Source organism: Gilliamella sp. B3127, from assembly GCF_026536935.1.
In the GTDB taxonomy this organism is placed as follows: domain Bacteria; phylum Pseudomonadota; class Gammaproteobacteria; order Enterobacterales; family Orbaceae; genus Gilliamella; species Gilliamella apicola_E.
In genome coordinates this window covers 516555-574225 of record NZ_JAFNNI010000002.1, presented here as the reverse complement: position 1 = coordinate 574225, position 57671 = coordinate 516555, and the positions used below count along the sequence as shown (strand labels likewise).

Below are 57671 nucleotides of genomic sequence, written 5' to 3'. Positions count from 1 at the left end.
CAAGCGCTTTGTCAGGCTTTATCAAAACGTATGGATCATTTTGCTGCTCATGGTTGTAAGATTTCTGACCATGCATTAGATACAGTTGTTTATGAAGAAGCTACTGAAAAAGAGTTAGATACCATTTTAACTAAACGTTTATCTGGCGAAGTTTTAACCGCTAAAGAAGTTGCTCAATTTAAAACTGCTGTACTTATTTTCTTAGGTGTTGAATACAACAAACGTGAATGGGTTCAACAATATCATATAGGTGCATTGCGTAATAATAATTCAAGAATGTTTAATTTAATGGGGCCTGATGTTGGGTTCGATTCTATTAATGATTCACCTATTGCTCAACCACTTTCTCGTCTATTAGATGCTCAAGCAAAACAAGATGCATTGCCAAAAACGATTTTGTATTGTTTAAACCCTTCTGATAATGAAATTCTTGGTACGATGATTGGTAACTTCCAAGGAGCAGGTATTCAAGGAAAAATGCAATTTGGTTCAGGCTGGTGGTTTAATGATCAAAAAGACGGCATGATTCGTCAAATGACACAGCTTGCTCAACTTGGATTATTAAGCCGTTTTGTTGGTATGTTAACCGATAGTCGTAGTTTCTTATCTTACACTCGCCATGAATATTTTAGACGTATTTTATGTCGAATGATTGGACGTTGGGTTGAAGATGGCGAAGCACCACGTGATATCCAATTATTAGGTCAAATGGTTAAAAATATTAGTTTTGATAATGCTAAAAACTATTTTGGTATTGAACTAAGCTAAAAAGCATTAAGTCGTTGTGATTAGATTAATTAAAGAAGAGTTAGAGTAATGAAAACATTAAACAGAAATGATTTTCCGGGTGCAAAATATACGACACGTGTTGTTCAGTTTGGCGAAGGTAATTTTTTACGTGCATTTTTAGATTGGCAGTTAGATATTCTTAATGAAAAAACTGATCTTGATGCTGGTATTGTTGTGGTTCGCCCGTTAAATACGGACTTCCCACCATCATTAAGTATTCAAGATGGGTTGTATACAACGCTTGTTCGTGGTTTGAATGAACAAAATGAAGCAGTGAAAGAGTTTAGATTGATTCGTTCAGTTAATAACGAAATCAATGTATATACTCAATATGATGAATATCTTGAGTTAGCTAAAGATCCGAATATTCAGTTTATTTTTTCAAATACTACCGAAGCTGGCATTAGTTATGTTGAAAGTGACAAATTAACAGATAAACCTGCAACTAGTTATCCAGCAAAATTGACTGCATTTTTATATGAAAGATTTGTTCACTTTGCCGGCAGTAAAGAAAGTGGTTTGATTATTATTCCATGTGAATTAATTGATTATAACGGCGATGCACTTAAAAAATTAGTACTTAAATATGCGAATCAGTGGAACTTGTCAGACCAATTTATCAATTGGCTTGAAAATGATAATTTATTCTGCTCAACTTTAGTAGATAGAATTGTTCCAGGATACCCAAAAGCGCAAATCGCTGAGCTTGAGACTGAATTAGGTTATAAAGATAACTTTATTGATTCAGCGGAATATTTTTATCTATTTGTTATTCAAGGACCGCAATGGTTAGCTGAAAAATTATGCCTTGATAAATGCAATATGAACATCAAAATTGTTGATGATATTAAACCGTATAAAGAGCGTAAAGTAGCTATTTTAAATGGTGCTCATACTGCATTAGTTCCTGTTGCTTATTTATCAGGTATTGATACTGTTGGCGAATCAATGAATGACACTCAGATTTTATCTTATATAAAAGAAACCATTTTTGATGAAATTATCCCTGTTTTAGATTTACCTCATCAAGAATTGGTTGATTTTGCTCAATCAGTTATTAGTCGTTTTAAAAATCCATTTATTGAACATCAATTGATGTCAATTGCTTTAAACAGTATGACTAAGTTTAAAACACGTATTCTTCCTCAATTAATTAATTATCAAAAAGAAAAAGGAACATTGCCTAAACATTTGGTGTTCTCTTTTGCTGCATTGATCGCATTTTATCGAGGTGTGCGTAATGGACAAAGTTATCCGTTACAAGATGATGCAATCTGGTTAGAACGCTTCAGTAATAGTTGGACAGCCATTGCAGAAGGAAAAAGTTCATTAGAGGATTTAATCAAAGTTGTTTTAGGTGACACGGCTCATTGGGAGCATGATCTATTAACTATTCCTCAATTAGCACAAACTTTAACACAATATTTAACCGTCATAACCGAAGAGGGAATGCGTCAAGCAATTGAAAAATGTGTTAATGGTAGCAAATAACATGAGTGATTCAATGGTTAAATATATAAAAATAAACAATAAAGATAATGTCGGTGTGGCATTATCTGATTTAGAAGCACATGAAGAAAATATCGTTGTTGATGGACAGGTAATTGATCTAAAAGAGCCTATTAAACAAGGGCATAAATTTGCACTTATCGATATCGACCAAGATGAAAATATTATTAAATATGGCTTACCAATTGGTCATGCTACTCGCTTAATTAAAGCTGGAGAGCATATTCATTCTCATAATTTAAAAACCAATTTAAGTGATATTAATGATTACAAATATCAACCTACTTTATCGAAAAATGATCTGTTGCATGAGATTACCGATAAGGAAGTACAAATTTATCGACGTAAAAATGGTGAAGTTGGTATCCGTAATGAACTCTGGATTATTCCAACTGTAACTTGTATAAACGGGATAGCAGAACAAATTGTTAAACAGTTTTGTGATGAGTTAAATAATCAATTAGAAATTGATGGTATAACTGTACTTGAACATCCTTATGGCTGTTCTCAGCTTGGACAAGATCATCAAAATACTAAAACTATTTTACAAAATTTAGTCAAACATCCTAATGCTGGTGCTGTATTGGTCATCGGACTTGGTTGTGAAAATAATCAGGTTTCAGAATTTAAGGCTAGTTTAGGTGAATATGATGAATCTCGAGTTAGATTTTTAATCGCTCAGCAAGAAACCGATGAAGTTGAATCAGCATTGGCTCATTTAAGAGAACTTTATGCCATTATGAAGCAGGATAAACGTGAAGTAGGGCATTTAAGTGAATTGAAATTTGGATTGGAGTGTGGTGGTTCTGATGGTTTTTCAGGTATTACAGCTAATCCAATGCTTGGTCTGTTTTCTGATTATGTTATTGCTCATGGTGGAACGAGTGTTCTTACTGAAGTACCAGAAATGTTTGGTGCTGAGAACATTTTGATGTCACATTGTATTGATGAGTCAACTTTCGACAAGACTGTACACATGATCAATGATTTTAAACAATATTTTATTTCAAATAATCAACCAATCTATGAAAACCCTTCTCCTGGGAATAAGGCTGGTGGCATTACAACTTTAGAGGAGAAATCTTTAGGTTGTACGCAAAAAGCGGGTGGTAGTGAAGTTATTGATGTTCTTAAATACGGTGAAATGTTAACTAGACATGGATTAAATTTACTAAGCGCACCTGGTAATGATGCAGTAGCTACTGGTGCTTTATCAGCAGCTGGATGTCATATGGTGCTTTTCACTACAGGAAGAGGCACTCCATACGGCGGCATTGTGCCAACAGTCAAAATTGCAACTAATACACAATTAGCTGAGAAAAAAGCCAATTGGATCGATTTTAATGCCGGTAAACTGATACAAGGAGTCTCCATGCAATCTTTGTTGATAGAGTTTATTGACTATATTGTTCTTATTGCTAACGGGAAACAAACACGAAACGAAATTAACAACTTTAGAAATTTAGCCATATTGAAAAGTGGTGTAACTCTATAGATAAAAATCCAAGAATAAATATCCACGTCATTAAGTCCTTCGGGACTTGATGCGAGGGACCGTTTTTTTTAAATATTATAGGTATCTTTTATGAGTAAGGAAAAAAAGAATAAAATTACATGGTTAGTAAGATTTTCATACGGCAGTGGTAATTTAATTGGTAGTGGGGCATTAGCAATTAGTGGCGCTTGGCTACTCTATTTTTATACCACTTTTTGTGGATTAAGTGTGGTGCAAGCTGCATTAATTTTTTCGATCGCTACTTATTTGGATGTCATACTGAATCCATTGATGGGCTTTATTACAGACAATTTCTATCAAACTAAAATAGGGCAACGTTTTGGACGCCGTCGATTCTTTATTTTGATTGGTATTCCGCTAATGGTCATTTATCCTATGCTTTGGATTGATGGTATGGGATTTTGGTATTACTTAGTAACATATATTTTATTTGAGATTATTTATACCAGCATCATGATTCCATTTAATACGTTACCTGTAGAAATGACATCTAACTTTTCAGAACGTACTTATTTAACTGGTTCAAAAGCAATGTTTGGTAAAGTAGCTAATTTCTTAGGTGCGGCGATACCAGGTGTATTCTTTTATTTCTATAGTAAGGAATCCGCAACACCATTTTTGTTAACTGGGATCACTTATGCCACTATCATGATGTTAGCTTTGATTTTGCTTTATTGTAATAGTTGGGAAAAACCTAAAGAAGAAGTAAAAGATGAATCTGTTCATAGCTTTTTTGAAGCAATTAAAAAGCTTTTTATCGATATCTTATCAACATTCCGTGTTAAAACGTTTAGAACGCATTTAGGAATGTATTTATTCGGATTTGGTGCTGAGTGGTTATTTACTGCGGTATTTACCTATTTCATCGTATTTAGTTTAGGTGAACCTCGTTCATTTGTTGCTTCAATGAATTCATTAAGTAGTATTTGTCAGCTGGTTTCAACCGCATTTTTTATGATGTATTGTGCTAAGAAAGGCTTCAAAAAACCATTTATTATCGCATTACTCATTGTTATTTCATCGATGATTGGTTATGTCGGTATTTATTACTTTAATCTGCCTCATATCACTTGGATTGTAGTGGGTATTACAATTTGGTTTGGTTTGGGTACTGGTGGTGTTTACTATATTCCTTGGAGTGTATATGTATTCTTAGCTGATGTAGATGAGGTTGTAACTAATCGACGTCGTGAAGGGGTATATGCAGGAGCAATGACCATGGCAGGTAAACTAGTTCGTGCTTCAATTGTCTTTGTGCTTGGTATGATATTAAGTGCTTATGGCTTTGAATCGAAATCACATGTACAGCCACAAAGTGCGATTGATGCTATTAATGGTATTATTTTATACGGCGTAGTAGGAATGGCATTAATTGGGGCATTCTTTGCTTGGAGAATGAAGCTCGATCACTCTACTCATTCCATCATTATCAATGAAGTTGCTCGTATTCGACAAGGTGGCAAAATGGAAGATGTTACGCCTGAAACACGAAAAGTGGTTGAAGAATTATCTGGCATCGCTTACGAAAAATGTTTCGGTAATAATAACATTGGATTTAAGCAAAAAGAGACCACAACTAATTAAAGCAAAATATTTATCAGGATCAGTATGCTGATCCTATAACCTAAAGCTGCAGACATTAGAGTAAATTAAAATGTTTGTAAAAATATAAAGGATAAACTCATGACGACTATATCTGTAAAAGATTTTGGCGCTATTGGTGACGGAAAATCAATAAATACTCAAGCTTTTGAAAAAGCAATTCAACATATTGATCAATTAGGTGGTGGAACGCTAATTGTTCCTGTTGGTACCTATTTTACTGGGGCAATTAAACTTTGTAGCAACATAACGTTTGTTATTGAGCAAGGAGCGACTTTATTATTTTCTGATGATGCTAAAGATTATCCTGTTGTTAATTCTCGTTGGGAAGGTGTTAAACAGGATGTGTATATGCCTTGTATATATGGCCAACATATTGAAAATGTGGTTATAACTGGAAATGGTAAAATTGATGGTAATGGTCAAAAATGGTGGCATACATTCCGTCATGATCGAAGCAATCTTAAATATCCAAGACCTTATTTAATTGGTTTTGATTTTTGTGAACGAGTTACAATTGAAAAAGTTTTTCTAACTCAATCACCTAGCTGGACTGTTCATCCAATGGAATCAAATAATGTCGTTGTTGATAATATTTCAATTCTTAATCCAGCTGATTCACCGAATACCGATGGTATTAACCCTGAATCTTGTCGTAATGTGAGAATTTCAAATTGTTATATTGATGTTGGCGATGATTGTATTGCAATAAAAGCAGGCACTGAAGAAACAGCTGAAAAAAGTCCATGTGAGAATATTTTAATTACTAATTGTAATATGATTCATGGTCATGGTGCGGTGGTTCTTGGTAGTGAGATGAGTGGTTGCATTCGTAATGTAACTATTACAAATTGTGTATTCCAAAAAACCGATCGAGGTGTAAGATTTAAAACTCGTCGAGGTCGAGGAGGAACTATTTCTGATATCACATTTAGTAATATTGTAATGGATGAAGTTTTATCGGCATTTGTTATGAATTACTATTATTATTGTGGTCCAAAAGGAAATGATCCAATTGTTTGGAATAAAGATGCTCTACCAGTTAATGAGTTTACACCAGCATGCCACAATATTAGCTTTTCAAACATTATTGCTAAAAATGTTCGTGCTTATGCCGGCTTTTTATATGGTATTCCAGAATCTCCTATTTCTAATATCTCTTTTGATAATATCCGTGTTTCAATGCAACAAAATGCTCAAGCAGGCGAGGTTGATATGTTTAAAGATGTCAAACCGGAGGCTGGTAAAGGGTTCTTTATTGAGAATGCACAAAGTGTTTTATTTAATAATGTCATTATTGATAATATTGTGACTGATCCACTATGTGTAAAAAATAGTGAAGACGTACATATTAATCAGTCTTTTGTTAAGCAAGACGGTAAGTTAATAAGCTTGAAAAGTTAAATATGATATTTAAAATAACCGTTGCCGTATTGGTAACGGTTATTTTTTAAATTTTTATTAGCTTTACCATTATATCTTGCTATCAATATTCTTGAATGTAAAAATTTTTTGTTTTAATTAAGTATGATTTCTTCATTCAATTTTTTATCTTCAATCTTTTAATACTGTTTATTCTTATTATTTGCATTTCTGACAATTTTCTTTTCTCTTTCTCGAAAACAAAATAATTTTGATGTAGATCACATTTATCTAATAAAGCCGTTAAAGCTAAATTTTTAGCTATTCATACTCAAAACAGTGCTTAACTCTTTATAGGATAAATTATGACAAGTGCATTTTATAAAAAACCAACTTATTGGTTTGCTTCGTTTTATAGCATTATGTATTACGCGGCGGGTAGTTTTGTTTTTTCTTTTTATGCAATATGGCTTAGTAAAGAGATTGGTTTAACAGCGAAACAGACTGGTATTATCTATTCTTTTAACTATTTTATTTCGTTAATTATCATGATTATTTATGGTGTTTATCAAGATAAATTAGTCTTAAAAAAACATCTAATTTGGTTTCAAAGTGTCATCATAACATGTGCTGCACCTGCATTAATCTATGTTTACGAGCCACTTTTAAGACATAATTTTTATGTTGGTGTTATCTTTGGCAGTTTCTTCTTAGGTTTTGGTTGGGTTGCCGGTATGGGATTGATCGATTCTTACTGTGAAAAAATCAGCCGTGCTTTCGATTTTGAATTTGGACAATGTCGGACTTGGGGTTGTATTGCTTATGCAGTGGGTACCTTTATCGCTGGTATTTTAATTAGTATCAATCCTCATCTTAACTTTTGGGCTGCTTCAGTGGTCGGTATTTGTTTTATGATACTCAATTTGAATTTCAAACCAGATTTAAGTAAATCATCGGCAGCAGTATTTCAGAAGAAAGATAAACTAAGTTTTAATGAAATTGTTTCAGTCTTTGGACTGAAAAAGTTTTGGATATTTGTTGTTTATGTACTTGGTACTTATAGCTTGTACAACATTTATGACCAACAATTATTCCCTGTCTTTTTTACTCAGCAGTTTACCGATGTAAATGATGGTTATCGCTTATATGGTATTTTGAATTCATTTCAAGTCTTTTTAGAAGCAGCTGTTATGTTTTGTGTGCCATTTGTGGTTAACAAAGTTGGTGCAAAAAATGCATTAATCTTTGCTGCATTCATATCTGCAACTCGAATATTTTTAACTGGCCATGTGGAAAGTATTGCAATTATTTCCGTAATAAAACTTATGCACTGTTTAGAGATCTCAACTATTTTAGTCTCAGTGTTTAAATATATTGATAACAATTTCAATGCACGCTTGTCGGCTACAGTGTTTTTGATCGGTTATCAAGTAGCCGGTTCAGTAGGCGTAATATTATTTTCTACCTTTGTCGGTAATTTTTATGACACCGAAGGTGCTGCTACTACGTTTAATTATTTAGGCTTAGTTGTTTTAGGCTTCATGATATTTGCTATGGCCTTCTTAAGTCGTGATAGAAAGTCAGACAAAATTGAAAATGAAAGTAATTAAGCAAACGAGATTTATATTTTAATTAATAATATTTGTTAAAACTTATTAAGGACGCAAAATGAATATATTTGATTCAGTAACACAGTTTCACTTCGAACAAACAAGAACTATTTCACCTGAAAATTTGACTGGTGAAAAGGGTAAATCGTGTATGAAAGCTAGTGCTTTAGGTCCATGTAGGAAAGGACAAGGTTTTATATCTATTCCTGCTGGTGAAAAAGTGACTATTGCTGAAATTACTGGCCCAGGGGAAATTCGTCATATGTGGTTTACTTTAACTGATAAAACACATCGTGGAAGCTTTGTATTACGTGATGTTGTGATTCGAATTTATTGGGATGATGAAACAGTTCCTTCAGTGGAAAGTCCTATTGGCGACTTTTTCTGTAATGGTTTTGGTGCAAGATGTGATATTAATTCTATGCCAATAGTGGTTAATCCAACAGGTGGTTTTAATAGTTATTTTAGAATGCCATTTAATAAAAAAGCTAGAGTTGAAATTCACAATGAACATGAAGCTGATTTGCAACATTTCTTCTTTGCTATTAATTATGCGTTGATGCCAAAACCATTTGAAAATCCACTTTACTTTCATGCTCAATGGCGTCGTCAACGTGTGACTAATCATGCACAAGATTATGTCATATTAGATAACGTTCAAGGTTATGGTTATTATGTAGGTACTTACTTAGCTCTTACAGCTTTGGAGCGTTATTGGTGGGGAGAAGGGGAGTTTAAATTCTATCTTGATGATGATAGCGATTATCCAACACAACATTCAACTGGTTCAGAAGATTACTTTGGTGGAGCTTGGGCATTCCATAACCGTGATAGCCAAGGTCGTCCAAAAGCGAAATGTTTCCAAACAATGTTTATGGGATATCCATATCAAACAAACCGTGATGCAACACGTGACTTTTTCCAAACTGGAGATTCTAATCCAGTACATGGTTTTGGTGATGATGGTTTGCCTTCACATGGTTTATATCGTTGGCATCTTCCAGATCCAATTGCATTTCACAAAAATATCAAATTAGCGTTTCAACAAATCGGTAATGATGATATAAGACTATATGAACGTTGTGATGATATTGCGAGTGTTGCTTATTGGTATCAAAGTCCATCGGTGAACCACAATCCAGTATTCCCGAATAAACAACAACGTACTCCACGTTAGTATTAAGGTGATCTATGGCGAGTAATAAACTAAAAATTAATGATATTGCTCGTTTGGCTGGCGTGTCGGCAACGACCGTCAGTCATATATTTAACAAACGAGATAAAAAATATCGTATTTCTCCACAAACTCGGCAAAGAGTCTTATCGATCGCGGAGAAATATAGCGATCAACCCCATATTCGTCAATATTTGGTGAAGGCTAACAGCACCAATACGATTGGTGTTATTGTCCCTGATATGTCAAATTCATTTTTTTCTATGTTTTTGCATCATCTTGAATCATCTTTTCGGCAAAAAAACATCCAATTATTAATTACTTGTAGTCACTATAATAAAGAGGTTGAAATCAAAGTAGCTCAAAACTTAGTAGAGCGAAAAGTTGATGCGATGATTGTTGTAACCTCATTAGACAGTGATAAATTGTATGTAGATATTAATCAAAATACACCAGTACTACTTTTTGACCGTTATCTCAAAGATACCGTGTTACCCTTTATTACAAGTGAATCATTACAGTCTGTAAGTGATTTAATTAAGCCTTATGCAAAGAATTTAGACGAATTTTATTTTATTGGTTGTGATATTCAGTTAACTTCGATATGTGCAAGACTTGAGGGTTTTAGGCGTGGCTTAGAAAGTGTGGGATTAACTGTAAAACCAGAATGGATTGTGAGTGATGATTATTCTCCTAATAAAGGTTTTGAATTACTTAAAGGTGTTCATGAAAGATTAGGCCGAATGCCAAAAGCTATTTTTACACCATCAGGTAATTTATTGGAAGAGGTCTTAGGTTATTTGGTTACAGCTAGAATTGATCCAGAGCAGGTGTATTTGTGTTCTTATGATTACAATAACTATCTTGGCTATACGTATTATCCGATAGATGCTATTGTGCAAGATATCGAAAATATGGCGCTAACTTGTGTAGATGTGGTTGATGATTTGCTAAATTTTAAAGAATTAAAACATCTAGAATTTTTTATTGAGCCACAAATTATACGCCATCGTTAATTTAAACGTTATGATTAGCGATTCGCATTTTTCATTATACGTGCTTTGTCAACTTGCCATTGGCGTTCTTTAATATCAGTACGTTTGTCGTATTCTTTTTTACCTTTTGCAAGGCCAATTTTTACTTTTGCCCATGCATTTTTCCAATACAATGAAAGTGCAACAACAGTGTAACCTTGACGATTTATTTGTCCAAAAAGCGAGTTTAATTCTCGTTCATTTAGCAGTAATTTTCGTGTGCGTATAGGGTCACACACTACGTGTGTAGAAGCAACACTCAATGGAGTTATAGTTGCACCAAATAGCCATGCTTCGCCATTTTTAAGTAACACATAACTGTCACTGATATTCGCTTTGCCAGCTCGCAGTGATTTAACTTCCCAACCTTGTAGGGATAAACCTGCTTCAATTTCCTCTTCAATAAAGTACTCATGACGCGCACGTTTATTTAATGCAATGGTAGCCGAACCGGGCTTATGTGATTTTTTCTTAGTCATAATGTGCGTTATTATAGAGTTACATGATACTATATGCCACTAATTTTAACTTTTAATTTTTTATTATTATGGCACATGTTTTTCATGAAGTGATCGAGCCTTATTCAATCCAACAAATGTTTGCGTTGGTAAATGATATAGCTAGATACCCTGAGTTTGTTCCTGATTGTATCGCAACTGGGGTTATTAGCAAACAAGATAATCTTTTAACTGCATTTATTGAGGTTGAAAAATTGGGATTTAAAAAATCTTTTACCACTATAAATCAGATTAACGAGCCTAATTCAATTGATATGGCATTGATAGATGGTCCATTTAAACATTTAAAGGGGCGATGGGAATTTACTGAAATTGATGAGCAAAAAAGTAAAATCAGCTTAAATTTAAACTTTGAGTTTAATAATAAATTAATGAGTGCTGTTTTTACGCCAATATTTAAGGAGGTGATGACCAACATGGTTAATGCATTTTCTCAAAGAGCAAGGCAGATATATTAATATGATAAATATTCAAGTTGTCTATGCGCTACCTAATCAACCTACGATTATTGATTGCGCAGTTGATGAGCAAACTAATGTCTTGCAAGCCATTACAAAATCCAATATCTTATCAATATGTAAAATTCGATTAGATGAACACCTTGTTGGAATTTATGGAAAACGTTGTGAACTGAATGAACAAGTAAAAGACGGCGATCGTATAGAAATATATCGAGCTTTAATCAATGACCCAAAAGAAATTAGAAGAAAAAAAGCGGCATTGAAAAAGTAACAAATAAAGTGAAGGGAACTTAACTGAATGCATAATATGCTGATTGAGAAAATTGAAACTTTATGCAAAAAACGTGGCATTAAGCTGACAACTCAGCGTAAAACCGTTTTAGATATCATGCTTAAAGCGAATAAAGCTATGAGCGCATATGATCTTTTAGATCTCTTAAAAGTTAGTGAGCCACAAGCAAAACCGCCAACGATTTATCGAGCTCTTGAGTTTCTACTTGAGCAAGGTTTTATTCATAAAGTTGAGTCAACCAATTGCTATATCATTTGCCCTCATTTTCAGGATCCTCAGCATATATCAATCTTATTTATTTGTGATAATTGTCAGCAAATTATTGAAAAACATTCTGAGAATATCGAGTCGCAACTTAAACAACTTGCTAGCCAAAGTCAATTCTTAATAAAGCATAGTGTGCTTGAAATTCATGGAATTTGTCACTCATGTCAACTTTAATCTTTTTTTTATGGTTAATTAATATTGCTTGTGACACGGTAGGGCAGATTGCATTCAAATATGCTGCTATTACTTCTAATGATGAGAAGGGTTTAAATTATTGGCAGAAATTATTTGGTAACATGTGGTTATGGTTAGGTTTTGGAGCTTACTTCATCGGTTTTGTATTTTGGTTGGCTTTTTTGAGTGAAGTTTCTTTGTCTAAAAGCATACTATTAGGCTCTTTTAATATTATTACAGTAATGATTGCTGGGCGTGTTTTATTTAAAGAACATTTAACGCCATTTCGTTTAATTGGTATTTTTTTTATAACTCTTGGCGTAGTACTAGTAGGATTAACTTAATGAAAAAGTTCTATATTATTGGTTTTATTTTACTACTTTTTTTTGATACTTTTGGGCAAACCAGCTTTAAACTTACTGCTATTTCAGCGTTGCCATTTGAACCAGATATTGCTTGGTTGTTAAGAGTTTTTAGTCATGGTTGGGCATATTTAGTTATGATTGGGTATGCAGGTGCATTTATAACATGGATGGTATTATTGCAAAAAGCACCAGTTGGTCCAGCTTTTGCTGCTTCTCACCTACAAGTGGTAACAGTAATGATAGTGTCGGTCATTGCTTTTAACGAACAAATTACCATTTCACGATTATTAGGTGCTTTATCTATTATTGTTGGGATTATCTTTCTTGCGTTGGCTGAACAAAGAATACACAATAAATCTTCGAGTTAAATTATTTTAATGATTTTATAAAATCATTAAATAGCTATTTACGAAGTGATTATTAATTCTAAAATAGAAAACGTGTTTTTATTTCACCTGTCCTCTATCTCGCTCCATCACAATTAGATAGGCTTCACGTTGCCAGAATAAAAATAAGCGACGGATATCTTTTTGCATTGTAATTACGCGCCAGCCTTCTTGGGCAATATTATTTAAAAAAGCGGAAAATTTGTCAGCATTTGAATTAGCTGTACCGAAAACTAATGAAGACAAAGCCCCTTCTTGATAAATGACAACTTTATATTCTTTCATTGTTTTTATAGAGTCTAATTAAAATTAAATAAGGAAATAACTTAGATCTGTTTGTCTAGGTTCTTAAGCATTTCGATAATCGGTCTGTTAGCATCTGGAAATTCATCTGCATTTAGATCTTCCTGATCTATCCAACGGCTTGGTTGTCCTTCTTTTGCAAAAGGAACACCATCCCACTCTTCTACTAAGTAAGCATGAATAGTGATATCACGATCATCATAACTATGTTCAAAAGTTTTTAAAAATTGTGATTGATGAATATGAATATCAACTTCTTCTGCTATTTCACGCTCTAAAGTTTGATAAGGTGTTTCGCCGGCTTCGATTTTTCCCCCAGGAAATTCCCAAAAACCAGCAAGATGAGAGTCTTCACCGCGTTGGGTGATAAAGATTTGGCAATCTTGCGAACGAATGATACCTACAGCAATTTCAGTATGTTTTCTCATGATCCAATTTGTATGTGATTAAAGTTTGGGAAAGCAACTGCTTTCCCATTTGTTTTTTTACCTTAATTGGTTATTTAAACATCAATAATTATTTATCATACTAAATTTTTGATTTAATTAACAGCACCATGACAATGTTTATATTTTTTGCCTGATCCACAAGGACAAGGATCGTTACGGCCAACTTTTGCCTGAGCACGAACAACAGGTTGTTGTGAGTTTGCTGATTGTTCATCATTGCCCATGCCACCGATTGATTCATGATTAGCTTGCTGCTTAGCCATTAATTTTTCGACTTCAGCTTGGCGTTGGCGTTCAGCTTCTTCAACTTCCTCTTGTGAACGAATTTGTACTCGGCTTAATATACCAATTACATCATATTTTAATGCATCTAGCATATTTGCAAACATGTTGAAAGATTCACGTTTATATTCTTGCTTAGGATCTTTCTGTGCATAGCCTCGTAAGTGAATACCTTGGCGTAAGTAATCCATTGCTGCTAAATGTTCTTTCCACAATGTATCAAGTGTTTGCAACATAACACTTTTTTCAAACTGTCTGAAGGCTTCAGAACCCGCAATATTTTCTTTCTCAAGATATTTATTTTGTGCAAGTTGTATAATACGTTCACGTAAGGTTTCTTCATGAAGATTTTGTTCTTCATCAAGCCATTTTGCAATTGGTAAATCTAAATCAAAGTCACTTTTTAATGCTGCTTCAAGTCCAGGAATATCCCACATTTCTTCAATAGATTGTGGTGGAATATATTGATCAATAACAGTGGTAAATACATCTCCATGTATAGAATCAATAGTTTCTTTGATATCTGCGTTATCTAATAAATCATTACGTTGGCTATATATAGCTTTACGTTGATCATTTGCAACATCATCATATTCAAGTAATTGTTTACGAATATCGAAATTGCGGCTTTCAACTTTTTTCTGAGCATTAGCAATAGCTTTAGTGATCCATGGATGTTCGATTGCTTCACCTTCTTTCATGCCCAATTTACGCATCATGTTACCAACACGCTCTGATGCAAAAATACGCATAAGTGGATCTTCTAATGATAAGTAAAAACGTGAAACACCTGGATCACCTTGACGGCCAGCACGTCCACGTAGTTGGTTATCAATACGACGAGATTCATGACGTTCAGTACCTAAAATATAAAGCCCACCAAGTTGAATGACTTCTTCATGTTTAACTTGCCATGCTTGTTTAGCTTTCTGGATATCGTCATCAGTTGGATTTTCTAACTTCGCAACTTCACTTTGCCAATTACCACCAAGCATAATATCGGTACCACGACCTGCCATATTTGTTGCAATAGTTACAGCGCCTTTACTACCTGCATCAGCAATAATTTCAGCTTCTTGAGCATGGAATTTAGCATTAAGTACATTATGTTTAATCCCTGCTTTTTTAAATGCATGAGAGACAAGTTCAGATTTCTCAATTGAAGCAGTACCTACTAAGACTGGCTGCCCTCGTTTGACACAATCTTGCACATCAGCAACGATAGCATTAATTTTCTCTTTTTCTGTCATATAGACAAGATCAGGTAAATCTTTCCTAACCATTGGGCGGTTGGTTGGAATAACAATGGTATCTAAGCCATAGATTTGATTAAATTCGAAGGCTTCAGTATCAGCTGTACCGGTCATACCAGCTAATTTTTCGTATAAACGGAAATAATTCTGGAAGGTAATAGAAGCTAACGTTTGATTTTCATTTTGAATTTTTACGTGTTCTTTAGCTTCTACTGCTTGATGTAAACCATCCGACCAACGGCGACCATCCATTGTACGGCCTGTATGTTCATCGACGATAATGATTTCATTATCTCTAACAATATAATCTACGTCACGGTGGAATAAATGATGAGCTCGAAGAGCTGCATTGACATGGTGCATCAACACAATATTACTTGGTGCATAAAGTGATTCATCACCTTTCATAATCCCTTGTTTTATTAATAGTTCTTCAACTTTAATTAAACCTCGTTCAGTAAGATTTACTTGGCGTGATTTTTCATCAATTGAGAAGTCTCCATCTCCTTGAAATTGCTCTGAATCTTCTTTTTCTTGTTTAATAAGATGAGGGATGATTTTATCAATACTGATATATTTATCTGAACTATCTTCAGCCTGACCTGAGATGATTAATGGAGTCCTTGCTTCATCTATTAAAATTGAGTCAACCTCATCGACTAAAGCATAGTGTAACGGTCGTTGAACACGTGATTCTTTGTTAAACACCATATTATCGCGTAGATAATCAAATCCATATTCATTATTCGTACCATAAGTGATATCAGCATTATAAGCATCACGTTTTATTTCTGGAGGCATGTTAGGTAAATTGATACCGACTGTTAAGCCCAAAAATTCAAATAGAGGGCGGTTATTTTCTGCATCACGCTGAGCTAAATAATCATTAACAGTTACAACATGTACACCTTTACCGGTTAATGCATTTAAATAGGCAGGTAATGTAGCTGTTAATGTTTTACCTTCACCGGTACGCATCTCGGCAATACAGCGTTCATTAAGCACCATCCCCCCAATAAGTTGGACATCAAAATGGCGCATACCAAATACACGCTTACTTGCTTCACGAACTACTGCAAAAGCTTCTTCTAATATGTCATCTAACTTAGTGCCATTTGCAATCTTCTGCTTAAATTCATTGGTTTTTGCTTTAAGTTCATCATCGGTTAGCACTTCCATAGATGGTTCAAGAGCATTAATATTTTCAACACGTTTACGCATAGATTTTAAAACGCGTTCATTACGGCTACCGAATACTTTTGTTAATAATTTTAATAACATAACTGTTCTCTTATTCTTTTTTTATAATGGGATCAATAAGGAATAAACCTTATTTAATAAATTAATTTAATGATATAAAAACACGTTAAGCGGTAGCTTGAGGACCAGCTCTTATTCCATTATATGGTGATAATCGAATAACGGTATTTGGAGTAACTTCATCATAATTGAGTGAGATAATTTGATTATCGTAATGCTCTTCTTTTAACAAAGATGAAGTTTGAGATTTTGTTCTTATTGGTGCTTGGTGATCTTGTACTATTGCTGTTATAGCAATAATACCAACCTGTGTGGAAGATGATTGAACTGGTAATGCATTTTCTTCATATAAACCGAACCCAGCAGCGATTACACCTAATAATAAGTGCGATAGGGCTGTTTTGATGATGAGGCGTTTACTAATTTGTTGCCAGTAGTTAATCAAGGTCATAACTATAATATCTTAGCATTTTTTGCCAAAATGAAAAACTATTATTATTTATTAGTAAATGTATTAAATTTTATTATGTTATTTATTAAAAAATACCCACGATCTTTTTTTGAAAGTGGGTAATTTATTTCATTATTCTTTAACCATTAATTGCCCCATCATACCCAGCGTTTCATGCTCTACAATATGACAGTGATACATACGTAGTCCCGGCATATTTTGTTGAATTTTAATAACAAGCGTTTCGTGCGGGCGTAAGTTAGTGGTATCTTTCAAAGCAACAAACTCGGGTGTAGTTTTAGTGCCATTTAATTCACGAGATTGCACAATAAATTGCGCTCCATGTATATGGAAATTGTGATCCATATGTGAGTTATTAACAATTGTCCACTCTTCAACATCGTGAAGTTTACTTTCCAAGTCGATTCGTGACATATCATGCCGTTTGCCATTAATTAAAAATAGCATACCACCTCGAGGCTCACTTTTATCCATTACTTCAGTATATTCAAGTGATTTTTTGGCGACGGCTTTGCCTAAAATGGGTACTTGTTTTAGATGCGTTGGTAGAACTGTACTGGCCGTTTGAGTTAACTGGAGCTGTGAAAGAATGATGTTTGGTTCCGGCGGTACATTTCCCATTTTGCCACGATCGTAGCCGATGTTTTGCAGATAAAGACTGGCGGTTTTTTTCGGAACGATAACCACTTCAGCCCGTTCTGCCGGAGTAAGTAATAACGGTTTATTGAGTTGATGCGGCTCGGTAATGAAACCGCCGTCGGTAGCAACTAAAAAGACATCACAATCCGGTATTGATAGATTTAAATATCGGCCTGAACACGCATTCCAGATTCTGACTCGTGTTGCACCTTCTACTTTTATATTGGGTTGGTAAGCGCCATTGATCAACACAAATTGTCCTTCCCGACCATTCATCCAGTCGGTCATGGAATTTTCGGCGATTTCGCCGTTTTCAGTTAATTTTAAGTCAGAAAAGAACCAATGTTGCTCCGGTAGCGAAGCAAGCGGATCATTTTTAGTGCGCACAATAAAGGTACCGGCTAAACCACGAAAGACTTGTTCTGCAACGGTATTATGTCCATGTGGGTGATACCAATAGGTTCCGGCTGTGCCTTCTGGAATGGTAAATTCATAAACTCTGCTGCCACCTGCCGGAATAGCATCTTGCGGGTTGCCGTCTTGATCTGAAGGAATCAGCAAACCATGCCAATGAACGGTTGTTGGCTGTGAGAGATCATTTTTAACGGTTATTTTAACATGATCGCCTTCAAATACTTCGATTTTCGGACCAGGAATCATGCCATTATATGCCCAAAATTCGGTGGTAATTTCCGGTGTTAAGGCTATTTTAACCGGTTTTAAATGTAGCGTTGCTTCAAATACGCCAGCTTGGGTGCTGGTATTTTTTAAATTAGTTAACTCGGGTAAGTTTTTACCGTGTGGTAGCGCTGTAGTCGATAACAGTTTTTGTGGCATGTTGTTATTCATGTTCATATTCATATGATCGTGCATGTTGTCCCCCTTATCACAATTATCAGATTTAACATCACAAACCATGTCAGACATTGGTGAATTATCCAATTTGGCTATGGCTTTAGTTGCAATTAAACCACCGACAGCAGCGGTAATATTCATTATAAAATTTCGGCGTTTCATAGTATTCCTATAATTATTTATTACGTTAAACAATAACCTGCATACAACCGTCAAGACTATAAAAAGTGAGATTGTGTTATTGATTTCCAGTACTTATTACTAATATTTAACTGCGTAAATTAGATAAATTTTGGTGGCTTTAACTCGGGAATAAATTCTTTATATTCAGGAATAAATTTAGTAAGTAGATATTGTTCACTATGAATCGGATAATCAAAATTAACAATATAATTTGTTATAATTGTACTGCAAGTGGCACAATGATTAACCGATTTACCAATAAAAGATTTTGTTGATTTAGAAGTCGGCAAATCTGTATTTGCATAATTAAGATTTGCGTTCACCTGAGATGATATTAAATTTGGTGAATGATGATCTGAACAAGGTTTAGATATAATTAGAGAAAAATGCCCAATCGAAGAAAAAAACAAAAATATTGCCGATATAATTAAAATATAAAATTGCTTCTTGTTAATGATTAGCGACATTATTCATCACACAATTAATCTCCTTGAATCCATTTTACTAAAAATAGCAGCAAATTTATACAGTTTTAACTCTTGATATGAAAATTTGATTTTAATACCAAGGAATTGAAGCTGTTCAAACGTTTAATGATAAATATTACTTACTCATTTATTTGTTATAATCATAAAATAAATAAGCCAAATATAAATGGTTCTGGTATCATATTTGCATAAAAATAATATTCTGATTAAAAACGATATGAAAATTCTTTACGGAGTTCAAGGAACAGGAAATGGCCACATCAGTCGTAGTAGAACTTTAGCGAAAGCTTTAAAAAAGGCTGGTGCTGATGTTGATTACATTTTCAGTGGTCGTGATCCTAAAGATTATTTTGATATGCAGGCCTTTGGCGATTATCGAACATTTAGTGGTCTATCTTTTGCAACACTTAATGGAAAAATTAATTATCGAAAAACTATCCAAAAAATTCGTGCCTTTAGATTAATTAAAGATGTTCGTGATCTCGATTTATCAAAATATGATTGCATTATTAGTGATTTTGAGCCAGTAAGTGCATGGGCTGCACATTATCAAAATCGAGAATGTTTAGGTATTAGTAACCAATCTATTTGCCATTATCTTAAGCCAAAAGAGTACGGCATGATAGCTAACGTAATTATGAAGTATTATGCGCCAGTTACTAAACCAATTGGTTTACATTGGTTTCATTTTGGTCATAAACTAATTCCACCAATGATTGATTCATTTGAAACTGTACCAACTGAAGATGGTAAAATTGTTGTGTATTTACCTTTTGAAGATTTAAATGAAATTGCAGAATTAGTTACTCAATTTCCACAATATCAATTTTGTTGTTTCCATCCCGATGTAAAACAAGTTACAGAGCGTAAGAATTTATTATTACAACCGTTAAGCCGAGATAATTTTACGCAAGCTTTGCTTAGTTGTTCTGGGATTATTTCAAATACTGGATTTGCATTAATATCTGAAGCGTTATCTTTAGGGAAGAAGATTCTAACTAAGCCAGTAGCTGGTCAATTTGAACAAGTTTATAATGCTCAATGTTTGCAATCTTTGGATATGGCAACTGTGATGGAAAATCTAAATAGCATGAAGCTTAAATATTGGGTTAGCTTGCCTTCTCCGAAACCTGTTGTTTATCCTGATGTGGCGACCGAGTTAGCTAATTGGATTGTTTCAGGTCAAAAAGAATCATTACTATCTTTAAGTCAAAGACTTTGGCAGCAGACTATATTCCCTGACAATGTGAATGAGCGTATAAAATCCTTAGGGTATGTGTAAAGGAACTAATATGATATTAAGTATTATTGTTGCCATGGCGGATAATCAAGTTATTGGGTTAAATAATCAAATGCCGTGGCATATGCCAGCAGATTTAGCATGGTTTAAAAAAAACACATTAAATAAGCCAGTTATTATGGGGCGAAAAACGTTTGAGTCTATTGGTAGACCATTGCCTAATCGCCATAACATTGTAATTAGTCGTCAAGCTGATAACAAAGCTTCAATAAACTCTAATGTTAGCTGGGTTCAATCGGTTGATGAAGCAATATCGTTGCTCAATGAACAGTCGGTTGAAGAGGCATTTTTTATAGGTGGGGGTAATATATATAGTCAGGTATTACCTTTAGTTAATCGTCTTTACTTAACTCATATTGATGCTCAATTACAAGGTGATACTTATTTTCCGGATTATTCTCAAATAGTATGGCGACAAATTCACTCAGAACAACATAAAGCTGATGAAAAAAATCAATATGATTATCAATTTGAGATTCTAGAAAAAACGAATCAATCAAAATAAATGAGTTGCCACCTAGAATTAGTGGCAACTTAATCAATAGCTACCCTTGAAACCGTTTTGCCTCAATTACATCTGGAAGCTGTTTAATTTTGTTTAATACTCTTTCTAGTGAATCTTGATCAAAAATTTGCATATCCATATCAATAGTCGCAATTTGTTGTTTCATTTCAATTCGGCTTGAGACACCTAAAACATTTACTTTCTCGTTAGCCAATATAGTGGTGATATCTCGCAATAAACCACTCCTGTCGTTAGCTATGATTCTAACAACCATTGTATAACTTGAATTGTGATTGCCACTCCATATAGCGCTAGTAATGCGCTCTGGAGCATGATTTTTTAACTCTTGTAATTGTTCACAGTCAGCTCGATGAATAGAAATACCTCGTCCTTGTGTTACAAAGCCAACAATCGGATCGCCAGGAATAGGTCGACAGCAATTCGCAATGGTGTAAAGTAAATTGTCGACACCTTCAATAATAATTTCACCACCTTTTATAGCGGTCGATTTTCCTGTATTTTTAGCTTGAGATGTTGATTTTTGGGTAATTTGTTTTAGAACAGCTTCATCTTCTTCTTCTGCTGTCGGTTTATTAAATTGGGCATTAATGAAGTTAACTAGTTGATTAATCCTAACATCACCACTACCTATCCCAGCAAGTACCTCATCAAAAGAGTGGGCATTGTATTTACTAATAAGAATTTTTTCGACACTTTTTAAGCTAATATTTAATGGCTCTAGCTCGTTTTCTAAAATTTGTTGTCCGGCAGCAATATTTTTATCTCTATCTTGCTTTTTGAACCAAGCTTGTATTTTTGCTCGAGCGCGACTGCTATTAACAAATCCCGTATTAGGATTTAACCAGTCACGACTTGGATTTGGTTGTTTCTGAGTAATAATTTCAACTTGATCGCCAGTTTTCAAAATATAAGTGAACGGAACTATACGACCACCCACTTTGGCGCCAATACAACGATGTCCAACATCACTATGAATATGATATGCAAAATCTAAAGGGGTTGAACCAGTTGGTAAATCGACTACATCACCTTTAGGCGTAAATACATAAACCCGGTCATCAAAAATTTGGCTACGGACGGTTTCTTGAATTTCGCCACTTTCGGACATTTCTTGTTGCCATGTTAATAACTTACGCAACCAAGAAATTCGTTGATCGTAAGCTGTCATCTTATCCGTACTGCCTTCTTTATATTTCCAGTGTGCGGCTACACCTAATTCAGCATCGTTGTGCATTTGTTCAGTACGGATTTGAATTTCAATAGTTTTATCTTGTGGACCATAAACAACCGTATGGATCGATTGATAACCATTGGGTTTGGGGTTAGCAACATAGTCATCAAATTCTTTAGCTATATGTTTATAATGGCTATGCACAATACCTAATGCATTGTAGCAATCTTCAATTCGGTCACAAATTATACGCACAGCTCGAATATCATATAATTCTTCAAATTGTAGATGTTTGCGTTCCATTTTTCGCCATATACTATAGATATGTTTTGGACGACCGTAAACTTCAGCACGAATATGATCTTTATTCATCATATCCTGTAAATTCTTAACAAATTGATTAATGTATGATTCACGATCCAATCGTTTTTCATGTAACTTATGAGCAATGAAACGATATTGATCTGGATGTAAATAACGGAAACAAAAATCTTCAAGTTCCCATTTTAATTGCCCAATTCCTAATCGATTGGCTAGAGGAGCATAGATATTAAAGCACTCTTTAGCTGCGAGGACTTGATCTTCTTTTGGGGCATTCATTAGATTACGTAAATAAGTAATACGCTCTGCTAATTTTATTACCACACTACGGAAATCATTTACCATAGCCAATAACATACGACGAATACTGTCAATTTGCTCAGTAGTTGCATGTCCATTACGGATGGCTCGTAGTTGCCTGATATCCTTCATTTTGATAACACTGGAAAGGATGTGAATAATGTCGCGATCGAAATTTTCAGGCAGATCTTCACGGCGGATAATTTTAGTATCAAGGAATGGCAGTAAAAGGGCTGTACATAAACTGTTAATGTCCATGTTCAAGGTTGATAAAATCTCAACCATCTCAATTGCATTTTGGAAGCAGTAGGTTTGTTCAGGCGCACCAGCACTGTGTTCAAAACAAAAATCCCAGATATCCTTAAACTTTTGATAGGATTCAAAATTGGTTAATAAAAGTTCATGTTTAGCCCATTGTTCAACATCAAACTGTGTTAGAGTATAATGCTCGTCATTTTGTTGATGGGCGCCTCTAATTGATACCATAATTATTACCCTGATCTGGTTAACATCAACATTGATTCAATATGCTTAGTTTGTGGAAACATATCCAAAATAGCAATCTTTGCAATATTGTATCCTTCCTCAATAAAGAGTTTGCAGTCCCTAGCTAATGTAGCAGGATTACATGAAATATAAACTATTTTTGATGGTGATAATTTAACAATTTCTGCTGTAGCATTATAAGCGCCTGCTCTTGCAGGATCTAATAATACTTTGTCAAATACTGTTTGATTCCATATCGAAAATTGTTGTTTATCTTCTAAATTACAGGTAAAAAATTGGGTTTTAGCCTGAATTTTATTTTGATTTAAGTTGGCATTAAGTTTAGCTTTTTCGACTAATTCCTCTACGCCTTCAACACCGGTAATAGATTGGCAATATTTTGCTATAGGTAATGAAAAGTTGCCCATGCCGCAAAATAGGTCAAGTATTTTGTCATTTGATGATATATCTAACCATTCAAGTGCTTTATTTACCATCTTTTGATTAATCTGGTTATTTACCTGAATAAAATCGAGTGGGCTAAAGCTTAGTTTTAATTGATCGATAAGGTAGTAATGTTCTTTATTGCCAAAAACATGAACCAGATTATCACCATGTAAATAGAGTGATATGTTATGAATTTCAGCAAACTGTTTTAATAAATGACTATCTTGCTCAGTCAATAGCTCAGTATGCCTTAACACTATAATTATTCCGCTATCAACTGCAATTAATTCAATATGGCCAAGTGCTTTTTTCTGTTTGATTTGTCTTAAGCAAGATTGTAATGGAATGAGTAAATCATCTAGCTGTTCAACTAATACTGGGCAGTGGTCAATATTTATAATTTTGTTCGATTCGGATTGCCTGAAACCAATAAGTAATTCACCTTTGAAGAAATTAATTGATAACCGAGCACGTCTACGATAATGATAGGGTTGATCAGCAATGATATTAGGAGCATCATCTTCCAACAAAGCCCCAGTTTCTTTTTGTATTAGCTTAATTAGTGCTTCATATTTTGCTTGTTGTTGTAGATCTGGCGAAATATGTTGTAATTCACAGCCACCGCATTGGGTAAAATACTTACATTGTGGTTTAACCCGATATTGACTGTAATTATGGTACTTTATTACTTTGGCTTTAGCGTAATTTTTTTTATCTTCGGTTAATTGAATATCGACGGTCTCGTCCGGCAAGGTTGATTTGATAAAGATTGTTTTACCTTTATGATTTGCTACCCCTTGTCCAAAGGCATCTAATTTTGTAACTGTAACTGTCAGTTTTTGAGAGGGTAGTTTTTTTTTCGGAGGAGTATAAAAATTGACCATATTAATAAATCGATATTATGTTAACCGTTTCAATAACTCTGTTTTAACATGCAAGGGTACTAAATTGGATATATCACCACCATGGTAAGCAACGTCTTTAACGATGGTAGATGAAATAAATCCCATTGCAATTGAAGGCATTAAAAAGATGGTGTCTAAATCTGGTTTTAATGCTCGATTCATTTCTGCGAGTTGTCTTTCATATTCAAAATCAAGAGTTGTTCTCACACCTCTAACAATAACTGTTGCTCCGTGTTTCTGGGCAAAGTCAGCCATAAGATTATCAAAGCCAATCACTTCAACATTCAGTAAATGTTCCACTGGTGTTGAGGCTAAGTTAACTCTTTCCTCTAAAGTAAATAGCGTTTTTTTATTAGGGCTTTCCGCTATTGCGACAATCAAACGAGGAAAAAGTTGGGATGCACGGGTAATCAGATCAATGTGACCATTAGTAATTGGATCGAATGTTCCCGGAAAAATAGCCGTGAGATTTTTACTTTTCATTTATCTTATCCATTAGCGAATAGGAGAATATGATACCTAATTTTGACTTGGATTGTTAGTTTAACCGTACAAAATCTTCGTTTTTTATGTTCAAAAACCCCGTTCCTCAACTTTTTTTATTATCATAAATCTATTTGAGGTATGGTTAAACTTGTAGAATTTTTATTATTGATGAAATTATTTATTTTTCATCAATAATAAAAAGAGAAATTTATCAGCTTATAAAAAACTGATAGGTAATTTGGTGATGGTAAGTTTGTCCCGGTTCTAAGAAGCAGCTTGGTTGTGGCCATGTCAGATGATGAGGGCTATCGGGTAAAAACTGTGCTTCTAATGCTACTCCTGCAAAATTAGCATATTTACCATTGTGACGATTTGGTGTGTTGGCTAAAAAGTTACCAGTATAGACTTGTAGGGCAGGATAAGACGTTGTTACGTCCATTGTCACTTTTTTGTCTGATGATACAAGTTGAGCTGCAACTGGTTTTGATTTATCTAATAAGTAAGCGTGGTCATAACCGCCTGTAATTTTTCGTGCTGGGCTAGTTAGCAAATTATCGGATAGAACTCGTAACTGTCTTAAATCCATATCGTCTTGAGTAACATCAAGCAAATCATTGCATGGAATACCATTGGCATCGACAGGTAAGTAATAGTTAGCATTTACTTTTAAACTGTGTGCAAGTATATCATTAGTTTCACCATCTAAATTAAAATAGGCATGGTTAGTTAAGTTAACTGGCGTACACTTGGTTGTGCTCGCATTATATTCGACGATGACTTGATTATCGTCAGTTAATGTATAACTAGCGGTAACTTTAAGTTCGCCAGGAAAGCCTTGGTCACCATCTGGAGAAATTAATCCAAATGTAACTTGTTGTTCCGATTGTGATTCAATTTTCCATATTTTTTTATCAAAGCCTGATTTGCCACCATGTAACTGATTAACGCCTTGATTGGCAATAAGCTGATAATGTTTTCCTGCTATATCTATTTCAGCATTTGCAATGCGATTGGCATATCGTCCAACAGTAGCGCCTAAATATGCATCTTGTTGTTCGTATTGTTCGAATGATTGGCAACCAAGTATTAGTTCTCGGTTTTCTCCTTCAACTTGCATGGTACAAGAAAGCCAAGTTGCGCCCCAATTGGACAATTTAATTTTCATGCCTTGGCTATTTTTAAGGGTGATAATTTGTTTTACAGACATAATTTATGAGCCCCTTCACTTGGCTGACAGATATAAAAATCTTCCTTAATATTAAATTTCTTATGATAGTTTTGGTTAACCACATCTTTTACCTCATCAACTTTGTTCTTAGGAACTAAGGCAACAACACAACCACCAAAACCACCACCCGTCATCCGTACACCACCTTCATTTCCAATAACGTCTTGTATAATTTTAACCAGGTAGTCTATTGCAGGTACTGTGATTTCAAAATCATCGCGCATCGAATTGTGGCTTTCAGCCATTAATTTTGAGAGTAATGGATAATCTTCATTAGCAAGCGCATAAGCGGCTTTAAGTGTACGTTCATTTTCGGTAATGACATGATGAGCACGTTTAAATACTAGCGGATCGAGTGAGGATTTGATCTGTAGTAAATCAACCAATGATGCATCACGAAGGGCATTTACACCTAGCGCTTTGGCTGCGGCTTCGCATTGCTTACGACGAGTATTATATTCGCTATCAACTAATCCACGTTTAATGTTGGAATTAATGATTACAACTGCTAGATCTTTGGGGATAGAAATAGGTAATGCTTCTAATGATCGGCAATCAATTAATAAAGCATGTTGTGCTTGGCCAAGCGCGGATATTAATTGATCCATTATGCCACAGTTGCACCCAACATATTTGTTTTCTGCCTCTTGACCGATTAAGGCTATTTTTTTGCCATCAAAAGGTAGATCGTAAAGCACCTGAAACATTTTACCAATTGCAACTTCAAGTGAAGCTGATGAACTTAATCCTGCACCTTGTGGCACGTTACCACTGATAGCTAAATCAACACCTCTAATATCTTCTGAATATTTTACGATATATTGAATTACACCTCGGACATAATTCGCCCATTGGTAATTTGGATGTTTTTCAATTGAAGGATTAAGTAAAAATTGATCCTGTTCATTATTATAATCAACCGCTATTACCCTAACTAAGTTGTCAGAACGTTTGTGACAGCTAATTACAGTTTCATAATTGATGGCACAAGGTAATACAAAACCATCATTGTAATCTGTGTGCTCGCCTATCAAGTTTACTCTGCCCGGTGCTTGTACAATGGTATCGGGTTTATAACCAAATTGATCCTCAAATGCTTGCGCGGTTTTATTGATTAATGCTTTCATTTATTTATCCTTCTTATCTTTATAATGCACATCACTAACGTTGCGCAGTCTTTCGGCTGCTTGCTCTGGCGTTAAATCTCTTTGCACTTCAGCTAACATTTCATAACCTACCATGAATTTTTTTACGGTAGCTGAACGTAATAGCGGAGGATAAAAATGGGCGTGTACTTGCCAATAATCAGTATTTCCTTCCACAAACGGTGCACCATGCCATCCCATAGAGTAGGGGAAAGAGCAATTGAATAAATTATCATAATGACAGGTCAGTTTTTTTAATGCTAAGGCCAAATCTTTTTGCTCAGATTGGTTAAGCATTGTTAATCTAGCAATATGTTTCTTTGGCAATAGTAGGGTTTCAAATGGCCAAATAGCCCAAAAAGGAACGACTGCTAACCAATGTTCTGTTTCTACCACAATGCGTTCTTTATTGGTCAACTCTTTTTCTACATAGTCTACTAATAAATTTCGTCCATTTTTTTGAAAATAGTTGCGCATATTGAGATCTTCTCGCGCTATTTCATTAGGGATAAAACTATTAGCCCAAACTTGTCCGTGCGGATGAGGGTTTGAACAGCCCATTGCTGCCCCTTTGTTTTCAAAAACTTGTACCCAAGGGTACTTTTTTCCTAGCTCTTGTTGCTGGGTGATCCAAGTTTTTATCACCATTTCAATTGCAGGTAAATCAAGTTCAGGTAGAGTTTTACTGTGATCTGGTGAAAAACAGATAACTCGGCTTGTTCCTCTGGCACTTTGGATTTGAAATAGAGGATCGTTACTATCGGGTGAATTAGGCGTATCTTCCATTAATGCAGCAAAATCATTCGTGAAAACGTACGTTCCAGTGTAGTTAGGATTTATATCGCCAGTGACACGTTTATTGCCCGGACATAAATAACAATTAGGATCATAATGGGGTTTCTGTTCTTCATTTAAGGTTTCTTGTTGACCTTGCCAAGGGCGTTTTGCTCTGTGGGGCGAAACTAACACCCATTGTGCGGTCAATGGGTTATATCGGCGATGAGGATGATCAACTGGGTTAAAAATATCCATATTTGCCTCTTTAATTATAGTTTTACTGCAATTTTGATGTAAACATTTCTCTAATCAGGATAACCTTGCGGATTCTTTGATTGCCAATTCCATGAATCTTTTACCATATCATCAAGGGTTAACTTTGTTTTCCAACCTAATTGTTGTTCAGCTTTTTTCGCGTCAGCCCAAAATGCAGGTAGATCACCGGCTCGCCTTGGTGCGAAATGCCAATTAAGTGATTTTCCTGATGCCTTTTCAAAGGCTTTTATCACTTGCAGTACACTGAAGCCTACACCAGAACCTAAATTATAGATATGAACTCCAGCTTTATTTCTATCAGTTTTAAGTGCTGCAATATGACCATCTGCTAAATCCACAACGTGAATAAAGTCACGCACACATGTGCCATCAACTGTTGGGTAATCATTACCAAATACTGATAGCGATTCTCGTTTGCCTATTGCAACTTGGGTAATGAAAGGCATCAGATTATTGGGCACGCCAAGCGGATCTTCTCCCATTAAACCGCTAGGATGAGCACCTACAGGATTGAAATATCGCAGTAAAGTTAAGGACCAATCAGGTTCAGCAATAGCTAAATCCATCATACATTGTTCAACCATAAGCTTACTTTTTCCATACGGGCTAGTTGGTAAACCTTGTGGTAATGTTTCGACGTAAGGAACTGGCGCTAGCTCACCATATACGGTAGCTGAAGAACTAAAGACTAATTGTTTAACGCCAGCATCACGCATTGCTTTCATTAAAACAATACTGCCATAAACATTATTTTCATAGTATTCAAGTGGTTTATATACTGATTCACCAACGGCTTTCAATCCTGCAAAATGAATAACAGCTTTAATATCGTGTTCTTTAAAAATTCTTGCAAGCAAATTTCCATCACAAACATCACCATGATAGAAATCGACTGATTTTCCTGTGATGGTTTTTATTCTTTCTAATACTGAGGCTTTACTATTAAATAAATTATCAATAATAATAGGAGTATAGCCAGCAAGAATTAATTGAACACAAGTGTGACTGCCTATATACCCACAACCACCTGTTACTAATATTTTCATTTTGATACCTTAATTTTTTGAATTGTTATTATTTAACTATTCTTCAATTTCAACGTTGCTTTTCTTTTTGAAAAGATCCAAAGGTCCACGCCCTGATAAGGTGAAAGCAGAAATAAGTGTAAAACTTAATGCAATTAAGCCAAGCACTAAATATGCCCCTTCAAATCCAATTTTAACATACATTAAACCAGCAAAGGTGGACATAAACATTATAGATAATTGTTTTGCAAAACAAAAAGCAATTAAGTAAACAGTTGCTGATAATCGAATTGGGAAATGTTTTGTAATATATTTAAATGCACCAACTAACAATAAAGGTGCTTCGAACATATGTAAGGTTTTTAAAATAATAACTTCAACTGCGCTACTAGCAAATGCTGAACCTGTAATACGAATTGACATAATTGCACCAGCAACGAGTAACGTATTTTTACTTCCGATTTTCATGACAATAATTGGAGCAAAAAACATTACAGTCGCATTTAAAAATTCACCCAGTGTTGTGACGTAGCCAAATGCTTCACGACCAACTTGTTCACTTGAGAAAAATGAGGTGAAGAAGTTAGCAAATTGCTGATCAAATACATCATAAGTACAAGCCACACCAATAATGTAGAGCATAAAATACCAAGTTTTAGGCATTTTAAGTAAATTAACCGCAAGTTTTAAATTAAATGGTTCAGGTTTATTTAGTCCCATTTGGTCTACAACATCTGTGGTTGCTGTTTTAGCTGGATCGGCTATTTTGACTAAAATAAGTAACACTAAGGCAAAGCCAGAACATAACCAAAAAACAGCATTAATATCCTTAGAAATCATGATTCCAACAAATGAAGCACAAATCGCCCAGCCGAAGCAACCAAACATACGGCAACGACCAAATTCAAATCCACTACGTCTACTGATTTTTTCAACCAATGCTTCAATTGCAGGAGCACCACCACTAAAGACCATACCAAGATATAAGCCGCCTGCAGTAGCCCCTAGAGTAACATTTAGTTTAAGTAAAGGACCTAATATAAATATAAAGAATGGTCCAAATAAAACTAAAAGGAAGGTGATAATCCAAAGAAGGTGTTTTCTTAAACCTAACTTATCGGATATCAACCCAAATAACGGCTGAAAGAATAGTGCAAATAATGAGATAAATGAGAAAACATATCCAGTATCCGCTTGATCTAAACCTATCATTTTTAACCAAACTGGGAAAAATGGAAAGTAAGCTCCCATAATGAAAAAATAGAGAAAAAAGTAGAGGCTAAATACCCAATAATTTTTGTTATGCATTGCAGATTTAATTTTCTGATTCATAGTGAATTTCCTTTGCTAAGCTTTAAATGATTACCTAATCATTCAGAAATCGTTTATGTAAGAAATAAACTAAAAGCTATAAATTGCTCAGGATAATAACATTAAAAAAATGCAAAAAAAGTGATCTAGTTAACATTTTGTGAAATCGATTACATTTTTATTAAATTATTTTGGGTAAGTTAAATAACATCCAAATAAGTTATATCAAAATTCAATATGTGCCTAATTGAAATAGTAATTCATAGTATTTTAAATAAGTTTTAGGTAATGAATTTTATACAATTAATAGATACTTATGAAAATTATTATCTATTTTGTGGTATCGATTACATTTTGGGGCGAAATTAAAATAACAATTTTAAATGTGTCTGATATTTATAGATTGCCTAATGATTTGAAACTTAAAGTCATATCGGCAATCTAATCTGAATTTTATTGAAACTCTTTTAGCCTATTTTCAAAATGTTGCCATGGGTAGAATCCATCACTGTTTTGTTCTGCATTAAGCAACTTAAGTTGATAATGTTGTGGTGGATTATTAATATCAATAGCTTCACCAGTAAATAGCTGATCAAAACTTTGGTAGACATATTCAGCTTTGAAGAAGTATTCACCTGATGGTAGATGGCGGTAACGTTGAAATATAACCATTCCGCCAATTGGTGTATTTTCAAATTGATTAGGCAGTTGATATTCAGCAAAATCCAAAGCACCGAGCAGTGCAGCAATAGTACTATCATGACCAACCAATAAATTGACTTTATGAGATTGACTGTGTATTAAATCATCTATCTTATTGATTAATAATTTACTAATACTTCGTGCAATCGTTTTAGAGTGAAAAACTAAGTTAATATAGTGGTTACGAATTTGTATTATTTGTTGCCATTGTTCTTGGCTGGTTATTCTTCCCCAAGCAATTTGTTCTTTAGGAAATGCAGAGTAATACTGTAATAAAAAAGCATCAACGGCACAAATTCCAATTGCTAATGGTCCATGTAATTCGGGTTCTTCATTTTTCACAAAATGAAGCTCATAAGGAATATCAGCAAAATCACATTTAAGTTCAGAATATAATTGCGAATTTTTATAATCTAATATATCCGACACGATTTGATAAGCCGGCGCTAAATTTTTGAAAATTGATGCTGCTTTGTCTGCATCATTAATATCTTTTAAGACTTTTTGTTTAATTTCTGGGGAGTCATCTTGTACACTTGGATCAAAAATAGGATCCATTTTTTCGATGGTATATTTGTGATGAACAGGTATGTCATAACCAGCATAAGCACCGCCAACTAAGAATTGAGCCGTAGCTACTGTTCTTTGAAGGCTATTTGCATAAACATATATATCAGGATTCTCTGGTGAGAGCTTAATATTTCGTTGCTCTAGCCATTGTGATAGATAATGTCCAAAAAACGTTTCTAAAACGGCGCCTCGTGTTGTTAGATAACCATAAGCATGATCCCAAATTGGCCATTTAAAAGGGCTTGATTTTTCTAAGAACGCTATCGTGTTTTCTAATGGAGTACGTATGCCATGGCGACTTAGTATAACGACTTTGTCTAACTGATATTGAGTGTTGTTCATTTAGTTATCCATCCTTGTTCATGCAAATAAGTTAAAATGAAATCTCTTTGCCCTTTGATAATTGTTTCAGCAATTTTATCACTCCAACCACTTGCTTTTTGATTTGTCTGTCGATGACTATAGTATTCACTCATTTGAGTATCGTATTTTTCTAATAGTTGATCATCTATTGGTTGATAGTAATTTTCAAAAAACACTAATTCTTTCGGTAATCTTGGTTTTATTTCTGGATTTTGATCAGGATGACCGATACAAAGCCCAAATAAAGGAAGGACATATTTAGGTAATGCTAGTAATTCGGTAACTTTCGAAATATTATTGCGTAATCCACCAATGAAAACTGTCCCTAAACCTAATGACTGTGCTGCAATAACGGCGTTTTGCGCCATAAGTGCCGTATCGATACAGCCAACTAAAAGCTGCTCAGCTTTTTCAAGTGGAATAGTTGAATCAATTTGAAAGTGGCGATTAAAATCGGCACAGAATACCCAAAATTCAGGAGCTTGATTAATATAACTTTGCTCTCCTGAATAATGTGCTAGCTTTGAACGATTATCGCTGTCTGCAATTCGGATAATTGTGGTGCATTGTAGAAAATTAGAGCTCGGAGCCGATTGTGCCGCTTGAAAAATTGATTCCAACTGTTCATTAGTCAGTGGTGTTGATTTATAAGACCGAATTGAGCTGCGCTGACAAATTAAATCGATTGTCTCATTTTGCATATTGGCTCCTAGGCACCATTATTTTTTTATAAATTGCAAATCCCAAACACCATGCCCTAGATTTTGCCCACGTTTTTCAAACTTGGTAATAGGTCTGTCATCAGGTCTCGGGATATAGTCATTTGATGTAGATAAATTTTTAAACCCATCAGCTTGACTTAATACTTCAAGCATATGCTCAGCATAATGTTGCCAGTCAGTAGCTAAATGTAATACTCCATTAACTTTTAATTTTTCATGAATTAATTTAACAAATTCAGGTTGAATAATTCTGCGTTTATTGTGCCTTGCTTTATGCCAAGGGTCAGGGAAGAAAATTTGAACTTTATCTAATGATTCATTAGTTATCATATTTTCTAATACTTCAACTGCATCATGACACATTACTTTTAAATTGGTTAATTTATTTTCTTCGATTGCCATTAAGCAAGCGCCTACGCCTGGTCGATGGACTTCAATACCTATAAAATTTTTGTCTGGCGAGGATTTTGCCATCTCAATCAATGATGCACCCATACCGAAACCGATTTCTAGAACCAGCGGTTTGTCATTTTCGAAAGTGATTTGTGAGTGTGCATTATATTCAATGCCATATATAGGCCATAAATGAGTTAAAGCCTGTTGCTGCCCTTTAGTTAAGCGGCCTTGTCTCAATACAAAACTACGTATTGTTCGTTTAGATTCTGTCTCTTGATTATTCGTTTTTAATTGTTCACTCATTGTGTGTCTGCTGTTAGTATTAAATGATTTATCAAGGTAATTATTCACCTTTGTGGTACAGTATTTTAACCGATTTTTAATCTACTTCAAAAAAACATCATATTAACTTATATTTCTATATATTATTGTGATAGATATAAAATATTTGTAATAATTTTTTATAATGTAGTTGAGGATGATCTGTAAATGATTATATAATTATCACTCCGATTTAACCGATTACGTTTTATGTAATCATGATTACATGCTTGAGGATTTCTCGTGCCTGATATGAAGCTTTTTGCTGGTAACGCCACACCCGAACTAGCAAAACGTATAGCTAATCGTCTTTATACTTCTCTTGGTGATATTATTGTTAGCCGTTTTAGTGATGGTGAAGTCAATGTCCAAATTAATGAAAATGTCCGTGGTGAAGATGTTTTTATTATCCAATCAACTTGTGCGCCTACAAATGACAATTTAATGGAATTACTAGTAATGATTGATGCGATGCGTCGAGCATCTGCCGGTCGTATTACTGCTGTTATTCCTTATTTTGGTTATGCAAGACAAGATCGTCGAGTGCGTTCAGCCCGTGTGCCTATTACAGCTAAAGTTGTTGCAGACTTTTTATCAACTGTTGGTGTAGATAGGGTTTTAACGGTTGATCTTCATGCTGAACAAATTCAAGGCTTTTTTGATGTACCTGTTGATAACGTATTTGGTAGCCCTGTAATTTTAGAAGATATGTTACAACGTGATTTTGAACGCCCAATCGTGGTATCACCAGATATTGGTGGTGTTGTTCGTGCACGTGCAATTGCAAAACTTTTAAATGATACTGACATGGCCATTATTGATAAACGTCGTCAACGTGCAAATGAAGCAGAAGTGATGAATATTATTGGTGATGTAGCCGACAGAGATTGTATTTTAGTTGATGATATGATTGATACTGCCGGAACACTTTGTAAAGCGGCTGATGCATTGAAAGTTCGTGGTGCAAAACGTGTTTTCGCTTATGCAACTCACCCTATTTTCTCAGGAAAAGCGGTAAGTAACATTAAAGATTCTGCCATTGATGAAATTGTAGTTTGTGACACAATTCCATTAACAGCAGAAGTGAAAGCATTGAAAAATGTGCGCCAACTTACATTATCAGGTATGCTTGCTGAAGCAATTCGACGTATTAGTAACGAAGAATCAATTTCAGCAATGTTCCATCAATAATTTTTTTTCTGAATTAGATAAATGCCCCTTCTAGGGGCTTTTTTGCTAATAATAATTGACGACAGACTATTATGACAACAATTAAACTTATTGTAGGTTTAGCTAATCCAGGTAACGAATATGCTGCAACTCGCCATAATGCAGGAGCTTGGTATGTAGATCTTCTTGCTGAACGTTATAACCAACCGCTAAAAATTGATCCTAAATTTTTTGGATATAGCTCACGGATTAATATTCATGGTCATGATGTCCGTTTGTTAGTACCAACTACCTTTATGAATTTAAGTGGTAAAGCTGTTCAAGCAATGGCTTCTTTTTATCAAATTCAGCCCGATGAGATATTAGTTGCTCATGATGAGTTAGATCTCAATCCAGGTATTGCTAAATTAAAATTTGGTGGTAGTCATGGCGGTCATAATGGATTGAAAGATATTGCAAATAAACTTGGTAATAATTTGAATTTTTATCGGTTAAGAATTGGTATTGGACACCCTGGTGATAAGAATAAAGTAGTTGGTTATGTATTAAATAAACCATCTAAACCAGAACAAGATTTAATTGATAAAGCAATCGATGAATCAGTATATTGCACAGATATCTTACTGAAAGATGGAGTAGAAAGTGCAATGAATCGTTTGCATTCATTCAAAGCTTAAATTTGCTAAGATTAATATTTTCTGTATTCAACTAAATAAAAAAAAATCCACCTGATTAACAGGTGGATGACAAATCACGTATTCATTCCAGACTAAGAAAATAAGTGAGTAACGTTACCACCTTTTTCAGCAATTTTCTTCATAACTTCTTTAAACAACCATGTATTCATTGCTGCTGTATCGTCTGTACTACCGGTATAATTAAGTTCAGTTGCTAATTTTTTACGTGCATCTAAACTGTTATCAATACCTAATAATTTCAATAAATCAACAATTGATGTCTTCCAGTTAAGTTTTTCAGGAAATTTTTTAGCTAAATTATCTAAAATTGACATCACATCGATTTCAGAAATCGGATTTTTATTTTCTGATGTATTTTGTTGATTTTGGTCTGTATTACTATCTGTGTTGTTACTTGATGTTTTGTCTTTAACGGTGTCAGTGATTTTATCAACTTGCTCTTTCACTGCATCTTTTGCATGACCTACAGCGGCTTGTGCGCTTGGAAATATTTTAGAAAAAATATTATTTAAGATACCCATTTTACACCCCTTATGTTTAAACTGCTTATTGAAAAACTGCTTAACGATATAGATGTAGAAAATATCCTTTTCAGTATACCTGTTTGAAAGTAACACTGTCAAAAAGATATTTGCTGCTTTTATCTTTCAAAATTAGGCTACCAATTTTGGTCTCTATATCTATTTTTTTTAGCGATCTTTATTCGAACTTTTGTAAGTTAATCTATTGAATAAATTGTATAAATTTATTTTAAAGTAAATGATGTAATGATATTTTAAGGATTATTTATTATACCAATTACATATGAAATGTGATCAATGTCTCAAATTTAAACAAATTTGGCATACGATATAACAAATAAGTTGTAATATTTGGTTTACCAATATGTGGTGTGACATAAATTTTTTATGTTAGAAGTTTAAATTACAACTAGAGGTATATTATGAGTTCCATCTTTAAATCAGGGGGATATGTCCGTTGGGTGATGATCATTTTATTTGCAACGGGTGTTATCCTTAATTATGTTGATCGTAATGCACTAGGTATTATGGCTCAAGAGATTATACGTGATTTAAATATAACACCTAAAGAATACTCGTATATTACTGGTGCTTTTCAATTAGCTTATACCATTTTTCAACCTGTTGTAGGCTGGTTTATTGATGTAATCGGTTTACGAGTCGGCTTTGCGATAATGGTCATCATTTGGTCTATAATGTGCATACTTCATGCGGGTGCAGGCACATGGTTTCAATTAGCTATTTTACGTTTTTTTATGGGCGGTGCTGAATCTGTTGTTGCTCCAGCAAATGCTAAAGTCGTCAGTTTATGGTTTCCTAAAAAAGAACGCTCTATTGCTAATGGTTGGAGTATGGTTGGGTTTTCATTGGGTGCCATGATTGCACCTCCTCTTATTTATGCGATACATCAATTTGGTGGTTGGCAGCTAGCGTTCTTAATTCCAGGTTCTGTAGGGTTAATTTGGGCAGGAATATGGCTTTACTTTTTCAGTGAACCGTCGAAAAGCCGGTCTATTAGTGAGGCAGAAAGAAAATATATTTTATCCGATCAAGATGACACAGAGAGTCAACAAAACAAAAACATCTGGCAAGCGATTAAAAAAGTGATTTTGCAAAAAAAATTCTATGGTATTGCTATTCCAGCTTTTCTAGCTGAACCAGCTTGGGCTGCAGTGAATTTTTGGGTTCCTTACTATTTATTAACTGAACGCGGTATGCAATTAAAAGAGATGGCAATGTTTGTTTGGATTCCTTTCCTTGCTGCCGATTTTGGTGGTTTATCCTCCGGTTATTTTTCCCGTATGCTCAATAAGCGTTTTAATTTATCTCGTTTGAATTCGGCTTGTATAACTTATCTTGGTGCTGCTTTTTTCATGTTATCCATGGCGTTTGCAAGTTTAACACAAAGTCCTTATGCGGCAATTGCTTTAATTGCTATAGGTGCATGGGGGCATCAGATGTTATCTGCCATGCTAACTATTCAAGTGATTGAAAACTTTGATGGCAAAGAAGTATCAACAGTAAATGGTTTGCGTGGTAGCTCGGCTTGGATTGCTAGTTTCTTATTTACGATTATTGTTGGTCAGTTTGTTGCAACAATTGGCTTTAAACCTTTTTTTATTACTATGGGCTTTTTAGATATTATTGGGGCAATTATTATGTGTTCACTGTTGTATCAGCGTAAGCAAAAGGATTAATACCAAAATTATTATATTAGTTATGCAATAAAGAAGTACATCCTAACATAAATGCAAAAGGGCGGTTGACGCTCTTTTTTATTTTTGGATATCAATAATAGTAAAAAAGCCCATTATCTGGGCTTTATTTTGATTGTGTTAACAACGGAGTTTTATTCAAAAAATGCACGTTTAATTGCGTATTCTACGCCGCGAATTTCGGCTAATCCTCTTAAACGACCAATGGCAGAATAACCCGGATTCGTTTTCTTTTTCAGATCATCTAACATTTGGTGACCATGATCAGGACGAACTGGTATTAAACGTTTGATTCCCGCTTTTTTACGTCGTTCTTCTTCAGCAATAAGCACTTTAATTACGCCATACATATCAACATCACCTGCTAAGTGATCACCTTCGTGGAAAGATAATGGATTATCTTCACGAACTGTTGCGCGCAAATGAATAAAGTGAACTCTATCAGCAAATTTTTCAGCCATTGTAACTAAATCATTATCGCTACGAACGCCATAAGAACCAGTACAGAAGCAGAATCCGTTATGAATGCTATCAACTGTTTCTTTTATCCACTGCATATCTTCAATAGTTGAAACAATGCGTGGTAAACCTAAAATAGGTCTAGGAGGATCATCAGGATGAACAGTCAAAACAACGCCAACTTCTTCTGCGACTGGAACGATAGCTTTCAAGAAATAAGCATAATTCTCACGTAATTTAGCTTTATCAATACCGTCATATGTTGCAAGATGCGCTCGAAATTGATCTAGTGAGTAACCTTCTTCGGCACCAGGTAACCCAGCGATAATATTTCCAACAAGTTTATCTTTATCGGCTTGCGTCATATTTTCAAAATATTTTTTTGCTGAAATCTGATCTTCTTGTGAATAATCTTTTTCGGCATTAGGTCGTTTTAAAATATGAATATCAAATGCAGCAAAAGCAATTTGATCGAAACGTAGAGCTCTTGAACCGTCTGATAATTCATAACCTAGATCGGTGCGAGTCCAGTCTAATACTGGCATAAAATTGTAACAAACAGTATCAATACCACAAGCGGCTAAATTACGAATTGATTGTTGATAATTGGCAATATGTTGTTCAACGTTGCCAGAATGGGTTTTAATTTCTTCGTGAACAGGAATACTTTCAACAACTGACCAAGTTAGACCTTTGTCTTCAATCATTTTTTTTCGTTTTTTAATTTCGTCGATTGTCCAGATTTCACCATTGGGAATATGATGTAAAGCTGTAACAATTCCTGTTGCCCCTGATTGTCTAATATCGTCCAATGATACAGGGTCGTTAGGTCCAAACCAACGCATTGTTTGTTCCATTTAAATTCTCCTCAAAGATACTTCATTTACAAAATTATTCTAAAATGAAGATCCATAAACAATGCATATTTGTTTCTATTGGTTAACGATAGTGACCGGTATAGAGTCAAATAAATAACCATCAAAATTTGGATCTTCACTGTCAGAAACAGTCATTAATGTTTGTTTAACATTTTCTAAGTGCTGCCACATAGCATGGCGTGCAGCCATTGCATCTTTCAACTGTAATGCCTGTAGAATTTTTTCATGATCATATAACCATTTTTTTCGATAACTATGATCGGTTATTCTACTTTGTAGTTGGTCCCACATTTTACTTGATGAACGTTTTGTCCATAGATCTTCTAATAACCGCTCAAGTATTGAGTTTTTTGTGGCTCGAGCTATTGCAATATGAAACATTTCATCAGCACTATAGTCATCAAGTACATCTTGTTCTAAAATTTGACGTTCTTGTTCTAATATAGCTCTTAACTCTACAATATCAGCTTTTACAATTTGTGAGGCAGCAAAAGCGGCAATATTACTTTCAATTAATTGTCTCGCTTGTAATAATTCAAAAGGGCCAAAATCCTCTTCTTCTATTTCCCTGTCTTTTTCAGACAAGAACTCGCTTGGTAAACCAATTACATAAACACCAGAGCCTTTTTTTACTTCAACTAATTTTTCAAGCTCTAACATAATTAATGCTTCTCGAACTACCGTTCTGCTGACATCAAAAGTTTCAGCAATATCTCTTTCTGGTGGTAGACGATCACCAATTTTAAAAGTTCCACTTTTTAATAACAATTTTAACTCATTACCAATTTCTTGATAGAGTCGATTGCCTTTTGGCATAATATATAATCCTCAGAATACTATTAAGTTTATTGAAGATAATTATACGCTAATTATTAAACTCCTCTAAGTTAATAATAAAAGAAATCCATTACCCCTATAAATTGGCTTACCAATATTGTTGGCCATTATAAAGATTTTAGCAAACATCCCTATAAAATAAACCAAAAAATGTGACGTAAATCACAAAAATTGAAAAATAAAGATGAAAATTTTATCAACAAATGAAAATATGTCTAACCAATAAATATTACAGTTAGTTAATTACGGTGTATAACATGTTGAATTTATTAGAAATACCACAATTAATCAAAAATAAACCTTTATACAATAGGGAGAAAATGACCGCTCGTATTGTACATATAGGTTTTGGTGCATTTCACAGAGCACATCAGGCACTATTTACAGATCGTTTATTGAATAAAGGTAATAGTGATTGGGCTATCTGCGAGGTAAATATTGTTGGTGGCGAAGAGTTAATCAATGATATTAGAAAACAAGATCATCTATATACAGTGCTTGAAAAAGGCGCGACATCTAAACAAGCCTATATTATTGGAAGTGTAAAAGAATCGTTATTAGCACCAAGAGACGGTATTGAAACAATTTTAGAAAAAATGGCTGATCCTATTGTCGAAATTGTTTCATTAACGGTAACTGAAAAAGGCTACTGTATGTTGCCTGGTGGGACTGGTTTGGATTTGAATAATGAATTAATCAAAGCAGATTTAGCTTCTCCAAGTAAACCTATGTCAGCGCCAGGGGTTATTGTTGAAGCTTTATATAGAAGAATGCAAAGAGGATTGAAATCGTTTACGGCTTTATCATGTGACAACATGCCAGAAAATGGTTTAGTTTTGAGGAAAGCTATTTTAGATTTAGCAAATGCACGCGATCTTGAGCTGGCTAAATGGATTGAAAATAATACAACTTTCCCTTGTACGATGGTTGACCGTATTGTTCCTGCTGCAACATCTGAAACCCTAGAAGAAATTCAAGATGTATTAGGTGGCATGTATGATCCGTGTGGTATTGCTTGTGAGCCATTTATTCAATGGGTTATTGAAGATAATTTTGTCACTTCACGACCTAATTGGAACGAAGCTGGTGCTGAATTTGTTGATAATGTAGTGCCATATGAAGAAATGAAACTTCGAATGCTAAATGGTAGCCATTCATTTTTAGCCTATTTAGGTTATTTAGCTGGTTATGAGCACATCAATGATTGTATGAATGACGAAAATTATAAAAAAGCGACTTTATCGTTAATGATGCGACAGCAAGCACCAACCTTAAATGTTCCACCGCACGTTAATTTACAACAATATGCTGAAAAACTTATTGAAAGATTTAGTAACCCATCCCTAAAACATAGAACATGGCAAATCGCTATGGATGGTACACAAAAACTACCGCAACGCATACTTGATTCTATCCGTTGGCATATTAAACATAATTCTGATTTTTCATTACTAGCTTTAGGGGTAGCTGGTTGGATGCGATATGTTGGTGGTATTGATGACCATAAACAAGTAATCGATATTCGCGATCCAATGGTTGATGAGTTGAAAAAACTTGTTGCTGAGAGTGATGAAGGGGTAGAAAGAGTTAGCTCGTTATTAAGTTTAGAAGCTGTTTTTGGATCAGATTTACCAGCCAATTCATTATTCAGAGAAAAAATAACAGAACATTATCTTTCTTTAATGAAAAAAGGTGCCAAACAGACTATTAAGGATTTAGCTATATAAATTGGAAAGAAAAACAATGAAAAAATTCTTAGATGATAACTTTTTGTTACAAACTGATGCGGCACAAAAGCTTTATTTTGATTACGCTGAAGATCAACCCATATACGATTATCATTGCCATTTACCACCAAAAGATATCGCTGAAAATAAAAATTTCCGTAATTTAGCTGAAATTTGGTTAGCTGGTGATCATTACAAATGGCGAGTGTTACGGACAGCGGGAATTGATGAAAAATATATCACAGGTGATGCATCTGACTATGAAAAATATCTTACTTGGGCAAAAGTTGTGCCTTTAACGCTTGGAAACCCGATTTACCATTGGACTCATCTAGAGTTAAAAAGACCATTTGGTATAAAAAATATTCTTCTTAACGAAAAAACAGCTGACAAAATTTGGTCTGAGGCTAATGATAAATTAGCGACTGCTGCATTTTCAACCAGAGGTATTTTGACACAAATGAATGTCAAAGCAGTAGGAACAACTGATGACCCTATTGATTCACTTGAATATCACAAACAAATCGCTTTAGATGCTTCATTTAAAACTAAAGTAAGACCAAGTTGGCGACCAGACAGAGTTTTTAAAATAGAACTAACAGGCTTTGTTGATTATATTGTTGAATTAGGAAAAGTAACTGATATTGAAATTAATAGTTTTGAAAAATTACTTTGTGCGTTAACCAAACGATTAGATCATTTTGAACAACATGGTTGTGAAGCTTCAGATCATGGCATAGAAATTCTTCGTTATGCTGATATTCCTTCAGAAAAACAGCTTGATCAAATAATAGCAAAACGTCTTGCTAATCAGTCCCTTTCTGAACTGGAAATTGCACAATTTAGTACAGCAGTACTTGTTTGGTTAGGTAAGCAATATCATAAACGTAATTGGGTTATGCAATTACATTTAGGAGCTTTGCGTAATAATAATCAACGAATGTTTAAAATACTTGGTCCTGATGCTGGGTTTGACTCGATTGGCGATAGACCAATCGCTGAACCACTTTCTTCATTATTAGGTATTTTGGACTTAACTGATGAACTGCCTAAAACTATTTTGTATTGTCTAAACCCTCGTGATAATGAGGTCTTAGCGACTATGGCTGGTAACTTTCAAGGTTCAAATATTGCAGGAAAAATTCAATTTGGTTCGGGATGGTGGTTTAACGATCAAAAAGATGGTATGCAGCGTCAATTGATACAGCTTTCACAAATGGGGTTATTAAGTCAATTTGTGGGAATGCTAACTGATTCTCGTAGTTTTTTATCCTTTACAAGGCATGAATATTTTAGGCGAATTTTGTGCAATATGATCGGTAGTTGGATGGAAAATGGTGAAATCCCTGCTGATTTTGATTTGGTTGGGAATATGGTTAGGGATATCTGTTTTGATAATGCTTATCGTTATTTTCAAACTAAAATCCATAAATAATATGCCAGTGTTATATACTCAAAGCTTTACTTGTTTGACTAACTGTGTTGTTGAATGTTTTAAATAAATTGATACCAATTAAGAGGTTGTCTAATGAAAACGTTAAAAAAATGGATATTTAAAAAAGAGCAAAATAACTGTATTGAACTTTTAGTGGATGAAAAATACTGTTTTTGCTTATACGTACTAGAAGAAAGAATGTTCCGAGTCCTAATTAAGCGACCGGAAAGTTTATCATTGGACAGAACTTGGAGTATCGCGCCAAATGGCGATGTTCCATTAGAAGGACGAGATAGATTAAGCACCGAGGGTTTTTCGCTACCAACATATCAATTGTCACATTCAGATAATCAAATTACAGTAAGCACACAACAATTACGTGTGACAATTAAGCAACCACTGTCGTTAATGTGGGAGTATAAGAACAAAAATCAACAATGGGAACTTCTGGTTGAAGATAGAAGTACCAGTGCATATCTAATAAACCCGCATGGTGATGGTATTGCACATTACCAACGAAGGTATCAAGATGAACAATACTATGGTTTGGGTGATAAAGCCGGGGATCTTAATCGTGCAGGTCGTCGTTTTGAAATGCGTAATCTTGATGCCATGGGGTATAATGCTAAAGATACCGATCCGCTTTATAAGCATATTCCGTTTACCATTACGCATCGTAATCAAGTCAGTTTTGGACTATTTTATGATAATTTAAGTAGTTGTTGGATCGATTTAGGAACAGAACACGATAATTATCACTTGCCATATCGTCGTTATCAGGCTGAAGCGGGTGACATCGATTTTTATATCTTTTTGGGTCCAAAAATTATCGATGTGACTAAGTCTTTCATTAAACTGACGGGTAAAACCTTTTTTGGCCCTAAATGGAGTTTAGGGTATAGTGGTTCAACAATGTTTTATACCGATGCCCCGAATGCTCAAGAACAAATGCAAAATTTCATTGATTTGTGTAAAGAACATGGCATTGCTTGTGATTCATTTCAACTCTCTTCGGGATATACATCAATTAATGGTAAACGCTATGTGTTCAATTGGAATTATGATAAATTCCCTAATCCGAAAGCGTTCACCCAATCTTACCATACTGCGGGTTTGAGAATTGCAGCCAATATTAAGCCTTGTTTGTTACAGGATCATCCCAAATATAAAGAAGTGGCTGATAAAGGACTATTTATTAAAGATTCGGAAATTGATGCTCCAGAACGCTCAATGTTTTGGGATGATGAAGGCTCTCACTTAGATTTCACCAATCCACAAGCCTATAATTGGTGGAAACAAAATGTTACTGAGCAGCTTTTGCAGATGGGAATTGACGCGACATGGAATGATAATAATGAATTTGAAGTGTGGGATGGTGAAGCTCGTTGTCATGGCTTTGGTCAGGAAATTGCGATCAAACATATTCGTCCAGTTATGCCTTTACTTATGTCTAGAGCTTCAATGGAAGCACAACAAAGCTATAGCCCAACTATTCGTCCTTATTTAATTTCTCGTTCAGGTTGTGCGGGTATTCAACGCTATGTGCAAACATGGTCGGGAGATAATCGTACCAGTTGGCAAACGCTTAAATACAATATACGAATGGGCTTAGGTATGAGTTTGTCCGGTCTTTATAATGTCGGGCATGATGTAGGTGGTTTTTCGGGTGATAAACCAGATGCAGAATTATTTGTACGTTGGGTTCAAAATGGCATTATGAATCCGCGTTTTACCATTCATTCTTGGAATGATGATCATACCGTCAATGAACCGTGGATGTATCCTGAAGTCACACCAATTATTCGCGATACAATTTGCCTTCGATATCAATTATTGCCTTATTTTTACAATTTACTGTGGCAAGCTCACCAACATGATGAACCAATGCTGAGACCAACATTTTTAGATCATGAACATGATTTACAGACATTTATTGAAACTGATGATTTTATGATTGGTCAGGATTTATTAGTGGCAAGTATTGTTGAACCTGGTCAACGTCAGCGAGCCGTTTATTTACCAGACAATCAGGTTGGTTGGTATTGTTATCATTCTCATCAGTGGTTTAGTGGTAAACAGTCAATAACTTTACCCGCACCATTAGAATCATTTCCATTATTAGTTAAAGCTGGCTCGATTATTCCTGTTTCAAAACGCCTAGGTTATGTGAATCATAAACTCGATGATTATCGAGAGTTTAAAGTTTTCCCAGCAAAAGGTGTTCATACATCTCAAGGTTCTTTCTTTGAAGATGATGGTGAAAGTTATGCTTATCAAAATGGTGTTGGGTTATGGATCAATTGGCAGTTAGTTTCGACTAATGATCGAATTGATCTTCGTTTGAAAGCCAATGGAAGTTATATTCCAGCTTGGCAAGAGCTGGTCATTACCTTACCAAAAGGAGAATTGCGTACACTTTATATTAACGATGAGCTAGTAAATAAGGTTAATTTAAGTGCAATAAGCTAATGTACTTACTTACACTATGCTTTCAAAACTTTTTAAAGTGTATAAATAATTAGTATTTAAATGTGAATTAAAAGATAAATTTTAATTTATTGGTGCTTTTATTAGGATTAATAACATTTGATTTACTTTATTGTATCAACTATTTAATGTAACTGATCCAAGAGTATTATGATTCAGGAATGAGAAAAATTCAGAACACAAATTTTAATCTTAATTAAAGCCACCTTATTTTGAAATTTATTTTCTATTATGCCTTGATGAAGATTTAAAAAACTGTAAATTTATATTTATAGCAGGACATTTTTTATGAAATAAGGTAAATTATTTAAAGTTGTATTTTATATACAAAGTTAACGTGACTTTAAGAATGTAAGGATAAACATAATAGATGCGTTATAACCAGCCACAAATATTACCGTCGATTTTGTCACAACAATCTTGGTTATCTGAGATAAAAGAAAGAACATTTGCATTGGCTAAATTAGCGGATGTAATTAATGAGTTATTGCCTTCTCCATTACAACAGCAATATAGAGTCGCAAATTATCGTCAAGGTATTCTTATTCTTGAGGTTAGTTCAGCTAACTGGTTAACAAGAATAAAATACGAACAAAGTAATTTGATTTCAGGTATACGTGAAAAAATCTTACCTTCGTTATCCTCTATTCAATATAAGATTAATCCCACTATTGCGACAAATAACTCACAATTAGTTAATTTTTCAAATAAGAATGCTAAAATTAATAATGTGATTACGATTCAAACAGCAATATATTTAAATGCTTTGGCTGAGCAAGCACCTGAAAAACTAAAAAAACAATTGATAAAACTTGCTAACCATGCAAAATAAGCTAAACAATATTTAGAAATAATAAATGAAAAGATACAGGAGTGAAATATGGATAAAAGTATGATGACCTATATTATCATCGCCTTAATAATTGGTTTTATTGTGGGAATAATTTTCATCAATTTTGTTTCTCAAAAAGGACGTAAATATGCCAAAGTTAAACGCGAATTGGAACAAGCCCAAGAAGAATTAGCATCTCAAAAACAGATGATGGTTAAACATTTTTCTCATAGTGCTGAAATATTGGATAATATGGCCAAAGATTTTCGTCGCTTATATCAACATATTGCTGAAACTTCTGGGCAATTTGTAACTTCTGATGATATGCCTATGATTGATTTAGAAGCCGTCAATAATGATATCAGTGTCAAAAATGAATTAACACTTGAAAAGCAGCCTAAAGACTATTCAGATAATCCTTCAGGATTATTCAAAAATGATGAAGTGAAATCTTAATTAATTTTCAACATTTCTTAGTTTTATTAGGCTATTTATGTTTTAAATATCAAATTTCTTAAATAAGAGAGTTTTATGATGAGTCATTCTTTACGAAAACCAAAAAAATTATTAAGTATAATTGCATTAAGTTTAGGTTTAAGTTTAGCTACATTATCTAATGCCAATGCGGCATTCCCATTTTTACCAACGGATAATAACCAACAACAACCATCGTTGGCACCAATGTTGGAAACCGTTTTACCTTCGGTAGTAAGTATTAAAGTTGAAGGTACTGCTCAAATGCAAAATAATATGCCGGAAGAATTTAGACGATTTTTCGGTTATCCGGATAGTCAATCTAGGCCTTTTTCGGGATTAGGTTCTGGTGTCATTATTGATGCTGAAAAAGGTTATATTGTTACCAATAATCATGTAATTGATAGTGCCGATAAAATTACGGTAGTAATAAATGACGGTCATGAATATCAAGCAAAACTGATTGGTAAAGATCCACAAAGTGATATTGCTTTATTAAAAGTGGATAATGCAAAAAAATTAACCTCAATCAAACTTGCTGACTCAGATAAAACGCGAGTTGGTGATTACGTTGTTGCGATTGGTAATCCATTCGGTATCGGTCAAACTGTTACTTCAGGTATCATTTCTGCGTTAGCTCGTAGTGGGTTAAGTATGGATGGCTTTGAAAATTTCATTCAAACTGACGCGTCAATTAACCAAGGTAATTCCGGTGGTGCTTTAGTTAACTTAAATGGTGAACTAGTTGGGATAAACACTGCTATTATTGCGCCAAGTGGGGGTAATGTAGGAATTGGTTTCGCTATACCTAGTAATATGGTTAGAAGTTTGACGTCTCAACTTATTGAGTATGGTGAAGTTAAACGAGGTGTTTTAGGTATAAAAGGTAATGAATTAACATCAGATATTGCTAAAGCTTTTGACCTTGAAGTACAAAAAGGTGCTTTTGTTAGTGAAGTTATAGATGATTCTGCTGCAAAAGAGGCAGGAATTAAATCTGGTGATGTCATCATTTCTATGGACGGTAAACCGGTTGATAGTTTTGCAGAGTTACGCGCAAAAATCGCGACAACTGGAGCTGGTCGTACAGTTAAATTAGGTTTGATTCGAGATGGCAAAGAGATTTCTGTTGAGGTTAAATTGAAAAACGGTGATGCATCCAGTACCGAAGCAAAATCTTTACATCCAGCACTTGAAGGTGCAACACTTGTTAATGGTGATATAAAAGGACAAAAAGGTGTATTAATTGAGAGTATTGTTAAAAACTCTCCTGCTTCACGTTTAAGTTTACAAGAAGGTGATCTTATCACTGGGGTCAATAAGTCTAGAGTTAATAGTATTTCTGAACTACGTAAAGTGATTGATAGCAATCCTTCTGCAATCGCTTTAAATATTGTCCGAGGAGATAGCCGTCTATATCTTATCTTACGTTAAGTAATTATATAGCTAAAAATCGTCGATGCTTTGCATCGACGAAAACTTCATTTTAACCATCAGTTAGATATGATAGAATCCTATCAACTATTCTCATCTTTATAATAATTATGCTTAAAAAGTTTCTTTGGCCAATATTAATTGGTGGTGTGTTAGCGATAGTATTACTCATTATTTTCCCTTCTTTAAGAAATGGAACGCAATCAGATTTTTCCAGATCTATTTTTAATGAAGAACCTATGAGTTATTCTGACGCGGTTAAGATTGCTGCTCCAGCAGTAGTAAATATCTACAGTCGATCGATTAATTCTGTTCCAAAACAATCACAAGATGGCCCAATTACACCGCTAGGTTCTGGTGTAATTATGAGTGAGTATGGCTATATCATTACCAATTATCATGTTGTTGATGGAGCTGAACAAATTATTGTTGCTTTGCAAGATGGTCGAATTTTTGAAGCATTACCTGTAGGTTCCGATAAGTTGGTTGATATTGCTGTGCTTAAAATAGAGGCAACTAATATCCCGGTCATACCTATTAATTCTAAACGAGACCCAAAAATTGGTGATGTTGTTTTAGCTATTGGTAATCCATACAACATCGGTCAAACGATTACCCAAGGTATTATTAGTGCGACAGGGCGTGACGGATTAAGCCCATATCGTCGACAAAACTTTATTCAAACTGATGCATCGATTAATCATGGTAATTCAGGTGGAGCTTTAGTAAATACTAAAGGTGAGTTGGTAGGCATTAATACATTAACATTTGCTAAAAATCTCGGTAATGATGTTCCTGAAGGAATTGGTTTTGCCATCCCAACAGCATTAGCCGTTAAAATAATGGATAAATTAATTCAAGATGGGAAAGTGATTCGAGGCTATATTGGCATTGATGGGTTAGAATTCGCCCCAACGCAAAATCCTAGTGATTTACCGAAGGTATTAGGTATATTAGTTACCAATGCTGAAGGACCTTCATTACAGGCTGGCGTTGAAGCAAATGATATATTAATTATGGTTGATAATAAACCAGTAAAATCCATAGTAGAAACTATGGATCAAATTGCAGAGTTGAAACCAGGAACAATCGTCCCCATATTAGTTTTGCGAAATGGAGAAAAGATTGAACTTCAAGTAACTATCGGGCAATTACCGGTTTAGATTGGTCGATTATTACTTGATTATCTTTCATATAGGACGTATAATTCGCACCCTTATCATGTTATTTAACACTCGTATGGTGTATAGATTTTGCGATTAAGCCGTTTATATAGCGATACGAACAAACTTTAGAGGTTTATTATGAAAGAAGGTATCCATCCAGAATACACTGCAATTACAGCAACTTGTTCTTGTGGTAACACAATTAAAACTCATTCAACTATTGGTCATGATATTCATCTTGACGTATGTGGTGAATGTCACCCGTTTTATACTGGTAAACAACGTGATGTTGCAACTGGCGGACGTGTTGATAAATTCAAACAACGTTTTGCAATGGTTGGTGGTAAAAAATAGTTTTACTAAACTAACGTTGTCAAAAAGGCGCTTTAAGCGCCTTTTTTGTATCTACTATTCTATTTTAATTCAATCATTCGTCGATTAAATCCGGATCGATGCCTAAATCTCTCATCATTTTTTGTGCTTGTTGTGGAATTCCATCATCACGATCTTTCTGAAGATCTTCATCACAAGGGAGTGGTTGACCAGTATAAGCGTGTAAAAAGGCTTCACATAATAATTCACTATTCGTTGCATGACGTAAGTTATTGACTTGTCGCCTTGTTCGCTCATCAGTTAATATTTTAAGTACTTTCAACGGAATTGAGACTGTAATTTTTTTTACTTGTTCACTTTTTTTACCATGTTCAGCATAAGGGCTGATATAATCGCCGTTCCATTCCATCATATTTTTCACCAAATCACATCACAAATAATGTGGGTAATTTTAGCGTTTTTTTTATTTAGCTGCAATCTATACACCAAGATAGTTAGACGTCTAGACATGTTGACGTCTTTTTTTATTGTGCTATTCTTATACAATTATTAGATATATAAAATGCTTGGTAGGAAGGTTGTTATGGCTAGTGATTCTAAAAATCTAAGACAAGGTGCTAATTTTAGCCAAGGCACGATAGCTGTTCGTGGTGGAATTAATACAGATGATCAATTTGGTAGCGTAGTTCCTGTTATTACGCCTTCAACATGTTATCGTTATGAAGAGTTTGCAACACCGAGGAAGTTTGATTATGGTCGCAAATCCAATCCAAGTAGACGATTAGTCGAAGAAACCGTTGCTAAATTAGAAGGTGGGGCGGATGCTATTTTAACTAATTGCGGTATGTCAGCAATACATCTAATTAGCGTTGCCTTACTTAGTCCAAATGATGTTGTTGTTGCGCCTCATGACTGTTATGGCGGTAGTTATCGATTATTTAATAGTTTGAGTCAAAAAGGCTATTTTAAAACAAAATTTGTTGACCAATCAGATTCTGTTGCTTTGAAAGAAGCACTTAGCTTAAAACCTAAATTAGTCTTAATTGAATCACCAAGTAACCCTTTGTTACGAGTTGTCGATATAGAAGCGATCACTCGACAAGCTCATGAGGTTGGTGCTTTGGTTTTAGTCGATAACACTTTTATGACACCAATTTTACAAAAACCATTGGAGCTTGGTGCTGATATTGTTAGCCATTCTTGTACTAAGTTTTTGAATGGCCATTCAGATTTACTCGCTGGAATATTGGTGTTTAAAGATCAACAATTAGCAACGGATGTACTATGGTGGGCCAATAATATCGGAACATCTACCTCGTCATTTGATAGTTATTTGTTATTACGTGGTTTAAGAACGCTAGCAGCAAGAGTTAAATTACAGCAAGAAAATGCGCAAAAAGTGGTAGAATTTTTAGCAAATCACCCTAAAATTGCAAAAGTTTTTCATCCATCATTACCTTCAAATCTTGGACATGATATTGCGAAAAGACAACAAAAAGGTTTTGGTTCACTGCTAAGTTTTGAATTAGCAGGTGATGCTAATGTTATGCCGAAATTTTTAAATGCACTCAATATATTTACATTAGCCCAATCACTTGGTGGTGTGGAAAGTTTAATCTGTCATCCTGCAACTATGACTCATTCAGGAATTAGTGCTGAAGCACGTAAAACCGCAGGTATATCCGATCAATTATTACGTATTTCGGTTGGTCTTGAAGATATCAGTGATCTTCTTAATGATTTAGAACAAGGACTAGCTCAAATCTAAATTTTATCTGCTGATCAATAGGATTGAGAAATAATTGATTTTATCAATCCTATTTTCCTTTGCTTTCATAATAATGCACTATTTTACTTTTTGACTAACTAAAGTGGTTAAATTAGTGTTTATATTTGCCTCAAAAACCCCGTTCCTCAACTCAAAAATTCAATATCACTCCATATCTATAAATCATCTAATTTACATTAAAACTGAATTATTATCAGGCTAATACAGTGATGTAGTTCATATTTGAAGTTATGACAAGAGATTAGGCAAACAATTATTTCCAGTATAGCTGTTTGTTTCAACAACTATCATGATGGGCTTTTTTAAAGCCCATCCCTGTTTTTAATCTTTAATGCCATTATCTTTGATGACTTGCTGATACCAATAAAAACTATCTTTTTTAATTCGATTAAGTGTTTTTAAGTCATGATCATCTCGATCAACATAAACAAAGCCATAACGTTTTTTGAAACCTTGATGAGAACTTAGTAAATCAATTACTGACCATGGACAATATCCAAATAGTTCAACCCCATCTTCAATTGCATCATGACAAGCTAATATGTGCGATTTGATATAATCAATTCGATAATCATCATGTACTTTATTGTCAGCAGTTAATGTATCTGGAGTACCTAATCCATTTTCAGTAATAATTAATGGTAAATGATATTGACGATAATATTCATTTAATACTAGTCTTAACCCCATCGGGTCAATTTGTGCACCATAAGTAGATGCGGTTAAATTTGGGTTTTTCTCAATTTTGAAATAACCATATAGATCGAAATCAATATCTTTTTCTTTAGTGCCAAATGGATGAGCATCATCTTCCGGTAAATAGCTTGCGACTAATGTTCGATAATAATTTACGGCAATAAAATCAGGTTTAGCTTTTTTTAATATTTCGGCATCTTCTGGTTGTGTAATAGGGTAGATACCACAACGTTGCAAATAATGTTTGTAGTATCCCGGATAATCACCAAAACAGTACATATCTAGGGCATAATTAGTTTTAAAATTATCATTCATTTTAGCTGCCCAAACATCCATTGGTTTATTACTTGCAGGATAGGTCATGGTGGATGATACCGCTGGTCCTACTTTGCTTCCAGTAATTAGTTCATGACAATCATTTGTTGCCATCGCATGAGCAACAAACATGTGATAATCCATTTGAGCTCTCACTTTTTCTGTGTCGGCTGGTGCGACTTTGTACATGTTCATTCGTTCATTAACACGAATCATCAAATTTTGTTCATTATTGATTTGCCAGTTTTTTACCCGATCACCAAATGCTTTATAGCAGACCTGAGCATAGCGTCTAAACGCATCGACACAACGGCGGTCTTGCCAACCATTATATTTATCAACTAAGGCAAATGGTAAATCAAAGTGATAAAGAGTAATAAATGGAATGATATTATTTTTGATTAATTCGTTAATTACTCGATTATAAAAATCAATTCCAGCTTGATTTATTTCACCGTCCCCATCAGGAATAATACGTGCCCATGATATTGAAAAACGATAAGTTTTTAATCCTAATTCTTTAAACAAAGCAATATCACTCTCTACATGATGATAGAAATCACTGGCAACTTTGCTATCGGCTTGCACTGCAGAGCGTTGAAATGAGTTATAATCAGCAACGGTCATCCCTTTTCCATCAGCATCCCATCCACCTTCAATTTGAAAAGCAGAAGATGATGCTCCCCACCAAAAATCCTTAGCAAAAGCTTTCATATATTAACCTCTAAACTTGAATAAATAATAAATTGTCTTTTTTACTGACGTGACCTTTTTGACAATATTCTATATTTTTATATTGATCTGAATTAGCAACAATAATCGAAGTCGTTAAATCGAATTCTTTTATTTTATCAATATCAAATGAAACTATTTTGGTTCCTTTTGTGATGTGTTGGCCTGCTTGTACATAGGATTTAAAATATTTACCTTGTAATTTAACGGTGTCAATTCCAATGTGAATCAACAGTTCAATACCATTATCTAATGTTAGACCAATAGCATGTAAAGTAGGGTAGAGTACTGATACTGTACAATCCGCTGGTGCAACTATTTCTCCTACCTTAGGATAAACCGCGATCCCTTTGCCCATCGCTCCTGAAGCAAATACTTCATCTTTGACTTGATTTAAGGCAATGACCTCACCCTCAACAGGCGATAGAATAGTTGTATCAGTGGTTAATAAAGTTTGAATTGTTTTTGATTCTTTTTCGTTTGGTATGTCATTAAATCCAACAATCATTGTCATAATGCATGAACCAAAAAATGCAAAGCCTATACCAATTAAATAGCATAAGAATGCTTTTGTACCTGCTTCGGCATAAACAGGTATTGTTAATACCCCTTGGTTGGCAAAGGCTGTACCATAAGATCCTCCCCAACCCATTAATCCTCCAGCAAGTGCACCACACACAACTGCACAAATCATTGGTTTTTTCAATCTTAAGTTAGCGCCATAAATCGCTGGTTCGGTAATGCCGAACAAGGCTGTGATTGTTGCCGATGCGGCAACGGTTTTTAAATTTTTATTTTTGGTTTTGAAAAATACACCTAATGCGGCTCCAGCTTGTGAAAAGTTCGCCGCTCCAGCGAAAGCAAGTAAGTTCTGGCGTCCGGTTTGAGCTACGTCATTAATGCCGATTGGTACAATAGCACGATGTGCGCCAAAGATGACTAAAATACACCATATACCACCAATAAATGCACCTAATAAAATAGGGCTAACACCCATAATGTAGTAATAGATCCAGTTTATAAATTCGCCAATATAGATGCCAATAGGACCGAAAATAAGTAAAGTAGCTGGTATCATGATAAGTAATGAAAAAGTTGGCACCATGATAATTTTTAATACTTCAGGGATAATATATTCCAAAAATCTTTGTACATAACTTAAAATAAATACCGCTAATATAATTGGGATAACGCTAGACGTGTAACTTGCTTTGGTTAATTCAATGGTAAACAGAGTGACTTCAGTTTTACTTGCCATTAAATTGACAATTGATGGATAACATAATGTTGCACCAATTATCATCGATATAAATTCATGAGCTTTAAATACTTTAGCAGCGGTATAGCCAAGTATTATTGGCATGAAGTAGAAAACTGCATCTGATGCAGCATGTAAAATCGTGTAGGTGTTATAAGTTTTGATATCAGTTTGATAGTAATAATTACCTATCATAACCGCTATAGCTAAAATTCCCTTTAACATACCTGATGCTGCAATAGCTGGGATGATTGGTGTAAAAATAGCTGCAAAAGCATTAAGTATTTTTACCCCTAATGAAACTTTAGGTTCCGTTTGATTACTTTGTTCTAACTCGCCAATTAGAGGGAGGAGTTGCTCATAAATTTTGGTGACTTTATTGCCTAATACTACTTGGTATTGTCCACTACTTTCAACAACGGAAATCACACCTTCTGTCTGTAATAATTTTTCGCGATTAGCTTTTTTACTGTCATTTAATTGAAACCGTAAGCGAGTAAAGCAGTGTGTTAAGTTGATAATATTCTCTTTACCGCCTACTAATTCAAGTATTTGCTGTGCAATTTTTTGATAGTCCATTATTTTCTCCATTACTTAAAGAATGGTTATTCATTGATAAAAAAGCTTAATACACTAAAAATTATCATTATTATATAAATCATAAAGTTAAGATATTTGAATTATGAATTTAGTAAGATCAATTTTTATCACTTTTTAATTCACTTCAAGCTAGCATACTTTAAAAAATTAGACAAGTTTGTCATAATTATTGCTAAATAATTTATTTAGATATATTTTTAGAGCAAAAAATTATCAGTATTAAAATTGTGGATAAATGAAGTCAGCCAAGAAGAAGTCTTATTTATTGTTGTGTATTGTGTTTTTTTTCTGGTATGCACAATATATCTATATTCCTTATCAAACCCCTTATCTTGCAGCGATAAATATATCGACTACTATGATCGGAATGGTGGTTAGTGCTTATGGGTTTTCGCAATTATTCTTAAGATTGCCGGTTGGTTTATTAGCCAATGTAAAAGAGAAACATAAAATTTTTATTGTATTAGGCACCTTTTTTGCCGGAATTGCATCGGTGATTCGTATTATTGAACCGAATGGAACTGGTTTTCTCGTTGGTAATATAATTTCAGGTTTCGCCAGTGCAATGTGGATCTCTTTTATGGTGCTCTTTTTAGGTTTTTATCCCAAATCTAAAAAAGGGTATGCAACTAGTTTAATTATAATGGTTAATAATCTAGGTGTGTTTTTAGCCTTTTTAACAAGTACATTATTGTATGATTATATTCATATGGTAGGAATTTGTGTGCTTAGTTGCTTTAGCGGGTTATTGGCTTTTATTTTAGCAATAAAGCTAAAATATCCGGAAAAGATCCATCATGATTTTAACTATCATCTTTTGTTTAGCGCATTATGTAATCGAAAATTATTGTTTTTCTCATTTCTTGCTTTAATTCAGCAAGGGATTCAAATGTCTACCACAATGTCTTTTACTAATCAGATATTGAGTGATTTAGGGGGGAATGCATTTTTAATTGGCATTTCTTCAATTGTCTATATGTTATCTTCAGTTCTATTTGCTAAATTGGGGGCGACTAAGTGGATTAATCTGATGAGAATTTCAAGCTGGGTAATTTTATCTTTTCTATTACTAGCACTTTATTGTATTTTAGTACCTCAGGTCTCTTCTGTTTATATTATTCTTCTATTGCAAATTATCCCTGGTATAGGGACGGGTATACTATTTTCGTTTTTAAATTTTGAAGCGATGATAGATGTGCCATCATATGCTCGTTCTGCTGCCATGGGATTATTTCAAGCTATTTATGCACTAGGTATGACGCTATTTCCAATTATTGTTGGAATAATTAGTTTGAAATGGTCGATGATAATCGCCTATTTTGCCTTAGCCGGTATAGCAATAATAGGCGCAATTTTATCAATGATTTACTGGTTAAAATTTAGAAAGCAGACCACTTAAAATTTTATATAGTGAGCACACTATCTTATTAGTTAAATGGTTTTACTATTGAAATTAAGCCTAATAATCATTAGGTGATGCTTGTGCAAGTACTTCGCGATTACCATTATGACTTGGCGCACTTATAATCCCTTCAACTTCCATTTGTTCTACTATTCGAGCAGCGCGATTGTAACCAATTCTAAATTTGCGTTGGACGCTTGATATTGATGCTCGACGGGTTTCAACCACAAATGCTACTACTTGATCGAAAAGTGGATCGAGTTCTTCGTCGGTCATATCGAAGCTATTACCTTCATTATCATCAGTTGAAACTGTTACATTCTCGATATATTTAGGTGTGCCACGCGCTTTCCAATCTTGCACAACTGCATGAACCTCTTCATCACGTACAAATGCGCCATGAACACGAATAGGAATTGAGCTATTTGGTGCTAAATAGAGCATGTCACCCATACCTAGAAGTGATTCAGCCCCCATTTGATCTAAGATAGTACGTGAATCAATCTTGCTTGAAACAGTAAATGCTATTCGAGTTGGTATGTTGGCTTTGATTAAACCAGTAATCACATCAACTGATGGGCGTTGAGTCGCAAGTACTAAGTGAATACCAGCTGCTCGAGCTTTTTGTGCAAGTCGTGCAATGAGCTCTTCGACTTTTTTTCCAACGGCCATAATTAAGTCGGCGAATTCAT

Annotated in this window: 52 protein-coding genes (2 of these 52 cut by a window edge); 28 read left to right on the top strand and 24 right to left on the bottom strand. The window is 34.4% G+C overall.

The features are described 5' to 3' along the window. The 8 genes from uxaC (J3U00_RS05680) to J3U00_RS05645 all read left to right on the top strand — a co-directional run. Positions 1–768: the 3' portion of a glucuronate isomerase gene (gene uxaC, locus J3U00_RS05680; RefSeq protein WP_065734722.1), read on the top strand. The gene continues 645 nt to the left of window position 1, outside the view; 768 of the gene's 1413 nt are visible here — the last part of the coding sequence; its start codon lies beyond the left edge, outside the window; the stop codon is at positions 766–768. A 48-nt stretch (positions 769–816) separates the two neighbouring features. Then, a complete protein-coding gene (locus J3U00_RS05675; protein ID WP_220225664.1) occupies positions 817–2280 on the top strand; it encodes a tagaturonate reductase in 1464 nt (487 codons plus the stop codon). Between the two features lie 13 nt (positions 2281–2293). Beyond that, positions 2294–3793, top strand: a complete 1500-nt coding sequence (locus J3U00_RS05670) for a UxaA family hydrolase (protein WP_065563755.1) — start codon at positions 2294–2296, stop codon at positions 3791–3793. A gap of 90 nt (positions 3794–3883) precedes the next feature. Beyond that, a complete protein-coding gene (locus J3U00_RS05665; protein ID WP_220225666.1) occupies positions 3884–5398 on the top strand; it encodes an MFS transporter in 1515 nt (504 codons plus the stop codon). A 99-nt stretch (positions 5399–5497) separates the two neighbouring features. After that, entirely contained in the window at positions 5498–6820 is a 1323-nt protein-coding gene (locus J3U00_RS05660) for a glycoside hydrolase family 28 protein (protein ID WP_267331829.1), read from the top strand. A 323-nt stretch (positions 6821–7143) separates the two neighbouring features. Next, on the top strand, positions 7144–8388 hold the full coding sequence (locus tag J3U00_RS05655; protein WP_065563662.1) for an oligosaccharide MFS transporter: 1245 nt from the start codon (positions 7144–7146) through the stop codon (positions 8386–8388). A 58-nt stretch (positions 8389–8446) separates the two neighbouring features. Further along, complete coding sequence (locus tag J3U00_RS05650; protein WP_065563661.1) at positions 8447–9565, top strand: glycoside hydrolase family 172 protein; 1119 nt, start codon at positions 8447–8449, stop codon at positions 9563–9565. A 14-nt stretch (positions 9566–9579) separates the two neighbouring features. After that, positions 9580–10578, top strand: a complete 999-nt coding sequence (locus J3U00_RS05645) for a LacI family DNA-binding transcriptional regulator (protein ID WP_220225668.1) — start codon at positions 9580–9582, stop codon at positions 10576–10578. Between the two features lie 14 nt (positions 10579–10592). On the opposite strand, the gene smpB is transcribed toward J3U00_RS05645, so the two are convergent. Continuing rightward, positions 10593–11075 carry an SsrA-binding protein SmpB gene (gene smpB / locus J3U00_RS05640; RefSeq protein WP_220225669.1) on the bottom strand — a complete coding sequence of 161 codons (483 nt, stop codon included), beginning with the start codon at positions 11073–11075 and terminating at the stop codon, positions 10593–10595. Between the two features lie 68 nt (positions 11076–11143). Here smpB and J3U00_RS05635 point away from each other — a divergent pair, with 68 nt between their 5' ends. The 5 genes from J3U00_RS05635 to J3U00_RS05615 are packed head-to-tail and all read left to right on the top strand — an operon-like array spanning position 11144 to position 13041. Continuing rightward, complete coding sequence (locus tag J3U00_RS05635; RefSeq protein ID WP_267331828.1) at positions 11144–11572, top strand: type II toxin-antitoxin system RatA family toxin; 429 nt, start codon at positions 11144–11146, stop codon at positions 11570–11572. Between the two features lies 1 nt (position 11573). Continuing rightward, the gene (locus J3U00_RS05630) at positions 11574–11846 is read left to right on the top strand and encodes an RnfH family protein (RefSeq protein WP_065563657.1); all 273 of its coding nucleotides are present in this window, start codon (positions 11574–11576) and stop codon (positions 11844–11846) included. Between the two features lie 27 nt (positions 11847–11873). Further along, positions 11874–12308 (top strand): zinc uptake transcriptional repressor Zur, encoded by a 435-nt coding sequence (zur, locus tag J3U00_RS05625; protein WP_065563656.1) that lies wholly within the window; start codon positions 11874–11876, stop codon positions 12306–12308. After that, positions 12296–12652, top strand: a complete 357-nt coding sequence (locus J3U00_RS05620) for an EamA family transporter (protein WP_065563655.1) — start codon at positions 12296–12298, stop codon at positions 12650–12652. Before zur ends, J3U00_RS05620 begins: the two co-directional genes overlap by 13 nt. Further along, the gene (locus tag J3U00_RS05615; protein WP_065563654.1) at positions 12652–13041 is read left to right on the top strand and encodes a DMT family transporter; all 390 of its coding nucleotides are present in this window, start codon (positions 12652–12654) and stop codon (positions 13039–13041) included. Before J3U00_RS05620 ends, J3U00_RS05615 begins: the two co-directional genes overlap by 1 nt. A 78-nt stretch (positions 13042–13119) precedes the next feature. On the opposite strand, the gene J3U00_RS05610 is transcribed toward J3U00_RS05615, so the two are convergent. The 5 genes from J3U00_RS05610 to J3U00_RS05590 form a co-directional block, all read right to left on the bottom strand. Then, positions 13120–13344, bottom strand: a complete 225-nt coding sequence (locus tag J3U00_RS05610; RefSeq protein WP_065563653.1) for a DUF4177 domain-containing protein — start codon at positions 13342–13344, stop codon at positions 13120–13122. A 41-nt stretch (positions 13345–13385) separates the two neighbouring features. Beyond that, on the bottom strand, positions 13386–13790 hold the full coding sequence (mutT, locus tag J3U00_RS05605; protein WP_065563652.1) for an 8-oxo-dGTP diphosphatase MutT: 405 nt from the start codon (positions 13788–13790) through the stop codon (positions 13386–13388). A gap of 113 nt (positions 13791–13903) precedes the next feature. After that, positions 13904–16627, bottom strand: a complete 2724-nt coding sequence (secA, locus tag J3U00_RS05600) for a preprotein translocase subunit SecA (protein ID WP_267331827.1) — start codon at positions 16625–16627, stop codon at positions 13904–13906. Between the two features lie 85 nt (positions 16628–16712). Further along, positions 16713–17057, bottom strand: a complete 345-nt coding sequence (locus J3U00_RS05595) for a hypothetical protein (protein WP_267331826.1) — start codon at positions 17055–17057, stop codon at positions 16713–16715. A 132-nt stretch (positions 17058–17189) separates the two neighbouring features. Further along, positions 17190–18734 (bottom strand): multicopper oxidase family protein, encoded by a 1545-nt coding sequence (locus J3U00_RS05590; RefSeq protein ID WP_267331825.1) that lies wholly within the window; start codon positions 18732–18734, stop codon positions 17190–17192. Between the two features lie 726 nt (positions 18735–19460). Here J3U00_RS05590 and J3U00_RS05585 point away from each other — a divergent pair. Beyond that, positions 19461–20525, top strand: a complete 1065-nt coding sequence (locus tag J3U00_RS05585; RefSeq protein WP_267331824.1) for an MJ1255/VC2487 family glycosyltransferase — start codon at positions 19461–19463, stop codon at positions 20523–20525. Between the two features lie 10 nt (positions 20526–20535). After that, on the top strand, positions 20536–21048 hold the full coding sequence (gene folA / locus J3U00_RS05580) for a type 3 dihydrofolate reductase (RefSeq protein ID WP_416379879.1): 513 nt from the start codon (positions 20536–20538) through the stop codon (positions 21046–21048). A gap of 40 nt (positions 21049–21088) precedes the next feature. On the opposite strand, the gene relA is transcribed toward folA, so the two are convergent. The 11 genes from relA to trmB form a co-directional block, all read right to left on the bottom strand. Then, positions 21089–23347: a GTP diphosphokinase gene (gene relA, locus J3U00_RS05575; RefSeq protein ID WP_065563647.1), complete on the bottom strand. Its 2259-nt coding sequence runs from the start codon at positions 23345–23347 to the stop codon at positions 21089–21091. A gap of 5 nt (positions 23348–23352) precedes the next feature. Then, a complete protein-coding gene (gene rlmD, locus J3U00_RS05570; protein ID WP_267331823.1) occupies positions 23353–24678 on the bottom strand; it encodes a 23S rRNA (uracil(1939)-C(5))-methyltransferase RlmD in 1326 nt (441 codons plus the stop codon). A gap of 15 nt (positions 24679–24693) precedes the next feature. Then, positions 24694–25182 (bottom strand): pantetheine-phosphate adenylyltransferase, encoded by a 489-nt coding sequence (coaD, locus tag J3U00_RS05565; protein ID WP_065563645.1) that lies wholly within the window; start codon positions 25180–25182, stop codon positions 24694–24696. A gap of 214 nt (positions 25183–25396) precedes the next feature. Next, the gene (gene galM / locus J3U00_RS05560; RefSeq protein WP_065734702.1) at positions 25397–26392 is read right to left on the bottom strand and encodes a galactose-1-epimerase; all 996 of its coding nucleotides are present in this window, start codon (positions 26390–26392) and stop codon (positions 25397–25399) included. Next, on the bottom strand, positions 26383–27540 hold the full coding sequence (galK, locus tag J3U00_RS05555) for a galactokinase (protein WP_267331822.1): 1158 nt from the start codon (positions 27538–27540) through the stop codon (positions 26383–26385). Before galK ends, galM begins: the two co-directional genes overlap by 10 nt. Further along, positions 27541–28590: a galactose-1-phosphate uridylyltransferase gene (gene galT / locus J3U00_RS05550; RefSeq protein WP_267331821.1), complete on the bottom strand. Its 1050-nt coding sequence runs from the start codon at positions 28588–28590 to the stop codon at positions 27541–27543. Positions 28591–28640: 50 nt separating this feature from the next. Beyond that, positions 28641–29657 (bottom strand): UDP-glucose 4-epimerase GalE, encoded by a 1017-nt coding sequence (gene galE, locus J3U00_RS05545; RefSeq protein WP_065563641.1) that lies wholly within the window; start codon positions 29655–29657, stop codon positions 28641–28643. A gap of 36 nt (positions 29658–29693) precedes the next feature. Next, positions 29694–30968 carry an MFS transporter gene (locus J3U00_RS05540; protein WP_256122109.1) on the bottom strand — a complete coding sequence of 425 codons (1275 nt, stop codon included), beginning with the start codon at positions 30966–30968 and terminating at the stop codon, positions 29694–29696. Positions 30969–31400: 432 nt separating this feature from the next. Then, entirely contained in the window at positions 31401–32561 is a 1161-nt protein-coding gene (locus J3U00_RS05535) for a histidine-type phosphatase (protein ID WP_267331820.1), read from the bottom strand. Beyond that, complete coding sequence (gene nfsA, locus J3U00_RS05530) at positions 32558–33283, bottom strand: oxygen-insensitive NADPH nitroreductase (RefSeq protein ID WP_267331819.1); 726 nt, start codon at positions 33281–33283, stop codon at positions 32558–32560. Before nfsA ends, J3U00_RS05535 begins: the two co-directional genes overlap by 4 nt. A gap of 18 nt (positions 33284–33301) precedes the next feature. Continuing rightward, positions 33302–34003, bottom strand: a complete 702-nt coding sequence (gene trmB, locus J3U00_RS05525) for a tRNA (guanosine(46)-N7)-methyltransferase TrmB (protein WP_267331818.1) — start codon at positions 34001–34003, stop codon at positions 33302–33304. Between the two features lie 261 nt (positions 34004–34264). Here trmB and J3U00_RS05520 point away from each other — a divergent pair, with 261 nt between their 5' ends. Both J3U00_RS05520 and pth read left to right on the top strand, forming a co-directional pair. Further along, positions 34265–35212, top strand: a complete 948-nt coding sequence (locus J3U00_RS05520; RefSeq protein ID WP_267331817.1) for a ribose-phosphate pyrophosphokinase — start codon at positions 34265–34267, stop codon at positions 35210–35212. Positions 35213–35283: 71 nt separating this feature from the next. Beyond that, a complete protein-coding gene (gene pth / locus J3U00_RS05515) occupies positions 35284–35868 on the top strand; it encodes an aminoacyl-tRNA hydrolase (protein ID WP_065563637.1) in 585 nt (194 codons plus the stop codon). A gap of 92 nt (positions 35869–35960) precedes the next feature. Here pth and J3U00_RS05510 read toward each other — a convergent pair whose 3' ends face one another. Beyond that, complete coding sequence (locus J3U00_RS05510; RefSeq protein ID WP_267331816.1) at positions 35961–36410, bottom strand: DUF3597 domain-containing protein; 450 nt, start codon at positions 36408–36410, stop codon at positions 35961–35963. A gap of 422 nt (positions 36411–36832) precedes the next feature. On the opposite strand from J3U00_RS05510, the gene J3U00_RS05505 reads away from it, so the two are divergent. Beyond that, positions 36833–38107: an MFS transporter gene (locus tag J3U00_RS05505; RefSeq protein ID WP_267331815.1), complete on the top strand. Its 1275-nt coding sequence runs from the start codon at positions 36833–36835 to the stop codon at positions 38105–38107. Between the two features lie 152 nt (positions 38108–38259). Here J3U00_RS05505 and uxuA read toward each other — a convergent pair whose 3' ends face one another. Both uxuA and J3U00_RS05495 read right to left on the bottom strand, forming a co-directional pair. After that, on the bottom strand, positions 38260–39441 hold the full coding sequence (gene uxuA / locus J3U00_RS05500; RefSeq protein WP_267331814.1) for a mannonate dehydratase: 1182 nt from the start codon (positions 39439–39441) through the stop codon (positions 38260–38262). A gap of 75 nt (positions 39442–39516) precedes the next feature. Further along, a complete protein-coding gene (locus J3U00_RS05495) occupies positions 39517–40278 on the bottom strand; it encodes a GntR family transcriptional regulator (RefSeq protein ID WP_267331813.1) in 762 nt (253 codons plus the stop codon). Positions 40279–40556: 278 nt separating this feature from the next. On the opposite strand from J3U00_RS05495, the gene J3U00_RS05490 reads away from it, so the two are divergent. The 8 genes from J3U00_RS05490 to rpmE all read left to right on the top strand — a co-directional run bounded on the left by J3U00_RS05490 (position 40557) and on the right by rpmE (position 50208). Further along, entirely contained in the window at positions 40557–42026 is a 1470-nt protein-coding gene (locus J3U00_RS05490) for a mannitol dehydrogenase family protein (protein ID WP_267331812.1), read from the top strand. 16 nt (positions 42027–42042) lie between these two features. Then, entirely contained in the window at positions 42043–43461 is a 1419-nt protein-coding gene (gene uxaC, locus J3U00_RS05485; RefSeq protein ID WP_267331811.1) for a glucuronate isomerase, read from the top strand. A 93-nt stretch (positions 43462–43554) separates the two neighbouring features. Continuing rightward, positions 43555–45930 carry a glycoside hydrolase family 31 protein gene (locus J3U00_RS05480; protein WP_267331810.1) on the top strand — a complete coding sequence of 792 codons (2376 nt, stop codon included), beginning with the start codon at positions 43555–43557 and terminating at the stop codon, positions 45928–45930. 388 nt (positions 45931–46318) lie between these two features. Continuing rightward, a complete protein-coding gene (locus J3U00_RS05475) occupies positions 46319–46780 on the top strand; it encodes a DUF721 domain-containing protein (protein WP_267331809.1) in 462 nt (153 codons plus the stop codon). Positions 46781–46828: 48 nt separating this feature from the next. Next, positions 46829–47236 carry a YhcB family protein gene (locus tag J3U00_RS05470; protein ID WP_267331808.1) on the top strand — a complete coding sequence of 136 codons (408 nt, stop codon included), beginning with the start codon at positions 46829–46831 and terminating at the stop codon, positions 47234–47236. A 78-nt stretch (positions 47237–47314) separates the two neighbouring features. Further along, the gene (locus tag J3U00_RS05465) at positions 47315–48688 is read left to right on the top strand and encodes a Do family serine endopeptidase (protein WP_065563750.1); all 1374 of its coding nucleotides are present in this window, start codon (positions 47315–47317) and stop codon (positions 48686–48688) included. Between the two features lie 110 nt (positions 48689–48798). Continuing rightward, positions 48799–49851 (top strand): outer membrane-stress sensor serine endopeptidase DegS, encoded by a 1053-nt coding sequence (gene degS, locus J3U00_RS05460; protein ID WP_065563628.1) that lies wholly within the window; start codon positions 48799–48801, stop codon positions 49849–49851. Positions 49852–49992: 141 nt separating this feature from the next. After that, entirely contained in the window at positions 49993–50208 is a 216-nt protein-coding gene (gene rpmE, locus J3U00_RS05455) for a 50S ribosomal protein L31 (protein ID WP_065563627.1), read from the top strand. A 73-nt stretch (positions 50209–50281) separates the two neighbouring features. Here the strand turns inward: rpmE and metJ are convergent, their stop codons facing one another. Further along, positions 50282–50599: a met regulon transcriptional regulator MetJ gene (metJ, locus tag J3U00_RS05450; protein WP_065563626.1), complete on the bottom strand. Its 318-nt coding sequence runs from the start codon at positions 50597–50599 to the stop codon at positions 50282–50284. A gap of 171 nt (positions 50600–50770) precedes the next feature. Between metJ and metB the strand changes: the two genes are divergently transcribed. Beyond that, on the top strand, positions 50771–51955 hold the full coding sequence (metB, locus tag J3U00_RS05445) for a cystathionine gamma-synthase (RefSeq protein WP_267331807.1): 1185 nt from the start codon (positions 50771–50773) through the stop codon (positions 51953–51955). A 342-nt stretch (positions 51956–52297) separates the two neighbouring features. Here the strand turns inward: metB and J3U00_RS05440 are convergent, their stop codons facing one another. Together J3U00_RS05440 and J3U00_RS05435 are read right to left on the bottom strand one after the other, a co-directional pair. Then, a complete protein-coding gene (locus tag J3U00_RS05440) occupies positions 52298–53701 on the bottom strand; it encodes a glycoside hydrolase family 1 protein (RefSeq protein WP_267331806.1) in 1404 nt (467 codons plus the stop codon). A gap of 10 nt (positions 53702–53711) precedes the next feature. Continuing rightward, positions 53712–55556: a beta-glucoside-specific PTS transporter subunit IIABC gene (locus tag J3U00_RS05435; protein ID WP_267331805.1), complete on the bottom strand. Its 1845-nt coding sequence runs from the start codon at positions 55554–55556 to the stop codon at positions 53712–53714. A 256-nt stretch (positions 55557–55812) separates the two neighbouring features. Here J3U00_RS05435 and J3U00_RS05430 point away from each other — a divergent pair, with 256 nt between their 5' ends. Further along, positions 55813–56976, top strand: coding sequence for an MFS transporter (locus J3U00_RS05430; protein WP_267331804.1), 1164 nt, complete (start codon positions 55813–55815; stop codon positions 56974–56976). 60 nt (positions 56977–57036) lie between these two features. Here J3U00_RS05430 and J3U00_RS11650 read toward each other — a convergent pair whose 3' ends face one another. After that, positions 57037–57671, bottom strand: the 3' end of a protein-coding gene (locus J3U00_RS11650) for a DNA translocase FtsK 4TM domain-containing protein (protein ID WP_416379878.1). The gene runs 2251 nt beyond the window's last position; the window shows 635 of its 2886 coding nt (coding positions 2252–2886); its start codon lies off the right edge, out of view; it ends in the stop codon at positions 57037–57039.

Bases quoted from the DNA above. Each gene is read 5' to 3' on its own strand.
- J3U00_RS05655 (WP_065563662.1), top strand. From the start codon at position 7,144: ATGACAAGTGCATTTTATAAAAAACCAACTTATTGGTTTGCTTCGTTT.
- J3U00_RS05535 (WP_267331820.1), bottom strand. From the start codon at position 32,561: ATGAACAACACTCAATATCAGTTAGACAAAGTCGTTATACTAAGTCGC.
- folA (WP_416379879.1), top strand. From the start codon at position 20,536: ATGATATTAAGTATTATTGTTGCCATGGCGGATAATCAAGTTATTGGG.
- J3U00_RS05670 (WP_065563755.1), top strand. From the start codon at position 2,294: ATGGTTAAATATATAAAAATAAACAATAAAGATAATGTCGGTGTGGCA.
- J3U00_RS05595 (WP_267331826.1), bottom strand. From the start codon at position 17,057: ATGACCTTGATTAACTACTGGCAACAAATTAGTAAACGCCTCATCATC.
- J3U00_RS05495 (WP_267331813.1), bottom strand. From the start codon at position 40,278: ATGCCAAAAGGCAATCGACTCTATCAAGAAATTGGTAATGAGTTAAAA.
- J3U00_RS05675 (WP_220225664.1), top strand. From the start codon at position 817: ATGAAAACATTAAACAGAAATGATTTTCCGGGTGCAAAATATACGACA.
- mutT (WP_065563652.1), bottom strand. From the start codon at position 13,790: ATGAGAAAACATACTGAAATTGCTGTAGGTATCATTCGTTCGCAAGAT.
- uxuA (WP_267331814.1), bottom strand. From the start codon at position 39,441: ATGGAACAAACAATGCGTTGGTTTGGACCTAACGACCCTGTATCATTG.
- J3U00_RS05540 (WP_256122109.1), bottom strand. From the start codon at position 30,968: ATGAATCAGAAAATTAAATCTGCAATGCATAACAAAAATTATTGGGTA.
- galE (WP_065563641.1), bottom strand. From the start codon at position 29,657: ATGAAAATATTAGTAACAGGTGGTTGTGGGTATATAGGCAGTCACACT.
- metB (WP_267331807.1), top strand. From the start codon at position 50,771: ATGGCTAGTGATTCTAAAAATCTAAGACAAGGTGCTAATTTTAGCCAA.
- relA (WP_065563647.1), bottom strand. From the start codon at position 23,347: ATGGTATCAATTAGAGGCGCCCATCAACAAAATGACGAGCATTATACT.
- J3U00_RS05510 (WP_267331816.1), bottom strand. From the start codon at position 36,410: ATGGGTATCTTAAATAATATTTTTTCTAAAATATTTCCAAGCGCACAA.
- J3U00_RS05490 (WP_267331812.1), top strand. From the start codon at position 40,557: ATGTTGAATTTATTAGAAATACCACAATTAATCAAAAATAAACCTTTA.
- galM (WP_065734702.1), bottom strand. From the start codon at position 26,392: ATGTCTGTAAAACAAATTATCACCCTTAAAAATAGCCAAGGCATGAAA.
- zur (WP_065563656.1), top strand. From the start codon at position 11,874: ATGCATAATATGCTGATTGAGAAAATTGAAACTTTATGCAAAAAACGT.
- galT (WP_267331821.1), bottom strand. From the start codon at position 28,590: ATGGATATTTTTAACCCAGTTGATCATCCTCATCGCCGATATAACCCA.
- J3U00_RS05660 (WP_267331829.1), top strand. From the start codon at position 5,498: ATGACGACTATATCTGTAAAAGATTTTGGCGCTATTGGTGACGGAAAA.
- secA (WP_267331827.1), bottom strand. From the start codon at position 16,627: ATGTTATTAAAATTATTAACAAAAGTATTCGGTAGCCGTAATGAACGC.
- J3U00_RS05610 (WP_065563653.1), bottom strand. From the start codon at position 13,344: ATGAAAGAATATAAAGTTGTCATTTATCAAGAAGGGGCTTTGTCTTCA.
- J3U00_RS05590 (WP_267331825.1), bottom strand. From the start codon at position 18,734: ATGAAACGCCGAAATTTTATAATGAATATTACCGCTGCTGTCGGTGGT.
- metJ (WP_065563626.1), bottom strand. From the start codon at position 50,599: ATGATGGAATGGAACGGCGATTATATCAGCCCTTATGCTGAACATGGT.
- pth (WP_065563637.1), top strand. From the start codon at position 35,284: ATGACAACAATTAAACTTATTGTAGGTTTAGCTAATCCAGGTAACGAA.
- J3U00_RS05650 (WP_065563661.1), top strand. From the start codon at position 8,447: ATGAATATATTTGATTCAGTAACACAGTTTCACTTCGAACAAACAAGA.
- J3U00_RS05430 (WP_267331804.1), top strand. From the start codon at position 55,813: ATGAAGTCAGCCAAGAAGAAGTCTTATTTATTGTTGTGTATTGTGTTT.
- J3U00_RS05475 (WP_267331809.1), top strand. From the start codon at position 46,319: ATGCGTTATAACCAGCCACAAATATTACCGTCGATTTTGTCACAACAA.
- J3U00_RS05620 (WP_065563655.1), top strand. From the start codon at position 12,296: ATGTCAACTTTAATCTTTTTTTTATGGTTAATTAATATTGCTTGTGAC.
- J3U00_RS05615 (WP_065563654.1), top strand. From the start codon at position 12,652: ATGAAAAAGTTCTATATTATTGGTTTTATTTTACTACTTTTTTTTGAT.
- galK (WP_267331822.1), bottom strand. From the start codon at position 27,540: ATGAAAGCATTAATCAATAAAACCGCGCAAGCATTTGAGGATCAATTT.
- smpB (WP_220225669.1), bottom strand. From the start codon at position 11,075: ATGACTAAGAAAAAATCACATAAGCCCGGTTCGGCTACCATTGCATTA.
- trmB (WP_267331818.1), bottom strand. From the start codon at position 34,003: ATGAGTGAACAATTAAAAACGAATAATCAAGAGACAGAATCTAAACGA.
- rlmD (WP_267331823.1), bottom strand. From the start codon at position 24,678: ATGGTCAATTTTTATACTCCTCCGAAAAAAAAACTACCCTCTCAAAAA.
- J3U00_RS05470 (WP_267331808.1), top strand. From the start codon at position 46,829: ATGGATAAAAGTATGATGACCTATATTATCATCGCCTTAATAATTGGT.
- J3U00_RS05585 (WP_267331824.1), top strand. From the start codon at position 19,461: ATGAAAATTCTTTACGGAGTTCAAGGAACAGGAAATGGCCACATCAGT.
- J3U00_RS05435 (WP_267331805.1), bottom strand. From the start codon at position 55,556: ATGGACTATCAAAAAATTGCACAGCAAATACTTGAATTAGTAGGCGGT.
- J3U00_RS05440 (WP_267331806.1), bottom strand. From the start codon at position 53,701: ATGAAAGCTTTTGCTAAGGATTTTTGGTGGGGAGCATCATCTTCTGCT.
- J3U00_RS05465 (WP_065563750.1), top strand. From the start codon at position 47,315: ATGAGTCATTCTTTACGAAAACCAAAAAAATTATTAAGTATAATTGCA.
- rpmE (WP_065563627.1), top strand. From the start codon at position 49,993: ATGAAAGAAGGTATCCATCCAGAATACACTGCAATTACAGCAACTTGT.
- J3U00_RS05645 (WP_220225668.1), top strand. From the start codon at position 9,580: ATGGCGAGTAATAAACTAAAAATTAATGATATTGCTCGTTTGGCTGGC.
- J3U00_RS05665 (WP_220225666.1), top strand. From the start codon at position 3,884: ATGAGTAAGGAAAAAAAGAATAAAATTACATGGTTAGTAAGATTTTCA.
- degS (WP_065563628.1), top strand. From the start codon at position 48,799: ATGCTTAAAAAGTTTCTTTGGCCAATATTAATTGGTGGTGTGTTAGCG.
- coaD (WP_065563645.1), bottom strand. From the start codon at position 25,182: ATGAAAAGTAAAAATCTCACGGCTATTTTTCCGGGAACATTCGATCCA.
- J3U00_RS05630 (WP_065563657.1), top strand. From the start codon at position 11,574: ATGATAAATATTCAAGTTGTCTATGCGCTACCTAATCAACCTACGATT.
- uxaC (WP_267331811.1), top strand. From the start codon at position 42,043: ATGAAAAAATTCTTAGATGATAACTTTTTGTTACAAACTGATGCGGCA.
- nfsA (WP_267331819.1), bottom strand. From the start codon at position 33,283: ATGCAAAATGAGACAATCGATTTAATTTGTCAGCGCAGCTCAATTCGG.
- J3U00_RS05505 (WP_267331815.1), top strand. From the start codon at position 36,833: ATGAGTTCCATCTTTAAATCAGGGGGATATGTCCGTTGGGTGATGATC.
- J3U00_RS05635 (WP_267331828.1), top strand. From the start codon at position 11,144: ATGGCACATGTTTTTCATGAAGTGATCGAGCCTTATTCAATCCAACAA.
- J3U00_RS05480 (WP_267331810.1), top strand. From the start codon at position 43,555: ATGAAAACGTTAAAAAAATGGATATTTAAAAAAGAGCAAAATAACTGT.